General features: G+C 58.2%; 58 protein-coding genes and 4 tRNA genes (1 of these 62 cut by a window edge). 31 read left to right on the forward strand and 31 right to left on the reverse strand.

The window, feature by feature from the left end:
* From pgsA to ACTJJ6_RS01840, 4 genes are all read left to right on the forward strand, one after another.
* Window positions 1–307: the 3' portion of a CDP-diacylglycerol--glycerol-3-phosphate 3-phosphatidyltransferase gene (gene pgsA, locus ACTJJ6_RS01825; RefSeq protein ID WP_004927937.1), read on the forward strand. It extends 242 nt beyond the left edge of the window; the window shows 307 of its 549 coding nt (coding positions 243–549); its start codon lies beyond the left edge, outside the window; the stop codon is at window positions 305–307.
* 144 nt (window positions 308–451) lie between these two features.
* A tRNA-Gly gene (locus tag ACTJJ6_RS01830) sits at window positions 452–527 on the forward strand.
* A gap of 713 nt (window positions 528–1,240) precedes the next feature.
* Window positions 1,241–1,314: transfer RNA gene (locus ACTJJ6_RS01835), tRNA-Cys, on the forward strand.
* Between the two features lie 10 nt (window positions 1,315–1,324).
* Window positions 1,325–1,410: transfer RNA gene (locus ACTJJ6_RS01840), tRNA-Leu, on the forward strand.
* A 178-nt stretch (window positions 1,411–1,588) separates the two neighbouring features.
* On the opposite strand, the gene ACTJJ6_RS01845 is transcribed toward ACTJJ6_RS01840, so the two are convergent.
* Entirely contained in the window at window positions 1,589–2,929 is a 1,341-nt protein-coding gene (locus ACTJJ6_RS01845; RefSeq protein ID WP_440801849.1) for an anaerobic C4-dicarboxylate transporter, read from the reverse strand.
* A 237-nt stretch (window positions 2,930–3,166) separates the two neighbouring features.
* Between ACTJJ6_RS01845 and ACTJJ6_RS01850 the strand changes: the two genes are divergently transcribed.
* The 3 genes from ACTJJ6_RS01850 to ACTJJ6_RS01860 all read left to right on the forward strand — a co-directional run bounded on the left by ACTJJ6_RS01850 (window position 3,167) and on the right by ACTJJ6_RS01860 (window position 4,559).
* Window positions 3,167–3,619 carry a PaaI family thioesterase gene (locus tag ACTJJ6_RS01850; protein WP_016928240.1) on the forward strand — a complete coding sequence of 151 codons (453 nt, stop codon included), beginning with the start codon at window positions 3,167–3,169 and terminating at the stop codon, window positions 3,617–3,619.
* 141 nt (window positions 3,620–3,760) lie between these two features.
* On the forward strand, window positions 3,761–4,042 hold the full coding sequence (locus ACTJJ6_RS01855) for a hypothetical protein (RefSeq protein WP_440801851.1): 282 nt from the start codon (window positions 3,761–3,763) through the stop codon (window positions 4,040–4,042).
* Window positions 4,008–4,559: a hypothetical protein gene (locus ACTJJ6_RS01860; RefSeq protein WP_004927924.1), complete on the forward strand. Its 552-nt coding sequence runs from the start codon at window positions 4,008–4,010 to the stop codon at window positions 4,557–4,559. Before ACTJJ6_RS01855 ends, ACTJJ6_RS01860 begins: the two co-directional genes overlap by 35 nt.
* Before the next feature lie 56 nt (window positions 4,560–4,615).
* On the opposite strand, the gene ACTJJ6_RS01865 is transcribed toward ACTJJ6_RS01860, so the two are convergent.
* From ACTJJ6_RS01865 to ACTJJ6_RS01890, 6 genes are all read right to left on the reverse strand, one after another.
* Window positions 4,616–4,885 (reverse strand): hypothetical protein, encoded by a 270-nt coding sequence (locus ACTJJ6_RS01865; protein ID WP_016928237.1) that lies wholly within the window; start codon window positions 4,883–4,885, stop codon window positions 4,616–4,618.
* Between the two features lie 96 nt (window positions 4,886–4,981).
* Window positions 4,982–5,119, reverse strand: a complete 138-nt coding sequence (locus ACTJJ6_RS01870; protein ID WP_162531381.1) for a hypothetical protein — start codon at window positions 5,117–5,119, stop codon at window positions 4,982–4,984.
* A gap of 142 nt (window positions 5,120–5,261) precedes the next feature.
* Window positions 5,262–6,764, reverse strand: coding sequence for a glycine betaine/L-proline transporter ProP (proP, locus tag ACTJJ6_RS01875; RefSeq protein ID WP_004927916.1), 1,503 nt, complete (start codon window positions 6,762–6,764; stop codon window positions 5,262–5,264).
* A gap of 415 nt (window positions 6,765–7,179) precedes the next feature.
* Window positions 7,180–8,547, reverse strand: a complete 1,368-nt coding sequence (locus ACTJJ6_RS01880) for a TolC family protein (RefSeq protein ID WP_143778867.1) — start codon at window positions 8,545–8,547, stop codon at window positions 7,180–7,182.
* Between the two features lie 3 nt (window positions 8,548–8,550).
* Window positions 8,551–10,488 carry a MacB family efflux pump subunit gene (locus ACTJJ6_RS01885; RefSeq protein WP_016928233.1) on the reverse strand — a complete coding sequence of 646 codons (1,938 nt, stop codon included), beginning with the start codon at window positions 10,486–10,488 and terminating at the stop codon, window positions 8,551–8,553.
* Window positions 10,485–11,690: an efflux RND transporter periplasmic adaptor subunit gene (locus ACTJJ6_RS01890; RefSeq protein ID WP_143778868.1), complete on the reverse strand. Its 1,206-nt coding sequence runs from the start codon at window positions 11,688–11,690 to the stop codon at window positions 10,485–10,487. Before ACTJJ6_RS01890 ends, ACTJJ6_RS01885 begins: the two co-directional genes overlap by 4 nt.
* Before the next feature lie 216 nt (window positions 11,691–11,906).
* Between ACTJJ6_RS01890 and cho the strand changes: the two genes are divergently transcribed.
* The 5 genes from cho (at window position 11,907) to ACTJJ6_RS01915 (ending at window position 14,277) form a co-directional block, all read left to right on the forward strand.
* Window positions 11,907–12,755, forward strand: coding sequence for an excinuclease Cho (gene cho / locus ACTJJ6_RS01895; RefSeq protein ID WP_079449677.1), 849 nt, complete (start codon window positions 11,907–11,909; stop codon window positions 12,753–12,755).
* Window positions 12,756–12,867: 112 nt separating this feature from the next.
* Window positions 12,868–12,964 (forward strand) — tRNA-OTHER (locus ACTJJ6_RS01900).
* 185 nt (window positions 12,965–13,149) lie between these two features.
* The gene (locus ACTJJ6_RS01905) at window positions 13,150–13,449 is read left to right on the forward strand and encodes a sigma-S stabilization anti-adapter protein IraP (RefSeq protein WP_016928230.1); all 300 of its coding nucleotides are present in this window, start codon (window positions 13,150–13,152) and stop codon (window positions 13,447–13,449) included.
* 123 nt (window positions 13,450–13,572) lie between these two features.
* The gene (locus ACTJJ6_RS01910) at window positions 13,573–14,076 is read left to right on the forward strand and encodes a YlaC family protein (RefSeq protein ID WP_016928229.1); all 504 of its coding nucleotides are present in this window, start codon (window positions 13,573–13,575) and stop codon (window positions 14,074–14,076) included.
* A gap of 69 nt (window positions 14,077–14,145) precedes the next feature.
* Complete coding sequence (locus ACTJJ6_RS01915; RefSeq protein ID WP_015377413.1) at window positions 14,146–14,277, forward strand: hypothetical protein; 132 nt, start codon at window positions 14,146–14,148, stop codon at window positions 14,275–14,277.
* A 65-nt stretch (window positions 14,278–14,342) separates the two neighbouring features.
* Here the strand turns inward: ACTJJ6_RS01915 and ACTJJ6_RS01920 are convergent, their stop codons facing one another.
* From ACTJJ6_RS01920 to mdoC, 5 genes are all read right to left on the reverse strand, one after another.
* Window positions 14,343–14,471 carry a hypothetical protein gene (locus tag ACTJJ6_RS01920; protein WP_016928228.1) on the reverse strand — a complete coding sequence of 43 codons (129 nt, stop codon included), beginning with the start codon at window positions 14,469–14,471 and terminating at the stop codon, window positions 14,343–14,345.
* Window positions 14,472–14,717: 246 nt separating this feature from the next.
* Window positions 14,718–16,439, reverse strand: a complete 1,722-nt coding sequence (locus tag ACTJJ6_RS01925) for a potassium/proton antiporter (RefSeq protein ID WP_015377414.1) — start codon at window positions 16,437–16,439, stop codon at window positions 14,718–14,720.
* A 280-nt stretch (window positions 16,440–16,719) separates the two neighbouring features.
* Window positions 16,720–16,944, reverse strand: a complete 225-nt coding sequence (locus ACTJJ6_RS01930) for a hypothetical protein (RefSeq protein WP_016928227.1) — start codon at window positions 16,942–16,944, stop codon at window positions 16,720–16,722.
* A gap of 304 nt (window positions 16,945–17,248) precedes the next feature.
* Complete coding sequence (locus ACTJJ6_RS01935) at window positions 17,249–18,265, reverse strand: acyltransferase family protein (RefSeq protein ID WP_440801858.1); 1,017 nt, start codon at window positions 18,263–18,265, stop codon at window positions 17,249–17,251.
* A gap of 216 nt (window positions 18,266–18,481) precedes the next feature.
* A complete protein-coding gene (gene mdoC / locus ACTJJ6_RS01940) occupies window positions 18,482–19,612 on the reverse strand; it encodes a glucans biosynthesis protein MdoC (RefSeq protein WP_016928225.1) in 1,131 nt (376 codons plus the stop codon).
* Window positions 19,613–19,871: 259 nt separating this feature from the next.
* Between mdoC and mdoG the strand changes: the two genes are divergently transcribed.
* From mdoG to ACTJJ6_RS01955, 3 genes are all read left to right on the forward strand, one after another.
* On the forward strand, window positions 19,872–21,440 hold the full coding sequence (gene mdoG, locus ACTJJ6_RS01945; protein WP_025302384.1) for a glucans biosynthesis protein MdoG: 1,569 nt from the start codon (window positions 19,872–19,874) through the stop codon (window positions 21,438–21,440).
* Window positions 21,433–23,991 carry a glucans biosynthesis glucosyltransferase MdoH gene (mdoH, locus tag ACTJJ6_RS01950; protein WP_016928223.1) on the forward strand — a complete coding sequence of 853 codons (2,559 nt, stop codon included), beginning with the start codon at window positions 21,433–21,435 and terminating at the stop codon, window positions 23,989–23,991. The genes mdoG and mdoH overlap by 8 nt, the downstream gene beginning before the upstream one ends.
* Window positions 23,992–24,156: 165 nt before the next feature.
* Window positions 24,157–24,402, forward strand: a complete 246-nt coding sequence (locus ACTJJ6_RS01955; RefSeq protein WP_015377417.1) for a YceK/YidQ family lipoprotein — start codon at window positions 24,157–24,159, stop codon at window positions 24,400–24,402.
* A gap of 6 nt (window positions 24,403–24,408) precedes the next feature.
* On the opposite strand, the gene ACTJJ6_RS01960 is transcribed toward ACTJJ6_RS01955, so the two are convergent.
* Both ACTJJ6_RS01960 and ACTJJ6_RS01965 read right to left on the reverse strand, forming a co-directional pair.
* On the reverse strand, window positions 24,409–24,954 hold the full coding sequence (locus ACTJJ6_RS01960; RefSeq protein WP_079451372.1) for a GNAT family N-acetyltransferase: 546 nt from the start codon (window positions 24,952–24,954) through the stop codon (window positions 24,409–24,411).
* Window positions 24,955–24,987: 33 nt separating this feature from the next.
* A complete protein-coding gene (locus ACTJJ6_RS01965) occupies window positions 24,988–25,365 on the reverse strand; it encodes a MysB family protein (RefSeq protein ID WP_004927872.1) in 378 nt (125 codons plus the stop codon).
* A gap of 208 nt (window positions 25,366–25,573) precedes the next feature.
* On the opposite strand from ACTJJ6_RS01965, the gene leuA reads away from it, so the two are divergent.
* Window positions 25,574–27,262 carry a 2-isopropylmalate synthase gene (leuA, locus tag ACTJJ6_RS01970; RefSeq protein ID WP_151254387.1) on the forward strand — a complete coding sequence of 563 codons (1,689 nt, stop codon included), beginning with the start codon at window positions 25,574–25,576 and terminating at the stop codon, window positions 27,260–27,262.
* Here the strand turns inward: leuA and ACTJJ6_RS01975 are convergent.
* Complete coding sequence (locus tag ACTJJ6_RS01975; protein WP_440801863.1) at window positions 27,213–28,013, reverse strand: AraC family transcriptional regulator; 801 nt, start codon at window positions 28,011–28,013, stop codon at window positions 27,213–27,215. The genes leuA and ACTJJ6_RS01975 overlap by 50 nt on opposite strands.
* A gap of 135 nt (window positions 28,014–28,148) precedes the next feature.
* Between ACTJJ6_RS01975 and ACTJJ6_RS01980 the strand changes: the two genes are divergently transcribed.
* Genes ACTJJ6_RS01980 through ACTJJ6_RS01995 form a run of 4 tightly spaced genes read left to right on the forward strand, consistent with a single transcriptional unit; the run spans window position 28,149 to window position 29,710 of the window.
* Complete coding sequence (locus tag ACTJJ6_RS01980) at window positions 28,149–28,466, forward strand: ArsR/SmtB family transcription factor (protein ID WP_440801866.1); 318 nt, start codon at window positions 28,149–28,151, stop codon at window positions 28,464–28,466.
* Complete coding sequence (locus ACTJJ6_RS01985) at window positions 28,456–28,890, forward strand: YeeE/YedE family protein (protein ID WP_049300563.1); 435 nt, start codon at window positions 28,456–28,458, stop codon at window positions 28,888–28,890. The genes ACTJJ6_RS01980 and ACTJJ6_RS01985 overlap by 11 nt, the downstream gene beginning before the upstream one ends.
* Before the next feature lie 2 nt (window positions 28,891–28,892).
* Window positions 28,893–29,321 carry a DUF6691 family protein gene (locus ACTJJ6_RS01990; RefSeq protein ID WP_440801868.1) on the forward strand — a complete coding sequence of 143 codons (429 nt, stop codon included), beginning with the start codon at window positions 28,893–28,895 and terminating at the stop codon, window positions 29,319–29,321.
* Window positions 29,312–29,710, forward strand: a complete 399-nt coding sequence (locus ACTJJ6_RS01995) for a VOC family protein (RefSeq protein ID WP_016928215.1) — start codon at window positions 29,312–29,314, stop codon at window positions 29,708–29,710. Before ACTJJ6_RS01990 ends, ACTJJ6_RS01995 begins: the two co-directional genes overlap by 10 nt.
* 50 nt (window positions 29,711–29,760) lie before the next feature.
* Here the strand turns inward: ACTJJ6_RS01995 and ACTJJ6_RS02000 are convergent, their stop codons facing one another.
* The 4 genes from ACTJJ6_RS02000 to ACTJJ6_RS02015 form a co-directional block, all read right to left on the reverse strand.
* On the reverse strand, window positions 29,761–31,314 hold the full coding sequence (locus ACTJJ6_RS02000) for a peptide MFS transporter (protein WP_097102367.1): 1,554 nt from the start codon (window positions 31,312–31,314) through the stop codon (window positions 29,761–29,763).
* 475 nt (window positions 31,315–31,789) lie between these two features.
* Complete coding sequence (mdtG, locus tag ACTJJ6_RS02005; protein WP_049300566.1) at window positions 31,790–33,028, reverse strand: multidrug efflux MFS transporter MdtG; 1,239 nt, start codon at window positions 33,026–33,028, stop codon at window positions 31,790–31,792.
* A 201-nt stretch (window positions 33,029–33,229) separates the two neighbouring features.
* Entirely contained in the window at window positions 33,230–33,514 is a 285-nt protein-coding gene (locus ACTJJ6_RS02010; RefSeq protein WP_016928212.1) for a YciI family protein, read from the reverse strand.
* Window positions 33,515–33,616: 102 nt separating this feature from the next.
* Window positions 33,617–34,537 (reverse strand): Kdo(2)-lipid IV(A) acyltransferase, encoded by a 921-nt coding sequence (locus ACTJJ6_RS02015; protein ID WP_015377426.1) that lies wholly within the window; start codon window positions 34,535–34,537, stop codon window positions 33,617–33,619.
* A gap of 261 nt (window positions 34,538–34,798) precedes the next feature.
* On the opposite strand from ACTJJ6_RS02015, the gene ACTJJ6_RS02020 reads away from it, so the two are divergent.
* Both ACTJJ6_RS02020 and trhO read left to right on the forward strand, forming a co-directional pair.
* Complete coding sequence (locus ACTJJ6_RS02020) at window positions 34,799–34,957, forward strand: hypothetical protein (protein WP_016928210.1); 159 nt, start codon at window positions 34,799–34,801, stop codon at window positions 34,955–34,957.
* Between the two features lie 119 nt (window positions 34,958–35,076).
* Window positions 35,077–36,144: an oxygen-dependent tRNA uridine(34) hydroxylase TrhO gene (gene trhO / locus ACTJJ6_RS02025; RefSeq protein WP_016928209.1), complete on the forward strand. Its 1,068-nt coding sequence runs from the start codon at window positions 35,077–35,079 to the stop codon at window positions 36,142–36,144.
* Between the two features lie 43 nt (window positions 36,145–36,187).
* Here the strand turns inward: trhO and ACTJJ6_RS02030 are convergent, their stop codons facing one another.
* Window positions 36,188–36,766, reverse strand: coding sequence for a YceI family protein (locus ACTJJ6_RS02030; protein ID WP_016928208.1), 579 nt, complete (start codon window positions 36,764–36,766; stop codon window positions 36,188–36,190).
* A gap of 23 nt (window positions 36,767–36,789) precedes the next feature.
* A complete protein-coding gene (locus ACTJJ6_RS02035) occupies window positions 36,790–37,344 on the reverse strand; it encodes a cytochrome b (RefSeq protein WP_016928207.1) in 555 nt (184 codons plus the stop codon).
* A gap of 441 nt (window positions 37,345–37,785) precedes the next feature.
* Between ACTJJ6_RS02035 and ACTJJ6_RS02040 the strand changes: the two genes are divergently transcribed.
* The gene (locus ACTJJ6_RS02040; RefSeq protein WP_089191506.1) at window positions 37,786–38,844 is read left to right on the forward strand and encodes an AI-2E family transporter; all 1,059 of its coding nucleotides are present in this window, start codon (window positions 37,786–37,788) and stop codon (window positions 38,842–38,844) included.
* Here the strand turns inward: ACTJJ6_RS02040 and ACTJJ6_RS02045 are convergent.
* From ACTJJ6_RS02045 to pyrC, 8 genes are all read right to left on the reverse strand, one after another.
* On the reverse strand, window positions 38,792–39,796 hold the full coding sequence (locus tag ACTJJ6_RS02045; RefSeq protein WP_143778873.1) for a zinc-dependent alcohol dehydrogenase family protein: 1,005 nt from the start codon (window positions 39,794–39,796) through the stop codon (window positions 38,792–38,794). The genes ACTJJ6_RS02040 and ACTJJ6_RS02045 overlap by 53 nt on opposite strands.
* A 3-nt stretch (window positions 39,797–39,799) precedes the next feature.
* On the reverse strand, window positions 39,800–39,916 hold the full coding sequence (locus tag ACTJJ6_RS02050; RefSeq protein ID WP_004927822.1) for a DUF2770 family protein: 117 nt from the start codon (window positions 39,914–39,916) through the stop codon (window positions 39,800–39,802).
* 122 nt (window positions 39,917–40,038) lie between these two features.
* Window positions 40,039–40,665 (reverse strand): LuxR C-terminal-related transcriptional regulator, encoded by a 627-nt coding sequence (locus tag ACTJJ6_RS02055; protein ID WP_240429827.1) that lies wholly within the window; start codon window positions 40,663–40,665, stop codon window positions 40,039–40,041.
* 216 nt (window positions 40,666–40,881) lie between these two features.
* The gene (gene solA, locus ACTJJ6_RS02060; protein ID WP_028128020.1) at window positions 40,882–41,997 is read right to left on the reverse strand and encodes an N-methyl-L-tryptophan oxidase; all 1,116 of its coding nucleotides are present in this window, start codon (window positions 41,995–41,997) and stop codon (window positions 40,882–40,884) included.
* A gap of 139 nt (window positions 41,998–42,136) precedes the next feature.
* Window positions 42,137–42,391 (reverse strand): biofilm formation regulator BssS, encoded by a 255-nt coding sequence (gene bssS / locus ACTJJ6_RS02065; RefSeq protein ID WP_004927812.1) that lies wholly within the window; start codon window positions 42,389–42,391, stop codon window positions 42,137–42,139.
* Between the two features lie 201 nt (window positions 42,392–42,592).
* A complete protein-coding gene (locus tag ACTJJ6_RS02070; RefSeq protein WP_004927809.1) occupies window positions 42,593–42,871 on the reverse strand; it encodes a hypothetical protein in 279 nt (92 codons plus the stop codon).
* 130 nt (window positions 42,872–43,001) lie between these two features.
* Window positions 43,002–43,241: a DNA damage-inducible protein I gene (dinI, locus tag ACTJJ6_RS02075; RefSeq protein ID WP_015377444.1), complete on the reverse strand. Its 240-nt coding sequence runs from the start codon at window positions 43,239–43,241 to the stop codon at window positions 43,002–43,004.
* A gap of 75 nt (window positions 43,242–43,316) precedes the next feature.
* On the reverse strand, window positions 43,317–44,363 hold the full coding sequence (gene pyrC / locus ACTJJ6_RS02080) for a dihydroorotase (RefSeq protein WP_049300571.1): 1,047 nt from the start codon (window positions 44,361–44,363) through the stop codon (window positions 43,317–43,319).
* A gap of 213 nt (window positions 44,364–44,576) precedes the next feature.
* Between pyrC and ACTJJ6_RS02085 the strand changes: the two genes are divergently transcribed.
* Entirely contained in the window at window positions 44,577–44,864 is a 288-nt protein-coding gene (locus tag ACTJJ6_RS02085) for a putative quinol monooxygenase (RefSeq protein ID WP_015377446.1), read from the forward strand.
* A gap of 60 nt (window positions 44,865–44,924) precedes the next feature.
* Here the strand turns inward: ACTJJ6_RS02085 and rne are convergent, their stop codons facing one another.
* Window positions 44,925–48,296, reverse strand: coding sequence for a ribonuclease E (gene rne / locus ACTJJ6_RS02090; protein ID WP_079451365.1), 3,372 nt, complete (start codon window positions 48,294–48,296; stop codon window positions 44,925–44,927).
* 552 nt (window positions 48,297–48,848) lie between these two features.
* Between rne and rluC the strand changes: the two genes are divergently transcribed.
* Entirely contained in the window at window positions 48,849–49,808 is a 960-nt protein-coding gene (gene rluC / locus ACTJJ6_RS02095) for a 23S rRNA pseudouridine(955/2504/2580) synthase RluC (RefSeq protein WP_015377448.1), read from the forward strand.
* A 6-nt stretch (window positions 49,809–49,814) separates the two neighbouring features.
* Here rluC and ACTJJ6_RS02100 read toward each other — a convergent pair whose 3' ends face one another.
* Window positions 49,815–50,396: a Maf family protein gene (locus ACTJJ6_RS02100; RefSeq protein WP_065426414.1), complete on the reverse strand. Its 582-nt coding sequence runs from the start codon at window positions 50,394–50,396 to the stop codon at window positions 49,815–49,817.
* 141 nt (window positions 50,397–50,537) lie between these two features.
* Between ACTJJ6_RS02100 and yceD the strand changes: the two genes are divergently transcribed.
* The 6 genes from yceD to fabG are packed head-to-tail and all read left to right on the forward strand — an operon-like array spanning window position 50,538 to window position 54,943.
* A complete protein-coding gene (gene yceD / locus ACTJJ6_RS02105; RefSeq protein WP_004927780.1) occupies window positions 50,538–51,059 on the forward strand; it encodes a 23S rRNA accumulation protein YceD in 522 nt (173 codons plus the stop codon).
* A 16-nt stretch (window positions 51,060–51,075) separates the two neighbouring features.
* Window positions 51,076–51,243 (forward strand): 50S ribosomal protein L32, encoded by a 168-nt coding sequence (rpmF, locus tag ACTJJ6_RS02110; protein WP_004927778.1) that lies wholly within the window; start codon window positions 51,076–51,078, stop codon window positions 51,241–51,243.
* An 11-nt stretch (window positions 51,244–51,254) separates the two neighbouring features.
* On the forward strand, window positions 51,255–52,289 hold the full coding sequence (plsX, locus tag ACTJJ6_RS02115; RefSeq protein ID WP_004928717.1) for a phosphate acyltransferase PlsX: 1,035 nt from the start codon (window positions 51,255–51,257) through the stop codon (window positions 52,287–52,289).
* 6 nt (window positions 52,290–52,295) lie between these two features.
* A complete protein-coding gene (locus ACTJJ6_RS02120; protein ID WP_028128023.1) occupies window positions 52,296–53,249 on the forward strand; it encodes a beta-ketoacyl-ACP synthase III in 954 nt (317 codons plus the stop codon).
* An 18-nt stretch (window positions 53,250–53,267) separates the two neighbouring features.
* Window positions 53,268–54,197, forward strand: a complete 930-nt coding sequence (gene fabD / locus ACTJJ6_RS02125; protein ID WP_049300574.1) for an ACP S-malonyltransferase — start codon at window positions 53,268–53,270, stop codon at window positions 54,195–54,197.
* 11 nt (window positions 54,198–54,208) lie between these two features.
* The gene (gene fabG / locus ACTJJ6_RS02130; protein ID WP_016928193.1) at window positions 54,209–54,943 is read left to right on the forward strand and encodes a 3-oxoacyl-ACP reductase FabG; all 735 of its coding nucleotides are present in this window, start codon (window positions 54,209–54,211) and stop codon (window positions 54,941–54,943) included.
* The last annotated feature ends 42 nt before the right edge of the window (window positions 54,944–54,985 follow it).

Genomic DNA, 54,985 nt, shown 5'->3' on the forward strand with positions numbered 1-54,985 from the left:
GGTGGCGGAACATTACCACAGCTGGTGGATCACGCTGCCGGCGGCCACCATGATCGCCCGTGAAATCATCATTTCGTCGCTGCGCGAGTGGATGGCAGAAATTGGCAAACGCAGCAGCGTGGCGGTGTCCTGGATAGGCAAAGTGAAAACCATGGCGCAGATGATGTCACTGGTGGGCTTGCTGTGGCGGCCGGATCGCTCCGTAGAGTATGTGGCGATTGGCTTATTGTATATCGCAGCGGTGCTGACTTTCTGGTCGATGTTCCAATATTTGAACGCGGCACGCAACGATCTGCTGGAACCGTGATCGATACGCTGCAAAAATCGGCAAACGATCGTGGTGAGCCAACAATTTTATTGACTCATCACGTCAGGTAAGTAGAATGCATCGCATCAGACGACAACGATGAATTGCCGAAAGATGGCAAAGAAATCAGTCAGTTCTGGTAACGCGGGAATAGCTCAGTTGGTAGAGCGCAACCTTGCCAAGGTTGAGGTCGCGAGTTCGAGCCTCGTTTCCCGCTCCAAATATTGGCCTGTTGAATCTTCGTGATTCGGCAGGTAAGAAAAAGGGGCTTCGGCCCCTTTTTCGTTTTCTATTCCTTTGCCGTCCGGCGAAACCTTTCTTCATCTTCCTGCATCGACTATTGTCCCTATATCTCCTGCCATTTTCATACCGCAGGATGCCTCCTGAAAACAGGCACATTTGATTGGACATCGTGTCGATGCTCTGTGGGGTATTGATGCCGATCCATCGTGCGGCGTACAACCCGATGTGAGTCTCCAGCTCTGCAGTTGCGTTGACCGTTCAGGGCGGTGGCACCGAAGATTGCGCGATCTCCCCATGATGATGCTTTGCCCGGTACCCCATGATCATAAGCAAATGAAAAGCCGGGGAGGGCACGGGCAAGCGATTCCTGTCGAGAAAAAAGATCCGATTTGCCCGTGAATCCCTGAGCCGATGCATATAAAATCAACATTTCGCTTGCCTTTCCGTTGGCATTGTGAACAGTGCGCCCACAAAATAAGCAGTTGAAAGCGTTAGAGAACTTTTTGCTATTTCGGGGGGTTGCCAAGGTGGGGGGTTTAGTCCATAATGCAGTCCATCGATTCGGCGGTAACGAAATAAATTACTTAAGAATCAGATGATTAAGATAAGCGATTTCAACATCGCGATTGAAAAGAACAAAACGAAGTGGGTGAATCACCGGCTTTGGCCTGAAAAGGCAAACAGAATAAAGGCGCGTTAACAAAGCGGTTATGTAGCGGATTGCAAATCCGTCCAGTCCGGTTCGACTCCGGAACGCGCCTCCAACTTTCCCGAGCCCGGGTGGTGAAATCGGTAGACACAAGGGATTTAAAATCCCTCGGCTTATGGCTGTGCGGGTTCAAGTCCCGCCCCGGGTACCAGGGAACGAAAATACCGAATAATCAAAGCAATAAGTAGTAATGTCGTAGACCGCCGAGAGGCGGTTTTTTTGTTTCTGTAATTTGCATTATCCCCGCATTCCTTCCTGTCTTGTCATGCCTTATACCCATGGATTGTCATCCAGCTTGCAGGGAGCCCCGCAGGGCTCCGAAGTACAATTCATAAGAAACCGAACGCCGCAGCGAGGATCCAGCCGAAGACGCAGGAGACGCTGACGCCGATCAGGCCGGGCAGAATAAAGCTGTGGTTGATCACGAAGCGGCCAATGCGGGTGGTGCCGGAGCGATCGAACTGGATTGCCGCCAGATCGCTGGGGTAGGTTGGCAGAATGTAATAACCGTAACAGGCCGGCGCCGAAGCGACGATATAGGCAGGGTTAACCCCGATCGCCAGCGCCACCGGCACCAGCGCCGCCAGTGCGGCGGCCTGCGAGTTGACGAATTTCGACACCAGCAGCAGGATCAGCGCATAGGCCCAAGGGTACTCTTCCACCAACACACCCAGTGTGGCCTCGATCTGCGCCAGGTGCGCGCCGAACATGGTTTCCGCCATCCAGGCAACACCATACACCGCCACGATGGCGATCATGCCGGAACGGAATACCTCGTTTTTAGAGATAGACGCCGGGTTGGTGCGGGTGATGATAACGATCAACGCCCCGGCCATCAGCATGCACATCTGGATCACCAGAACCATGGAAAGTGGCTTGCCGCCGAAGCTGGGCCGCAGGCCGGAAAAGGCTCCCAGCACCGCCACCAGGGCGATGGTGGCGAGGAAAATCCACATGGCGATCCAGTTGCTGCGCGGCAATACCCGGTCCAGCAGGGTAGCGGCGTCGCCGTAGACGTAGCGATGGTTTTCCGGCACCGAGATGAACTTCTGGAACTCCGGGTTTTTGTCCAAGTCTTTGCCGCGGAACCAGCTGAAGATGCCGATCGCCAGAATGCCGCACAGCGTCGAAGGGATGGTGATAGACAGCAGATCGAGGAATTCCAGATGGCGGCCATTGAAGGTGTAGCTGCTGAGCATCGCCACCAGTGACACCACCGCCACCGACACCGGGCTGGCGATAATGCCCATCTGCGCGCCGATCGAACTGGCCGCCATCGGCCGTTCCGGGCGGATATTGTTTTTGATCGCCACGTCATAGATGATCGGCAAGATGGTGTACACCACATGGCCGGTGCCGCACAGGATAGTGAGAATGCAGGTGACGAAGGGGGCGATGATCGAGACATAACGCGGGTTGCGCCGCAGCATCCGCTCGGCGATCTGCAGCATGACGTCCAACCCGCCTGAAGCCTGCAGGGTGGCGGAGGCCGCCACCACCGCGATGATCACCAGCATCACGTCTACCGGCGGTTTGCCGGGCTGCAGGTGAAAGCCAAACACCAGGATCATCAAACCGATGCCGCCCAGTAACCCCAGCGCAATGCCGCCCTTACGCGCCCCATACAGCAGGCATGCCAATATAACCGCTAATTGCAGAAAGAAATCCATGATAGATACGCCTTAATAATGTTGAACTTAACTGCGTTCAGTTTCCGGCGGTGTTTACAGTAGAAAGTTGTTTTAAATCTAAAGGCGCTAAAAAATTGTGGTTATTAGCTCTAAAGAGTGATGACGGTCACGTTCAGAGGATCTGAAGAGCAGGCGGCTGACGACATCAGCACGAAAAAGCAAGTTAAGAGGTCAGACCTCTCCTATATAACCGGTTTGCCACCAGAGGAGAGAGCAATGGATCCGACAAAAATGACCGGGCTGGCGTTATTACAGGCTGCGATGGCTGGCAAGATCCCACCGGCCTCGATCGCTGAAACCGTGCCCATGAAACCGGTCGCGGTGGAAGAGGGGTATATCCGCATCGCGGCGCGGGCCGACGGGCGCCATCTGAATCCACTGGGGGGCGTACATGGCGGTTTCGCCGCCACGGTTTTGGACTCGGTGACCGGTTGCGCGGTGCACAGTACGCTGGGCGCGGGGATTGGCTATGGCACCGTCGATCTGCAGGTTAAAATGTTGCGCCCTGTGCCTAAGGAAACTGATCTGATCGCCGAGGGGCGTCTGGTCTATGCGGCGAAGAACGTCGCTTTCGCTGAAGGCACGCTCAAAACGGCGGAAGGGAAGCTGCTGGCTTCAGCAACCGCCACTTGTTTTATTATTCGCCCCGCCGAACAAGCACCGCAATAACCTGCTCTTTATCGGGCTTCGGGCTATCAACCCGGAGCCGGATGCATTTATCTTCGGCTGCATACCTTGCTGCGCTACGATGGCAGGCGCGATACGCCATTGTGGTCTAGTATTCTTGGGTGAAAATTTATCGGGGTGATTATGCAGCCGTATAAAGAGGTTGAGTTTGATCATGAGCTTTGTCTGGCGATCGGCAAAGCCGTATTAGACGTGGTGGCGCAGGGGGAAGAAACCAGCGCTCCGGCGGTGATGAACGCGATTGAGCGGTCGGTGGAGCAGGGGCTGGATGATGACCAAACCGCCATCGCCGACGACGCCCTGGATTTGATGGCTCGTCTCATCCACGGCTTCAGATTCATTAATCTCGCGGGTGAAGAGGATACTTCCCATGCATTGGTTGAATTTCAAGCGCTACAAGAGTGACGTTGCCAAACAGGCTGTGCCGCCGCATTTGAATGCGGCTGAGTTTGCGCGGCATTACGCTGACAAGCCGCAAGCCGATACGGAAGAGTACCTTTCGTTGAGCGGGGAGATGTGCTGGGATGCGGTGGTGCTTTGCGCTCATCGTTCAGGCGCGCTCAGCAAGGCGAAATACAAGCAGCTGTGGCTGACGGTGTTCGATAAGCAATACAAACATTTCGTCAGCCCTGATGATACCGAGATACGCACCATGGCGGATATGCTGCGCGCGCCGCAGGGATGTTTTATCGGTATATTTTCCATGCGCGACGCGGCGGCGCCCCGTTTGCTGCATGCCATGATCGGCACCGGCGCGGGATTTGCCGCGGGCAATAAAAATCTTTGCATCGGCGTGGGGGGCGCGGTCGGTTGGGAAAATCTCAATCTGGCGCGCGATCTGCGCTGGCAGCCGGAAGGCGGTTTTTTACGCCAAGGCGACAACGAAGTGCTGCGCATTTTTTATCGGCCTTTCCCCGCCTGAACCACCGGTCCGCAGGCTTTTTAGGATAAAAAACCGCCGTCCGGCGGTTTTTTTGCTTACTTAAACCCGCCGTTGCGCATGAACTCAAGACCGGCGGTGGTGATCCGCGTTTGATGCGGATCGATATCATAGTTGTTCTCGTCGATGTCGCTCATCACGTAGGCTTGTATCAGCCCCTTGGTTTTGAGATAGGCGAAGGGATCGGCGAAGGCGTGCGGGCTGGTGGCGTCCTGCTTCCACAGTTCGTAGGTTTTTTCATCCAGCGTGCCGGGGTGATTGGCGGCCAGCCGGGTCAGGATCTGATTGTAGAACTCATAGTCGGTCATGATGCAGTCCTCTTTATCGCGAGCGACAGTCTCGGAAAATAGCGTAACGTCTATCAATCATAGCCGAAGTTTTCCACCGCCTGCGGCGGCGTCGGGTTAGCCGCGTTGGCTTTCAATCCAGTGAAACAGACGTGAAATGCTGCAGGTGATATCGCCAATGTTGAAGAGCGCGCCGAGCCACAGGGTCAGCATCACCAGGATGCCGATGATGATGGGAAGGTCCATTTTGCTCATGATTATGTTCTTCATCAATAAAGAGTGTGCGGCAAAGCGTACCACCAATCCTGATTGTCATAAAAATGCGCTGCGCATTATTTCTTTTGAAATCAAAGTAAAAAAGCCACCCAAACGGGTGGCTTTTGTCTTTCAGCGGCGATCAGTCCAGCTTGGGGTGCTGGTCTATCAGGATCTGCTTTTTCTTTTCCAGCTCGGCGATCTGCGCGTTGATGTCCTCGACTTTCTGTTCGATATTGTCGTAGGTCTCCTGCAGCAGTTCTTTCGCTTCGGTACGGTCAGAAGCGGCCGGCGTCGCGCCGCGCAGCGGCTTGTTGGCGGTCTCTTTCATGTACAGACCGGTGATAAGACCGATCACCGCCACAACCATCAGGTAGTAGGCCGGCATGTACAGGTTGCCGGTCGCTTCGACCAGCCAGGCAGCGGCGGTCGGTGTCGCACCGGCGATCAGTACCGAAATGTTGAACGAAATCGCCAGCGCGCTGTAGCGAATGTGCGTCGGGAACATTGCCGGCAGAATCGAGGCCATCACCCCGGTGAAGGAGTTGAGCAGCACCGCCAGCACCAGCAGACCGACGAAGATCAGGCCGATGACGTTGCTGTTGATCAAAATGAAGCACGGGATCGCCAGCGCCAACAGGCCGATGCTGCCGCCGATGATGAACGGCTTACGGCCGATACGGTCGCTGGTCAGGCCGATCACCGGCTGCACGAACAGCATGCCGATCATGATGGCGATGATGATCAGAACGCCGTGATCCTCCGAGTAGTGCAGGTTATGCGACAGGTAACTCGGCATGTAGGTCAACAGCATGTAATAGGTCACGTTGGTGGAAATCACGATACCGACGCACACCAGCAAACTTTTCCAGTGTTTGGCCGCGATCTCTTTGAACGAGGTTTTCGGCGGATTTTCGATGGCGTTGCGATCCTCTTTCTCCATCTTATCCACGTGCTGCTGGAACGCCGGGGTTTCTTCCAGCGCATGGCGCAAATAGAGACCGATCAGGCCCAGCGGCGCGGCGATGAAGAACGGAATGCGCCAGCCCCAGTCGAGGAAGTTAGCTTCGCCGACGATGCTGGAGATCAGCACCACAACGCCTGCACCCATCACAAAGCCGGCAATGGAGCCGAAATCCAGCCAGCTCCCCATAAAGCCGCGTTTGCGATCCGGCGAGTATTCGGCGACGAAGATCGCCGCGCCGGAATATTCACCGCCGACGGAGAAGCCCTGCGCCAGTTTGGCCAGCAGCAGCAGGATCGGGGCCCAGATGCCGATCGACGCATAGGACGGGATCAGGCCGATACAGAAGGTGCTGACCGCCATGATGATAATGGTGACCGAGAGGACTTTTTGCCGGCCGAACTTGTCGCCCATGGCGCCGAAGAACAGGCCGCCGAGCGGACGCACCAGGAAGGGCACGGAGAAGGTCGCCAGCGCGGCGATCATTTGTACGCCGGGCGAAGCGCCGGGGAAGAAGACCTGGCCAAGTGCGTAGGCGACAAAGCCGTATACGCCGAAGTCGAACCACTCCATCGCATTGCCCAGGGCCGCTGCGGTGATCGCCTTCTTGAGTTTGCTGTCATCGATGATGGTGATGTCGTTAATGTGCATCGGTTTATGTCGTTTTTTTCTTAACTTCATATAATCATCCCTTAATGAATTATTCGTTGTTCGTGAAAGCGTAATCTCCGTTCACTGTTGTTTTCGAGTTATCAAATAGGCTAATCGAATCGCGGTTCAAGACGATTCATTATCCACATTTAAGTTGGGATGTGGATCACAAAATATCGTCGTTTATACCAAGGTTATGTCATTTAGGTGACTAATTATTTTGCATCTATAGCTTAACGTTATATCTTGCGGCGATCAAATCCAGCAGTTTAACTTAAGTATTTGCACCGATTTGGTGCGAGAATGGTCTAATAAATGTGCGATTTGACGATTTTTCGTCTAATTGGTGATGTTTCAAGTATAGAGAGTGCGGGAGATAAAACCGGAAAAATTGATGTGTTCGCCGCTAAAAAAAACGCCTGACCCACTGGCCAGGCAGTTTGGATTAGGGCGCCGACGAACCGCCGAACTCCAGATAGATTTTCGCCAGATTCTGGTACTGCGCGAAGCGGTTTTCGTCCACCGCCAGTTCCGCCTGACGGCGTTGCTCCTGCGCGTTTAACCAGTCGGTTATGGTGACGGCGCCCTGCCGGTAACGCACTTCGTTCAGCCGTTCCGATTTGCGCGCCAGCGCCAGCGAGGCCTGCAGCTGTGTCTCTTGCGCCAGCAGTTGCGCGCGCAGCGACAGGGCGTTGTTCACATCGCCCATCGCCTTGTACAGCGCCTGCCTGAACTCCAGCACCAGCTGTTCATAGTCGTTGCGGGCGATCTTGATCTCCACGCCCATTTGTCGCCATTGCAGGAAAGGCATCGTCAGGCCGGCGCCGAGGCTGCCCGTCGGGTTGCGCAGGAATTCCAGCAGCGCGCTGCTGCTGGCGCCCAGCGAGCCAGTCAGGCTGAACGCGGGATAGTATTGCAGACGTTTCTCGTCGACGTTGGCCAGGGCGGCGCGCAACCGCAGTTCTTTAGCGTTGAGATCCGGACGACGGCTCAAGACGCTGGCGGGAATGCCGGTGTTGATCTGCGGCATCGCCGTCTTCGGCAGACGCGCGGGCGCGATAGTGGCCTGGCCTGATGGCGCGCCCCGCAGCACCGCCTGTTCATTCAGCGCCTGTTGACGATCGTGTTGCAGCGTCAACAGCCGGCTTTCCTGCGTCAATAGGTTTTGTTCCGCGTTCACTACGTCCAGCGCTGAGATGCTGCCGGCCTGATAACGGGCGTTGGCCAGCCGCAGCGTCGTTTTGGCATACGCGATGCTCGCCTGGCTGACGCCGATCTGCTGATTGAGAAAACCGATGCGCCAGTAGTTGGTGGCGGCGTCGGCCAGCAGCGTCAGCCGAGCCGTTCGCAGATCCTGCTCGGAAGCCTGGCTGGCCCACTCGGCGGCGTCGCGCTGGCGCGCCAGTTTGCCCCACAGATCGACTTCATAGCTCGTAGAGAGAGTCGCGCCGCTGGTTTTATTCCAGGCGGAGGACTCGGACAACGGGCGATTGATGCCGCTGCTTAACGAGGCGCTGACGTCAGGCGCGGTGCTGATGCCGACGCGTTCCGCCTCGAGCCGCGCGCGGTAGACGCGCAGCACGGCGACGGCCAGATCGTTGTTGCTCGCCATCACCTGTTGCAGCCAGCGATCGAGCTCAGGATCGTGGAAATCACGCCAGTCGAACGGCGTCGGCGCGGCGTTTTCGGCGGCGTATTGCCACCCCGCAGGATAGTTGACCTGCGGCGCCCGGTAGTCGCTTTTCAGGGCGTTGCCGCAGCCGGCGGTGAGCAGAGCGGCGAGGCTTAACGCCAGAGGAGAGAGGATTTTCATGGGTTACTCGCTGGCCAATGAAACGACCGGATCCATCCTTGCCGCTTTACGGGCGGGGAGATAACCGAAGATCATGCCGATTAAGGTTGAACAGAAAAACGCCGTCGCGGCGGCTTGCCAGGAATAGATGGCGGTGAACATGCCGCCCGCCAGCGAGGTGAATAGCGAACCGGCGGCGAACGACAGCGCAATGCCCAAAATGCCGCCGATCAGACAGACCAGCACCGCCTCGATCATGAACTGTTGCATGATATCGCCGCGCCGCGCGCCGACCGCCATGCGCACGCCGATCTCGTGGGTGCGCTCGGTTACCGAGACCAGCATGATGTTCATCACGCCCAGGCTGCCGATCACCAGCGAGATCGAGGCCACCATCAGGATCAGCAGGCTGAGCGTCATCGAGGTGCGTTCGATCGATTTACGGAACTGATCGCGGTTGAACGTCATGAAATCCTTGACGCCATGGCGTTGGGTCAGCAACTGCGTGATGGCGCTGACGGCGGCTTCGCTGGCGACGTCGTCTTTCAGGCGCACGGTGATGCCGCTGAGCGTGGTCTTGCCGACCATACGGTACATCACCGTGCTGTAGGGCATCCAGACGCTGATGCGGTTAGGCGCATAGTTGCGTTCGCTTTTGGCGACGCCGACTACCCGCGCCGGCACCGAGCCGAGAAATACGATCTGGCCGAGCGGCTCGACGCCAAAATCGCCGAACAGCGCCTGGCGCGCGTTATCGTCGATGATCACTTCCTGCAGCGCGTTGCGATCGTCGCGGAAGGTGGCGCCTTGCACCAGCGTGATGCCGTTGACGCGGAAATAGTCGCGCCCGACGCCGGTGATCGAGGCGGTGGCGGATTTGCTGCGAAAACGGATGCTGTCGGACGCGCTGACCTCCGGGCTGACGCTGTCGACGAAGCTTTGCTGCGCCAGCGCGTCGGCGTCGGCCGGCACCAGGGTGCGGATGCTGTCGATGGCGTCGTCGAAGAAGTCGCGCCCCGGATAGATGCTCACCACGTTGGTGCCGAGCCCCTTGATATTCTCCAGCGTGCGCTGCTTGGCGCCTTCGCCCAGCGCCACCACCGTCACCACGGCGGCGATGCCGAAGATAATGCCGGTCATGGTCAGCGCGGTGCGCAGGCGATGGGCGTTCATTGCTTTCAGCGCCATATGTAGCGATTCGCGGGTGCGGTCAATCAGGCTTTGCCAGCCGCTTTGCCGACTGCGGTTCGGCGGCGGCAGCGATGGGCCGGACGCCGACTTGCGGCCGCTGTCAGCGATGATCTCGCCGTCTCGCAGCTCGATGACGCGGTGCGCATGCTGCGCCACGTTCATATCGTGGGTCACGATCACCACGGTGTGGCCGCGCTGATTCAATTCGCTCAGGATCGCCAGCACTTCCTGGCCGGATTGGGTGTCCAGTGCGCCGGTCGGTTCGTCCGCCAGGATAATTTCGCCGCCGTTGATCAGCGAGCGGGCGATGCTGACGCGCTGCTGCTGGCCGCCGGAAAGCTGGCCGGGCTTGTGGTCTTCGCGTCCCTCAAGGCCCAACCGCGCCAGCAGTTGCGCCGCTCGCCGCCGCCGCTGATCGCGCCGGGCGTTGGCGTAGATAGCCGGAATTTCGACGTTGCCCAGCGCGCTGAGATCGGGCATCAGGTGGTAACGCTGGAAGATAAAGCCGATATGCTCGCGGCGCAGGCGGGCCAGTTCGTCCGGCGACAGGTGGGCGGCGTTCTGGCCGCTGATGTAGTAGTCGCCGCGATCCGGCACGTCGAGGCAGCCCATGATGTTCATCAGCGTCGATTTGCCGGAACCGGAGGCGCCGATGATCGCCACCAGCTCGCCGGCGGCGATGGTCAAATCGATGTCTTTCAACACCGTCAGCGTCTGACCGCCGTTGGTGTAGGTTCGACTGATGCCTTTTAGCTCGATGATAGCGTTCACAGGAAAATGCCATCCTCAGCCGACTTGGCGGCGGGCTGCGACAGCACCACGGTTTCACCGGCTTTCAGGCCGCTGAGGATCTGAATATCGACGTTGTTGGTGATGCCTGTGGTCACTTCGCGCGTTTCCAGCCGCTGATCCTGAGTCAGCACCTGCACCTGCTGCACTTTTCCTTCGGTTTTATGCACCGCCTGGATCGGCACCAGCAGGGTGTTCTTCGCGTCGCCGAGCAGTAAGGAAACCTGCGCGGTCATGGCGATGCGCAGGCGGTTCTCCGGGTTGGGCACGTCCAGCAGCGCGTTGTAATAGACCGAGGCGTTCGAGGTGCCGGAACCGGACGCGGAGCTGGTGCCGGCGAGCGAGTCGTCTTTCATCACCGATTCCGGCGCCAGCTCGATGGTGCGCAGCGTGGCGTCGTACCGTTTATCCGGATCGGAAAAAATAGTGAAGTACGCCTTTTGCCCCGGTGAAATGCGGGTGATGTCGGCTTCGGAGATCTGCGCCTTGATGGTCATCATATCCAACCGCGCCAGCTTGACGATGGTCGGCGCGCTTTGGCTGGAGTTGACCGTTTGCCCCTGCTGCGTCACCACGGCGATGACGATGCCGTCCATCGGCGCGACCACGCGGGTATAGCCCAGATCGATTTTTTTCTTGTCGACTTCAATCTGCGCCTGCACCAGGCGCGCATTGAGCGAAAGCTGTTCGGCGCGGGTGGTGGCCAGCGTGGCCTCGGCGGTCTCGAAGTCTTCACGCGAGCTGGCTTCGTCGCTCAGCATGCGGCGCTGGCGTTTGAAACGCGATTCCGCCTGCTTCAACTGCGCCTGTTTGGCCTGCAATTCGGCCTTGATGACGTTCAGCGCCGCCTCGGCGTTGCGCAGATCGTTGCGCTGTTGCAGATCGTCGATGTCGGCGATCGGCTGCCCTTTGGTGACGCGATCGCCCAGCTTGACCTTCAGCGATTTGACTTCGCCGGAGACGCGGGCGCCGACGTTGACGCGTTCGACGGCATCCAGCCGCCCGGTGGCCAGCACGGCGTTTTCGATATTGCCCAGGCGGGCCGGCGCGGTAACGTAATCCTGCTGCGGCGGGCGTTGCCAAAAGATGGCCAGCGCGACGGCGACGGCGATGAAAACGATGGCGGCGAGCAACGCCAGACGGCGGGAGGGGAGTTTCAGTGATGACATACCCAGGTTTTCCATAACGATAAAAGCGGCGGTTCCAGTCTGCCATCATGGCAGCGCCAGCTTGAACTGGCGCTAAACGTGAGGCGCTTTCCCGCTGGAAAGGGGATGGTAAAGGCTTTCCCGCTAAAGATCACGGCGAGTTATTATCTTTCGGGTGTGCAACCGGCTGCAGGGCGCGTTATACTGGCTAAAAAACCAGTATTCATTCATCAGCAGGACAACTCCGCCGCCATGATGCCAAACCGCCTCGAGCCGGAACTCGACATTTATCAATACCCGGAGCACCTGCGCGCCTGCCTGGCGCCGTTGCCCAAAGGGCCGGGTGTGTATATGTTTCACGGTCAAAGCGAGAGCCTGCCGCTTTACATCGGTAAAAGCGTCAATATACGCAGCCGGGTGATGGCGCATTTCCGCGCGCAGGACGAGGCTAAAATGCTGCGGCAAACCCGACGCATCAGCTTTATCGAGACCGCCGGCGAGTTGGGGGCACTGCTGCTGGAGGCGCAATTGATCAAACAACAACAGCCGCTGTTCAACAAGCGCCTGCGGCGCTCGAAGCAGCTGTGCGCGCTGCGCGTGCAGGCCGACACGGTGACGATTGCTCACGCCAAAGAGATCGATTTCGCCGTTACGCCCCATCTCTACGGGCTGTTCGCCAATCGCCACGCCGCGCTGGAAAAGCTGCGCGCCATCGCCGACGAGCATCGTTTATGTTACGGCAAGCTGGGGATCGACAAGCTGCCGGCGGGGCGAGCCTGTTTCCGCTACAGCCTGCGCAAGTGCGCGGGCGCCTGCTGTGGCGTGGAGTCGGCGCAGGAGCATGCGCTGCGGCTCGGCGCGGCGCTTGAACAGCTGAGCATCGCCTGTTGGCCGTTCGCCGGGCGAGTGGCGTTGGAAGAACAGGGCGAGACGCTGCGTCAGTACCATGTGATTCACAATTGGTTTTATCTGGGGTCGGTCAACAGCCTGGCGCAGGCGCAGCGGCTCCAGAGTGCGGCCAGCCATTTTGATAGCGATGGCTACAAGATTTTGTGCAAGCCACTCATGGCCGGCGATTATCGGATTATTGAGCTGCCGTAATGCCATAACGCTATCGATAACCTAAGACTTATCCGTAAAGTCAGGGCATTATGCTAAAAAAGCTTGAGTCCATAATGTTGTTATGGATAATGGCGCCCCGAAGCGAAGGAATGCGCTATTAACTCAGTTGGCAGAGTGATTGGTTTTATAATGGCTTGTTTTGGCTTGAAAATTGATAGACGCGGGTTCGAGTCCTGCATAGCGCGCCAGCTTTCTTTCCTTCATCTCACCGCGCTTATCGTAAAGCGCACCCGGGTTGATTTGCACTATCGGCTCCTCGTTGGGATTTTCGGGTGTGCTTTACCGTAACCGCTGGCTTTCCTTCCTCTTTCTCTTTCGATCCTTTGCTAAACTGTAATCAGGCAGGCTTGCTGCCCGGCAACAGGAGGTCGATATGTCTCACTCCGAGCAACTGCAGGAACTCTTGCAACGCGTCGCCGCCCTCGAGGCGAGAGAGAAAGCGCTGAGCGCCGCGTCCAACGCTTATCAGGCGATTATCACCACCATGTTGGGCAATATGGAGAAGACTGAACGTGACCGGATCATCGCGATGATCGATCAGGCTCATGAAATCGCTTACGCCCGCGCCATTCAACGCAGCAACGAACCGCAAAAGCAGAAGATCAAACAGGCCGACGATGTGGCCCAGCGTATGTTCATGTTTGCACAGGGCAAGGCCGCCCAGCCGCGCTGAAGCCGAACTATAACAGTTGCCGCCATTAAGTTGGCTAACTGATCTACCTGGCGAAACTGTACTTGTGTTACTTTTAGCGGTGAGATTTGATGGCAATGCTGTTTCCAGCATAAGGTTGTAACGATGGACGCGATTAAAAGCATCTTGGTTAAAGAGATTGAACAGATCAATCGGCGTGAAGGGCGGGACGGCAAGCCGCGCTTCAACAGCGAATTCGCCCGCACTCACCGCTATCTGTGCCTTGCCATGTTCGCCGGTTATTTCGCGGTGATCGCCGTGATGTATCAGGTGCCGTACATGGGGATATATGCCTTCCTGGGCTTCACCGCTTTCGTGCTGTTCATGTTCGCCATGCTGCTGATCGAGATCCGGCCGGTGTACCGCTTCGAGGACATCGGGGTGCTGGATCTGCGAGTTTGCTACAACGGCGAGTGGTACTTCACCCGCGCGCTGTCGCCTTATGCGGTGCAGCAGCTGCTGGATGAGCCATCTATCGGCGCCGCGCTGAAACAGAAGATGCGCGTGATCATCGGCAACAAAGGCGAAATCGACTTCTACGACGTGTACGACATGGCCTACGGAAAAAAGCCGCAGGATGAGACACCTCAGTTGGCGGCGGCAAACTGAAAGGTTTCCGGCCGGCGGCTTGTCGATTATACTCAGCGTTTGAACGCGAAGCAGAATGAGGACCAAGCGATGAGTGATGATATTTTCGATTTTGATATCGATGCCGAACTGGCGAAAGCCGAAGAAAAAGCGGCGCAGAAGGTAAAAGAGGTCCCCGAGTTCCTCGAAGACGAAGCGGACTGCGAAGGTTGCAAGATCTGATCGCCTGCCCCATAAAAAAAACCGCCGCGGCGGTTTTTTTTATGTCTGAGCGTCGCTGGGTATTATCAATCCAGCACGAATCCCCAGATCAGGAACGCCGCCACCAGAATCAGGCAAAGCGCGGACACCGTCACCAGTATTTTCCCCAGAATGTCTTTTTCTTGTTCCTGCTGCGTCACGTTGAAATTATCCAATTAAAAGTCTATGGACCAAACCGGCGATGCTGAGATCGGCTGCCGCTACGCCCAGCGCCATGAGCATCATCACCGAAAGAAATCGAGTCTTGCCGTTCACATCCTTAATCCCTGTGGACGCCGCTGTTAGTTTTTATATCAAAGGGATATCATTCAGCGACGCTCTATTTCATGCATCATGATAGTGATTAAGAACGTTCTTAAGGCCAGAAGTTCCCTCATCGGGTAACGCCGCCCGCGGTAGCGTCAGTCGGTTACGATTCGGACGCCTATCTTACTAACTTGATTGCCGTCCATTTCGGCTATGGTCCAGGTCAGGCCGTCCCATTCCACCTGGTCGCCGATCACCGGTTCACCGCCGATCAGCTGAATGACGAACTGCCCCAGCGTCTGCTGCTCGTCGACGTCGTCTTGCAGATTGAGGCCATAAACCTGCGAGATGTCGCTTAAACGGGCGTCGGATTGCAGGATAAAGTCGCCGAAGAAGCGTTCGTCGAGCGTCACGGCCGGCGCCTGGCTGAACAGCTTGCCGAGGATCGGCAGATCGTGCTCATGGCCGATGACGCACAGAATATCGTTCTCCCGCAGCCGGGTACTGCCGCTAGGATGCAGCAGCTCTTTGCCGCGGAACAGGGCGGCGATGCGGGTATTGGGCGGCATTTTCAGCTCACGCAGCGCCGCGCCGACGCACCAGTTTTCCGCCGAAAGCTGATACACGAACTGTTCCCACTGGTTTTCCGGGTGTACATCCAGCCCAACGCGGGAGATCGGCGTCAGCGCCGGCGGCACGATCACCTTGGCTTTTTTAGCGGCGAACGACAGTGTGGTGCCCTGCAGCAGCAGGGAGACCAGCACCACGAAGAACGCCACGTTGAAGAACAGCTGGGCGTTGGGCAGCCCGGCCATCATCGGGAACACCGCCAGAATCACCGGCACCGCGCCGCGCAGGCCGACCCAGGAAATAAAGCCGCGCTCGCGCAGGGTAAAACTGCGGAACGGCAGCAGGCCGATAAACACCGACAGCGGGCGGGCGAACAGGATCATCCACAGCGACAGCAGCAGAGCAGGGATGGCGATCGGCAGCAGCTCGTGCGGGTTGAGCAGCAGCCCGAGCACCAGGAACATGCCGATCTGGCTGAGCCAGGCCAGGCCATCGAAGGTTTGTACGATGCCGTGACGGTTGCGGATCGGCCGGTTGCCCAGCAGCAGGCCGCACAAATACACCGCCAGAATGCCGCTGCCGTCCAGCGCGGTGGTCAGTGCGAAAATAAGAATACCGCCGCTTACCGCCAGCAGCGGATAGAGGCCGTCCGCCAGTTTGATGTGGTTGATCAGCGTCAGCAGCAGCCAGCCGCCGCCCAGACCGAAGACGATGCCCATGCCGAACTGCTGCATCAGATGCAGCGGGAAGGTCCAGCTCAGTGCGGTTTCCCCGGCGGCGATCATCGCAATCAGCGTGATGGTGAGAAACACCGCCATCGGATCGTTGCTGCCGGATTCGATCTCCAGCGTGGCGCTGACGCGTTCGTTCAAACCTTTGCCCCCCAAAAGGGAGAAGACCGCGGCGGCGTCGGTGGAACCGATGATGGCGCCGATCAGCAGCCCCTGCAGCAGATCGAGATTGAACAGCCAGGCGGCGGCCATGCCGGTCAGACCGGCGGTGATCACTACACCGACGGTGGCGAGAGAGAGTGCCGGCCACAGGGCGACGCGGAAAGAGCTGACCCGGGTACGCATGCCGCCGTCTAGCAGGATCACTGCCAACGCGAGGTTGCTGACCAGATAAGCGACCGGGTAATTGCTGAAGACGATGCCGCCGGGGCCATCGACGCCGGCCAGCATGCCGATCGCCAGGAAGATCACCAGGATCGGAATGCCGAGCCGGGAAGAAAATGAGCTGAGCAGAATGCTTGCCCCCACCAGCACGGCACCGATGACGAACAAACTGTTAATGGTGCTGGCATCCAAAATATTGCTCTCCTGAGGCTGGGAATGGGGGGCACTGCGCGTGTGCCGATGATAACGTGTTTAGTGGGTAAAACGCCAAGGCTGATTGTGAAAACAACCGATCAATTATTGCCTGTTGGCACGTTTGAACTACGAAAGTGAGGAGAAGAGGGGAAATTCTGCCTTTTATCTAACATTATCAGGCTGCTGTGTTTCTGTTTCGGCAATAATGTCCCATTCGGCGGAGGAAAAACCATTAAGCCCGCGCAGGCAGGCTTAATGGTTTGCAGGCGCGGTAGGATTAATGATCGAGCGATTCCAGCGCCCGTTTGATCAGTTCGGTGGCCAGCTTGCTTTCCGCCTCAGAAATACCGTCGAGATTGAAGTTGGAAAGCTCAGCGACCAAAACGCTGCGTTCTTTGCCGCTGATCGAAGCGTCCAGCGCGGACAGCAACCTGCCGAGGATCTTCAGCAGGGTGGCGTTTTCCGCTATGGCTTCTTGAGCCGGGGGGGTCTTATCGGTCATTCAAAATCCTCTCTGTCGTGACGGAAGGGAGATGCAGCTAACGCCATCGAATAAATTAAACGATCGCGCAGCCCTTCGGGGGTGTTGAGCCCAATCACTACCGTAAGGCAGGGATCCGGATTTCTACTTATGCATTGCAGTTATAACGGCTAGGTTATCTATGCAGCCGTATCACTTTGCCCTAACGGGCGACGCCAGGCTGAGCAATGTGTGCTCTGCATGGCAAGAGAGAGATGACGCAACCGATAGGTTGCGCCATCAAGTATAGCGACGGGGAGAAAACGTGAAGGCGGTTGAACCACCTTCAGGAGATTTTTTCTTTTCGCAGACGGCTATTGAAACGAGGACGCTCCAACAGAAAAGTAAGATGCAGGCGTTGTATCAGCGCATAGGCGATAACAGGGGCGATTAGCCCGAACAGCGTGCCGGCGATCGCTTGTGTTGGCCAATGGCTGATATGCATAAACTTGGTCAGTACGATGCGTAAGCCGCTGGCCGCGAGGATATGCATCAAATAGATGACCATGCTCAATTCGCCGAGTCGGCGCAGCCAGGAAAGATTTGTTTTGGCCAACAGAACCGACAGGTTGACGATCAAGAAGATGGCTTCAATCGCCAGTAACAGGGAGAAACTTCCGGTATCGGTATACAGCAAGCCTGAATAGCCGTGGAATCCCCACTGCAACGCGATAAACGCGATCAGGGAGGCCAGCAGCGAACCGAAACCCAGATGGGCGATGAGCGAAGCGTAGCGAATGGCAAAAACGCCCAGCAGGAAGAAGATCAAGAATCGGGTAATGTAATCAAAATGGAAGGCTTTGGTGAGGCTGTCTTGGTAGACATACAGCCCCGCGCTGATAACGATCAATACCGGCAGGAGATAGCGGTATGTTTCTTTTCTATACAGCAAGGTGGCCAAAATAAAGACCATGAACAAGGCATACAGGAACCAAAACTGCGCGCGCGGATGCGTAAACAGCGACAGGATATCGCCCAGGTTGGCAGGGTTATTGGTATAGCGCGACAACAGCACTTCCACCATGCCTTGCAGCAGCGACCAGATGACATAGGGATAAACGATGGTGTCTATCTTGCTGATCACAAAGCGTGTTTTTCCCTTTTTATCCAAGGACTGCGTAAAAAACAGGCCGGAAAGGAAGAAAAACAGTGGCATATGAAAACTGTAGAGGATGCTGTCTGTCAGTAGATAGAATGAACCGGAAAGCTGAATGCCCGCGCTGTATAGACCCCGATTGACGTGGCCAAAAACCACGAGAATGATGCCGATTCCCTTGGCATAATCGACCCATGCTTCTCTCATATGTGTACCTAGCCCAGAAAGTAACGCAACTGATTTATAAGTATGAATAATGAGCGTAACAGGCAGTTGCCGTTTTGCAATGTATCCCGGGGATTAGGATTAATATTAGGAAAATGCTCAGGGCAGCTATCGCTGCGCCGAGGTAGTGAGGCGCTTTATCATTGGTGAGGTTAATTTCTGGATGATAAATCATCACCCAGAAATGGGGTGGGAAGCCTATTGCGGCTTGCCGGAGAACAGGAAGCGCAGCACCGGAATGCGCTTGTGCAGTTCATATAGCGCGAAGGCCAGAGAGAACACAAACAGCAGGCCCAGCAAGAATCCCAACAGGTTGTTGCCGATATACGGCGTCACGAAAGCGCCATATATCAGGGTCAACGGATGGTGCACCAGATATATAAACAGCGAGGCGTTGACCAGATAGGTGATGCGCGGCGAGTGATAATTCAGCAGGTTATGCCCGAAAGAGAACACTACGTTGGTCATCAGGATCCCCATTAGGGTTTTGATCACCACTTCCAGCTCGAACATATAGCTGCTGTGCGCCAACATCTTTTGGTTCAGCATATATGCGATAAACAGCAGCAGCGAACCGAGCAGCGCCAGCGGCGAGCGGCGCAGAAAAATCTCCTTAAGCCACACGTACTTAAACGCATAGGCGCCGAGGAGGAAGAACGGCAGGTAGAACATCGTCTCCATCACCACGAAATTGAACAGGCCGTTGGATAATAGCTGCGGGGCGAAAATTAAAATAATACGGTGCGCGGCCGAATAGCATACCGCATAAATAAAGAAATACAGTGAGATGTTTCCTAATCCGCGCATTCTGTTTATTAACGTTGGAATATGTTCACGGGGTTGACGCTTGATTTTACGGAACAGATAAAAACAGGCGCAGGTTAACAATGACAGCGTCAATAAGAACCACAGATGAGAAACCAATTCCCAAACTGTTACATTTATTTTCTGATAGAGAGAAAACTCATCCCAGCCGTTTAATTTATCGGTGAAATATTTCAGCATGAAAAACTGCGGCACCGTGATCAGCGGGATGGAGCTCAACAGCGGGATCGCCACCCGCTCCAGCCTGACCTTCAGCCACTGGTGGCGCTCGTAGCGCTCGTAAAGCATGTAGGAGAAGTAGCCGGATATCACGAAGAACACCTGCATGCGGAAGGCGTGGATAAAGTCGTTCAGCACCGTGAGCGAGAAGGAGGGCGACGCGCTGTTCACCGCCCAGGCGTGGCTGGAATAAATCAGGGAGAGGTGAAACGGAATGCCGAGCAACATCAAATAGGCTCTGATGGAGTCGAGGAAAAACTCGCGCTGTTTGCTGCCTTTAGTCATAGATTACCGCTGGTGATTTAATCGAGAGTTCATTAACACGCTTAATAAGTCGTCAAACGTTAAATTGTTATCCGGAACCCTACTATAGCCCCCCGCATTTTTCCATAGCGTCTTGTTGCGCGGCTTGCTACGCTGGTGTTCCATCAGCTGCTTAAACAATGAGCCGTAAACATGAACCATCCATTTATCATGTTGTCGGAAAGCTGAGTAATCCATTAATATGGATTTAAATGATTTGAGCACACGAATAGGGGGGGATGTGCTAGTTAATATATTATCCGGACAACCACGCGCCGCGAGCGTTCGTTGGTTAGGTGCGACCGTATTGTTCACGCTGTTCAGTTCGCCGGCTTGGGCCTTTTCTATTGATGATGTCGCCAAGCAGGCGCAGGATCTGGCGGCGAAAGGTTTCGAAGCCCCGAAGAGCAACCTTCCTTCTCAGTTCCGCGAGATGAAGTTCGCAGACTATCAGCAGATTCAGTTCAATCACGATAAAGCCTATTGGAGCAAGCTGAAAACCCCTTTCAAGCTTGAGTTTTATCATCAGGGGATGTACTTCGACACGCCGGTGAAAATCAACGAAGTCACCTCCACCAGCGTAAAACAGATCAAGTACAGCCCGGATTACTTCAACTTCGGTTCGGTCAAACACGACCCTGAATCGGTGAAAAATCTCGGTTTTGCCGGCTTCAAGGTGCTCTACCCGATCAACAGCGCCGACAAAAACGATGAGATCATGAGCCTGCTGGGCGCGAGCTATTTCCGCGTGGTGGGTAAAGGGCAGGTTTACGGGCTTTCCGCTCGCGGCCTGGCTATCGATACCGCTTTGCCGTCCGGCGAAGAGTTCCCGCGTTTCCGCGAATTCTGGGTTGAGCGTCCGAAGCAGGGCGACAAGCACCTGGTGATCTATGCGCTGCTGGATTCCCCGCGCGCCACCGGCGCTTACCGTTTTACGGTGATCCCGGGCCGCGACACCACCGTGGACGTCGAGTCCAAAGTGTTCCTGCGCGACAAGGTGGGCAAACTGGGCCTGGCGCCGTTGACCAGCATGTACCTGTTCGGGCCGAACCAGCCGTCGCCGACGCTGAACTACCGCCCGGCTTTGCACGATTCCAACGGTCTGTCTATCCATGCCGGCAACGGCGAGTGGATCTGGCGTCCGCTGAACAATCCTAAACACCTGTCCGTCAGCACCTATACCGTCGAGAATCCGAAAGGCTTCGGTCTGCTGCAGCGCGGCCGCAACTTCAAAGAATATGAAGATCTGGACGATCGTTACGATCTGCGTCCGAGCGCCTGGATCGAACCGAAGGGCGACTGGGGCAAAGGCAAGGTCGAGCTGGTGGAGATCCCGACGGCGGATGAAACCAACGACAACATCGTCGCGTTCTGGACGCCGGATACCTTGCCGGAGGCCAAAAAGCCGCTGACGCTGAGCTACCGTTTGAACTTCACCCGCGATGAAGACAAACTGCATTCGCAAGATATCGCCTATGTGGCTCGTACCATGCGCTCGACCGGCGACGTGAAGCAGTCCAACCTGATTCGCGAGCCAGACGGCAGCGTGGCCTTCCTGGTCGACTTCGTTGGCCCGGTGCTGAAAGGGCTGGATGCCAATACTCCGGTCGCCTCTCAGATCAGCATCGGCGACAACGGTGAGATGGTAGAAAACAACGTCCGCTATAACCCAGTGACCAAAGGCTGGCGCCTGACGGTGCGTCTGAAAGTGAAAGACGACAAGAAGCCGGTAGAAATGCGTGCGGCACTGGTCAATGGCGATAAGACTCTGTCGGAAACCTGGAGCTATCAGCTACCTGCCAATGAATAAGCCTACTCAACCCGCCCAGGATTATCTTGCGGCGCTGCCTCTGACCGCCGAGCGGTCGGAGGCGCTCAACCCTCAAACGGCGGATGACGCTCAGGCACTGGAGGCGCTCCATCGGCAGATGGGCGCCGCTGACGCCAACGTCAATAGCCTGTCGGCGGATGACGTGGCGCTGGCCTCGGTCAAACCGCGTATCGAAAACGCCTGGCCGGATGCGGTCAGCGATGACGACTTCGACACCGACGCCGAAGGGCGCGCCATTCTGAAGGCGACGCCGCCGATCAAACGGACCACCATGTTCCCGGAAGCCTGGCGCACCAACCCGGTGGCGCGCTTCTGGGATTCTCTGCTGGGGCGTTCGCCGCACAATCGGCACGCCACCAAAGAGGAGGCCGAGGCTGAAAACCGCTGGCGTACCGTCGGCTCCATGCGCCGCTATGTGCTGCTGGTGCTGATGCTGGTGCAAACCGGCATCGCTACCTGGTATATGAAAACCATCTTGCCTTATCAGGGCTGGGCGCTGATCGATCCTATCGCCATGCTGGATCAGGATCTGATGCAGTCGGTGCTGCAGCTGCTGCCGTATGTGCTGCAAACCGGCATTCTGATCCTGTTCGCCGTGCTGTTCTGCTGGGTCTCGGCCGGTTTTTGGACCGCGCTGATGGGCTTCCTGCAGCTGCTGATCGGCAAGGACAAATACAGCATTTCCTCCACCATCAAGGGCGATGAGCCGATCAACCCGGCGCACCGCACTGCGCTGATCATGCCGATCTGTAACGAAGACGTCGAACGCGTGTTCGCCGGCCTGCGTGCGACCTATGAGTCCGTCGCCGCGACCGGTCAGCTGGAACACTTCGATATCTACGTGCTGAGCGACAGCTACGATCCGGACATCTGCGTGGCCGAGCAAAAGGCGTGGATGGAGCTGTGCCGCGATGTCGATGGCCACGGCCGCATTTTCTATCGCCGCCGCCGTCGCCGCGTAAAACGCAAGAGCGGCAACATCGACGACTTCTGCCGTCGCTGGGGCGGTGAGTACAGCTACATGGTGATCCTGGATGCCGACAGCGTGATGAGCGGCGAATGCCTCACCGGGCTGGTGCGTCTGATGGAAGCCAACCCGAACGCCGGCATCATCCAGTCGGCGCCGAAGGCGTCCGGTATGGATACCCTGTATGCGCGCGTGCAGCAGTTCGCCACCCGCGTTTACGGGCCGTTGTTCACCGCCGGCCTGCATTTCTGGCAGCTGGGCGAGTCGCACTACTGGGGGCACAACGCTATCATCCGCGTGAAGCCGTTTATCGAGCACTGTGCGCTGGCGCCGCTGCCGGGCGAGGGCTCTTTCGCCGGGTCTATCCTGTCGCACGACTTCGTTGAAGCGGCGCTGATGCGCCGCGCCGGCTGGGGCGTGTGGATCGCTTACGATCTGCCGGGCAGTTATGAAGAGCTGCCGCCAAACCTGCTGGACGAGCTGAAGCGCGACCGTCGCTGGTGTCACGGCAACCTGATGAACTTCCGCCTGTTCCTGGTGAAAGGCATGCACCCGGTGCACCGCGCGGTGTTCCTGACCGGTGTCATGTCCTACCTGTCGGCGCCGCTGTGGTTTATGTTCCTGGCGCTCTCCACCGCATTGCAGGTGGTGCATACGCTGATGGAGCCGCAATACTTCCTGCAGCCACGGCAGCTGTTCCCGGTCTGGCCGCAGTGGCGGCCCGAACTGGCGATAGCGCTGTTCTCCACCACGCTGGTGCTGCTGTTCCTGCCGAAGTTGCTCAGTATTGTGCTGATCTGGGCCAAGGGCGCGAAAGAGTACGGCGGGGCGTTCCGTCTGTTCATTTCGATGCTGATGGAAATGCTGTTCTCGGTGCTGCTGGCGCCGGTGCGCATGCTGTTCCATACCGTATTCGTGGTGAGCGCCTTCCTCGGTTGGGAAGTGGTGTGGAATTCGCCGCAGCGTGACGATGACGATACGCCGTGGGGCGAAGCGTTCCGCCGCCATGGCTCGCAGATGTTGCTGGGCCTGGTGTGGGCCGGCGGCATGGCGTGGCTGGATCTGCGCTTCCTGTGGTGGTTGGCGCCGATCGTGTTTTCGCTGATCCTGTCGCCGTTCGTGTCGGTGCTGTCGAGCCGCGCAACGCTGGGCATGAAAAGCAAACGCGCCAAGCTGTTCCTGATCCCGGAAGAGTACAATCCGCCGCGTGAGCTGTTGGCGACGGAAGAATATCTGCATCTCAATCGTAACCGCGCGTTGACCAACGGCTTTATGCATGCGGTGGTCAACCCATCCTTCAACGCGCTGGCGACGGCGTTGGCGACGGCGCGTCACCATCTGCGCGCGACGCTCGATCGCAACCGTGAGGAGCGGGTGAACGAAGCGCTGCAGTTGGGACCTGAGAAGCTGGTGAAGGGCAAACGTCTGGAGCTGCTGAGCGATCCGGTCACGCTGGCTCGTTTGCATCAGCGCGTCTGGCTGTTGCCGGAAGGCGCCGCCTGGCGTGAGCACTATCAGCAGTTGCCGCACAACCCGCTGGCGCACCCTACGGGCCGGCGTTAATCGCTTAACGGCAACGCTCAGACGGGGAATGCGCATGGCGCATTCCCCGTTTTTTTTTTACCGTTTGCTTACGTGCGCCGACGCCGGTGGAGAACGGGAACTGTGATAGACTGCGGCCGATGCGTTGTTCACTCGCGAAACAACCCCTTGCTCAGAGTCAATGTCGTGAAGCTCTCTTCCTACCTTCGGCTGGCCTGCGTGGCGGCCGGTGTGATGGCACTCACCGGCTGCGGCAGCATTATCAGCCGTACCGTGCCCGGCGCCGGGCATGGTCACCAGTATTATCCCGGCGTGCAGTGGGATCTGCGCGATACGCCCTGGCGCTATGTCACGGTGATAGACGTGCCGCTGTCGATGGTGGTGGACACCTTTATGCTGCCGTTTGATGCGCAGCATGGCCCCTACGAGTAATTTCGTTCAGCGGGTGGCGAACACCACCAGCTGATAGCCTTTCTGCCCGCAATGGAAAGGCGCCAGCGCCGTCATCCCCAGCCCTTGCACGTGAGCGGCCAACGAATGCGGATTGTCGTCGTCGATAAACAACGCGCCCACGTCGTAATCATCGCGGGTGTGCGCTTTGACCGCGGCGTAGAGGCGCTTCAGCACGCCTTTGCCGCGCCAGGCGGCGGCGAGGCAAACGGGGCCGTAGAGAAACACCCGCTGCTCACTCAGCGGCCGTCCGGCGAAGGATTGCGTGGCGAGCGTCGCCAGCATCGCATCCACCACCGGCGGCCGCGGTTGCGCGTCGGCGGGCATCAGGCAAACAAACCCCGCCAGTTGGTTCTCCTGTTCGGCCACCCATATGCCGATGCCGCGGTTGATCGTCGCCAGCTGCGCCTCATTCATGCGCGATACGATAAATCCCTGCCGTTTTTGGCTCTCGTCGAGCGCTTCCGGCACGTTTTCCCCCTGTAGCTGCAAAATGGCGGGGTAGTCGGTAGGGCGGGCCCGGCGAATAATCATGCGGCCTCCTTGGCGATGAAAGCGCGGCGCGGGTTAACGTTCATCCCACTCATCGGCTGCGGCCTGGCCTTCTTCGGTATCCAGCGGCGGTTCGAGCTGAAAGTCGCCTTCTTCCCATTCGTACAGGGTGTTTTCATCTATCCACTCGGCGGTAATTTCCACCTCGTCGTAGTCACCGTCGAAGATCGCCTGTGCCGCCGCACCGCTGCGCAGCGTCAGGCATTCCACCGCCTCTCCTTCTTCTTCGAAGAACTCCGCCTGCCACATCGTGTCCCCATCCTGCATCACGTACTTTTGCAGATTGAACTGCTGGGGCACCGGCGGCTCGTCACCGCTGCCGCCTTCGGCGGTGTCGATAAACTCTTCGCGTGCGGCCTCGATGGCTTCTTCCAGGGTTGCATACAGGCTCATGTTCGCCTCCGTTGACAATGAGAGTAAAGCGTCCGGCGCACTGCCGGTGCGGTGGGGGAAACGTCAAAACTAATTGTTGTCTCACTGGCGCAGGATGCAAATTTTTTTGTTGTCCGCTTTGCGACGATGGTTGTCCGCAAAACGGGAGAAGAGGAGGCGATGGCGGGAAATAATGACGCATCGTTCACTCTGGCGTCAGGAGAAGCCCATGTTAATCGACCCTTCAAGCAAATACCGACCGTTCCCGCCGGTGGCGTTGCCGGACCGCCAATGGCCTGCGCGTACGCTGAGGCAGGCGCCGCGCTGGTGCTCCAGCGATCTGCGCGACGGCAACCAGGCGCTGGCGGAGCCGATGGATAACGCGCGCAAGCGCGAATTCTATCAATTGTTGTTGCAGTGCGGTTTCAAGGAGATCGAGGTGGCTTTCCCTTCGGCGTCGCAAACGGATTTCGACTTTGTACGCGCGCTGATCGACGAGCGGCTGATCCCGGACGACGTCACGATCCAGGTGCTGACGCAGTCGCGCGACGATCTGATCGATCGCACCTTCGAGGCGCTGCAGGGGGCGCCGCGGGCTATCGTGCATCTGTATAACGCCACGGCGCCGATGTTTCGCGATATCGTGTTCCGCCAGGATAAGGCCGCCACCGTGGCGCTGGCGGTGAACGGCGCGCGGCGCATCCGCCGGCAGTGCGAGGCACAGCCCGATACCGCCTGGTGCTTCGAGTATTCGCCGGAAACCTTCTGTTTTACTGAGTTAGAGTTCGCGCTGGAGATCTGCGAAGCGGTGGCGGAGGTTTGGCAGCCGGGGCCGCAGTGGCCGATGATCATCAACCTGCCGGCGACGGTGGAAGTGAGCACGCCCAACGTGTATGCCGATCAGATCGAATGGTTTTGCCGGCACTTCAGCCGTCGCGCCGATGTGGCGATCAGCGTGCATCCGCATAACGATCGCGGCACCGGCGTGGCCTGTGCGGAGCTGGCCTTGCTGGCCGGCGCCGATCGGGTCGAAGGCTGCCTGTTCGGCAACGGAGAGCGCACCGGCAACGTCGATCTGGTCACGCTGGCGTTGAATCTCTATACCCAGGGCGTGGCGCCGGGTCTGGACTTCAGCCGTCTGAAGCAGGTGGTGGAGGTGGTGGAGCAGTGCAATCAGCTGCCGGTGCATCCTCGCCATCCTTATGCCGGCGAGTTGGTGTTTACCGCCTTTTCCGGTTCGCATCAGGATGCGATCAAGAAAGGTTTCGCCGCGCAACGGCAGCGGCAAGATGGCCGCTGGCAGGTGCCATACCTGCCGCTCGATCCCGCCGATGTCGGTTGCAGCTATGAAGCGGTGATCCGGGTCAACAGCCAGTCCGGCAAAAGCGGCGCCGCCTGGTTGTTGGAACAGAATCATGGGTTGGCGTTGCCGCGCGGTTTGCAGATTGATTTCAGCCAAGTGGTGCAGCGCGCGACCGACGGCAGCGGCAAAGAAATGAGCGGCGCGCAGCTGTGGCGTTTATTCCGCGATACTTACGGGCTGGTGGAGCAGCCGCGTTTGCAGCTGTTAAGCTACCAAACGGAAAGCCATGGGGTAGAGGCCTACAGCTTCAACGCGCGAGTTGCCTGCGAGGGAGAGCCACTGCGCCTGCAGGGGGCCGGCAACGGTCTGCTTTCCAGCGCGGTGGATGCGCTGCGTCAGCGCTTCGGCTTGTCGCTGGCGATCGAGGATTATCACGAGCATACGTTGGGACATCAGAGCGATAGCCGAGCGGTGGCCTATATTCGCTGTACGCTGCCGCAAGGTGAGGCGACTTACGGCGTTGGCATCGACGCCGACTCCGCCAGCGCCTCGCTGCAGGCGCTGTTCAACGTCGCCGGGCGCTATCTGGCGCCAACGTCGGTGCAGTCCGGCTGAAATAGTCGCTGGGCGCTACTCCCAGCAGCCGGCGGAACATGGCGCTGAACGCGCTGGGGCTGTCATAGCCGAGATCCAGCGCCACTTCCAACACCGAGCGGCCGGTCGCCAGCGCGTTTAATGCCGCCAGCAAACGGGCGCGTCGCACCCAATCGCTAAAATGCAGCCCGGTTTCTCGCTGGAAGCGCCGCGACAGAGTGCGTCCGCTGACGCTGAGATGAGCGGCAGCCTGTTCCAGCGTCCAAGGTTGCGCCAGCGTGGCCTGGATATGGCGGCACAGGGCGAGCAGCGAGGCTTCGCGGGGTTCCGGCAGGTGCAGCGGCAGAATCGGCAGCATTCGCAACTCATCCAGAATCAGTTCCATCACGCGCTCATCGCGCCCGCCGCTTGGATAGCCGGGCGCAATTTCCATCGCACAGATAATCAACTCGCGCAGCAGCGGGGGAACCTGCACTACCTGGCATTGGGCCGGCAGATCGGCGCGCGCCAACGGATCGACGAACAACGTCCTGGCGGCCACCTGGCCGGTGATACGCAGGCTGTGCACCACTTTCGCCGGCACCCAGACGCCGCGGCCGGGCGGCACCACCCAACTGCCGAGCCGGGTCGTGACCTGCACCACGCCGCTCAGGCTGTGAATCAGCTGCGCGCAGTTATGGTAGTGGTCCGGCTCGCTGTCGCCGTGGCGATAATCTCTGGCTAATGGCCGTACAGGCCGATCGGGCGGCAGAACGTCGTGAAACAACAGCATCGTAAGCAGGCTCCGCGCGGCAAAAGGGGGAAGACAGCATGCCATGCGGCGTTGTTTCACACCAGTCTGTGGCGCGGCACGGCAAAATGGTTTATAAAATTATATTATATAATTTTATAAACTGATGGAGGGACAATGGATATTGATGCGATGCGCAAGGCGGCGGCGCAGGCCGGTGCGATGCTGCGTACCATGGGCAACGAAGATCGGCTGCTGTTACTGTGCAGGCTCAGTCAGGGCGAGATGGCGGTGAGCGAGCTGGCGCAGGCGCTGGATATCCGCCAGCCGACGCTGTCCCAACAGCTTGGCGTGCTGCGCGAGGAGGGGTTGGTCTCCACCCGGCGAGCCGGCAAGCAGATTTACTATGCGGTGGCCGATGCCAAAGCGCTGGCGCTGCTCACGACCCTGTATCAACTGTATTGCCCACAGCCGGAGAACCGCGATGACCATTGACTGGCAGCACTTCACGCCGTATTCCGCGTTGGCGGGCGGGGCCATTATCGGCGGCGCGGTAGCGCTGCTGCTGCTGTTCAATGGCCGGATCGCCGGTATCAGCGGCATTACCGGCGGTTTATTGAGCGTGGGCGGCCGGGAGGGGGGCTGGCGCGCCGCATTTATTGGCGGGTTGCTGCTCTCTCCCTGGCTGTATGCTGCCGCTGCGGCGTTGCCGCCCGGTGAGATCTCGGTTGGCAACGGCTGGCTGGCGGCCGCAGGGCTGTTGGTGGGCTTGGGTACTCGATTGGGCAGCGGTTGCACCAGCGGGCACGGCGTGTGCGGCGTCGCGCGGTTGGCGCCGCGTTCACTGGCCGCCACGGCGTTGTTTATGCTGCTGGGCTTTATGACCGTGTGGCTGATGCGCCACACGTTGGGGGGGTGAAAATGCTTAAAACGCTGTTGGCGCTGCTGAGTGGCGTCATTTTCGGTCTGGGGTTAATTATTGCCGGCATGGCCAATCCGGCCAAGGTGTTGGCGTTTCTCGACGTTACCGGCCAGTGGGATCCCTCGTTGGCGCTGGTGATGGCTGGGGCGATCGCGGTGGCGGCGCCGGCCTTCCTGTGGGCGCGGCGACGCGAACGGAGCCTGTTGGGGGAAACGTTGCAGATCCCGGCCGCCGGGCGTGTGGATCGCCGTTTACTGGCGGGCAGCGCGCTGTTCGGCATCGGCTGGGGCATCGTGGGGATTTGCCCTGGCCCCGCCTGGGTGTTGGCCGGGGCGGAGATAAGCCGGGTATGGCCGTTCCTGCTGGCGATGCTGGCGGGCATGGCGCTGTATGACATTATCATGAGGCGGAGGCGTACATGTCGATAGCCAAAGCGGTGTTGCGCATCGGGCGCCCCACCGATCGGTTGCAGGAAATTGCCGCGTTGTATTGCCGCGGGCTGGGTTTCGAAAAACTGGGCGAGTTTGTCGATCATCAGGGGTTCGATGGCATGATGATTGGGCATCCGCAGCATGCCTACCATCTGGAGTTCACGCAGCACCGCGGGGTGCGGGTCGGGCAGGCGCCGACGCAGGATCATCTGCTGGTATTTTATCTGCCGGATGAGAACGAATGGCGGGCCGCGTGTGAGCGGATGCGGGCGGCGGGGTTCTTGGCGGTCGCCGCCTATAATCCCTATTGGGATCGCGCGGGGCAAACCTTTGAAGATCCTGACGGCTACCGGGTGGTCTTGCAACATCAGGCCTGGCAAGCATAAAAAAACCGGCGCATCGAGCGCCGGTTTGCGAGAGAAAAATGGGTTATCCGTCAGACGTTGGTCGCCGGTTTTTGCGCGCTCTTGGACTGGGTATTTTCCAGCATGCGGCGAATCGGCACGATCAGCACGATAAGCACGGCGGCGCAGATCAGCAACGCGACTGAACAGCGAGCGAACAGATTCGGCAGCATATCCAGTTGGTCGGCCTTGACGTGGCCGCCGATCAGACCGGCCGCCAGGTTGCCCAACGCGCTGGCGCAGAACCACAGTCCCATCATCTGACCGCGCATTCTCTCCGGCGCCAGCAGCGTCATGGTGGCCAGCCCGATCGGGCTCAGGCACAGCTCACCCAGCGTCAGCATCAGGATACTGCCCACCAGCCACATCGGCGATACGCCGGCGCCGCCGTTGCTCAGCACATTCTGCGCGGCCAACATCATCAGGCCGAAACCGCCGGCGGCGCACAGGATACCGATCACGAACTTGGTGATGCTGCTCGGACGCACGTTATTGCGTGCCAGCGCAGGCCAGGCCCAGCTGAACACTGGCGCCAGCAGGATGATGAACAGGGCGTTGATCGACTGGAACCACACCGCCGGGATCTCGAAGTCGCCGATCATGCGATTGGTGTAATCGTTGGCGAACAGGTTGAACGAGGTCGGTTTCTGTTCAAACGCCGACCAGAAGAACGCAGCGGAGATCAGCAGGATGAAGCACACCAGCAGGCGCGCACGCTCTTTGCGGCTCAGGCCGGCAAAGGCGAACAGATAGATGAAGTACAGGGTGACCGACGCGGCGATGACGTATACCAGCACGCTGGCCACCTCGACCGGATTGATGACGATGGTGCCCTGAGCGATCAGCACGATGACCGCCACCAGGATGGCCGCCAGCGCCAGCAACCAGACGCCGACGCCTTCTTTCTTCGCGACCGGGCTGTTCCAGGTGGAGTCCAGGCCCACTTCGTGGTCATAACGTTTCATCGCCGGTACGGCGAATACCCGGAAGATCACCAGCGCCACCAGCATCCCGATACCGCCGATGCCGAAGCCCCAGTGCCAGCCGTGTGACTTGATCAACCAGCCGGAGATCAGCGGGGCAATGAACGAGCCGATGTTGATGCCCATGTAGAACAGCGAGAAACCGCCGTCACGACGCGCATCGCCTTTTTTGTACAGCGTACCGACCATCACCGAGATACAGGTTTTGAACAGGCCGGAACCGAGCACGATGAACATCAGGCCGATGAAGAACAGATTGGTGCCCATCACCGCGGACAGGGCGATCGACAGGTGGCCGAGCGCGATCAGGATCGAACCGTACCAGACGGCCTTGCGTTGGCCGAGCCAGTTGTCCGCCAGCCAGCCGCCCGGCAGTGCCGCCAGGTACATGCTGCCGGCGAAGATGCCGACGATCGCCGACGCGTTCTCGCGCGCGAGACCCAGACCGCCATCGTACACGGTGGCGGCCATAAACAGGATCAGCAGCGGACGGATGCCGTAGAACGAGAAACGCTCCCACATTTCGGTGAAGAACAGAGAACCCAGCGGATAGGGATGGCCGAAGAAGGTCCGGCTTTCTGACTTATTGACAGAGGATTGCATAACGATTTCCCAATAAAAGGCGCTGCAAGGCTGCAGCCCGTACTGTGGTATGTATGTGTATTTAATGAAGGCGATCCGCCCAATGCGGATTACCCGACAAACACCGCGGCTGCAACGCTGATAAACCGTGGAAAGCGTGCTGACCTTTTCTTCACTTGGCCGATGTTTCACATCTGGCGTGATATTATTTAACCATTTGATAACTGGTCGTTGGTTTTGTCTAGTACCTGTATCCCATTTTTTAGACGAAAAGTCGACAAGCATCTCCTTTTCTGGTTTTTCTGTTGGTTATGACAGGAATATGATTGACAGCGGGTTTTATGCGCTGAAAGTTAATTAATTGTTGATAAACAAAGCGTTGGAATAAGAATGTTCTGGATGGGGCGAAAATACGCCAGCCCGAAGGAGGCATTATTAAAAGTGGGGGAAATGCGCCATTGATCTGGCCAACGGAGGCAACTGGCGATAAATGCAGCTATTGCTCTTCCTGCAGCGTGTCTTCCCGCAAATAGCCCGGCCGCCGCCGCAGACACCACCAGGAATAACCGGCGTTGAACAGCACCACTAAAGCGGTGACGGCGAAGACCGCGCGAAAACCGTAGCCGGCGGAGACTGCGGCGCCGAGCAGCGGACCGCTGACGTTGCCGACGTCGCGGAACGATTGGTTGTAGCTGAAGATTCGGCCGGCTACCTGATTGGTGCAGTTGTAAATCAACAGCGTCTGTACCGCCGGCAGTAGTGCGCCGTCGGCCGCCCCCAGCAGAAAACGCAGCACCCCGAGCTGCCACGGCGTTTGCACGAACGCCATCGGGATCAGCAGCAGCACCGAGACGATCAGCATAAACACCAGAATGCGCTCCGGGCCGATGCGATCGCCCAGCTTGCCCAACCGTGGGGCGCTCATCAACGCCGCGACGCCGGGCACCGAGGCAATCAGCCCGCTGATAAACGCCAGGTTATGGGTGGCGCCGGCCAGATCGCGCACATACAGCGTCAGGATCGGCGCGATCGAGCCGGTGGCGATCTGAATGATCATGGTGGTGACGAACAGGCTGAGCACCAGCTTCGGGTTTTTCAGCGAAGCGAACACCTGTTTTGCATGCAACATGTCGCGCTTTTGCACCGGGGTGAATTGTTCTTTGACATACAGCAACGTCAGCACGAAGCAGACGAACAGCACCGCGGCGGTGATATAAAACACCGGGCGCAGGCCGTATAAATCGGCCAGCAGCCCCCCGATCAGCGGGCCGACCAGCGCGCCGCCGACGCCGCCGGTAGACAGGGTGCCGAGCGCCCAGCCGCTGCGGTTGCGCGGCACCTGGGTGGCGATCAGCGCGTTGGCGTTGGGAATGAACCCGCCGAGCAGCCCCAGCACCGCACGCAGCGCGAGAAACTGCCAGACCGTTTGCGCCATGCCCATCAGCGCCATGACGATCGCCATACCGAGCGCCGAACGCAGCAGCATCAGTTTGCGGCCGCGTCGGTCGGCCAGGGCGCCCCAGAACGGCGCGGCGATAGCGGAAAACAGGAAGGTGATGCTGAACAGCAGACCGGACCACATGTTGAGCGCCTGATGGCCGGTTACGCCCAGCGTCTCTACGTACAGCGGCAGAAACGGCATCACCAGGCTGAAGGCGGCGCCGGTGAGAAAGCATCCCAGCCAGGCGACGAAAAGGTTGCGTTTCCAGTTAACGGGTTCTGCTGCCGAAGCCATAAATGTCCATTGCCGAAAGGTGACGCGTTTTGCCGGTGGCAAAGATGAAGGGGCAAAACGTGAAAAGTTAGCCTGGTAAGTATGCGCCGCAAGCGCGGCGACGGCAAATGAGGGGACAAAGATTGGGCGAAAAATGAAATAAAGTTTTAAAAATGACGTTTAAACCTTATTCCGCGCTTGGCGCGCGGAATTTACAGCGTTTTATAAGCCGGCCAGCGCCTCGAAACCGGCAGCGGTGGTGGTGGCGCTAAAGTCGGTGACCTCGTAGTGGGCCACGGCGTTGAACGGATCTTCGGCCAGGATGGCGTCCAGTTGCGCACGCTCAATGCCTTTGGCCAGGATCACGCCGCCGGTGCGGGGATTCTTGCGGCCGGAAGCGACGAAGGTGCCGTCCTGAAAATATTTCTTAAGCCAGGCGATGTGCCCGTCAAGGTGGCTGTCGACGTCGGCGATCGGGCGATGGTAGGTCAGGCTGACAATGTACATAGCGGCTCCAGGGGGTGGCGGCAAAGGCATTACCATCCCACCCTCGCCGGCGATTCTCAAGAGGCACGCAATAAAAAACCCGCCGGCGGCGGGTTGGTTTTATCAGTAAAGCGAAGGCTCGCCTTCCGGGCGGGTCTTGAAGCGGCGATGCAGCCACATGTATTGATCCGGCGCCATCAGGATCTCTTTTTCCACCACTTTGTTCATGAAGGCGGCGGCGTCGAGTTCATTATCCAGCGGGAAGTTTTCCACCGCCGGCTGCATGATCAGCTCATACCCTTTGCCGTCCGGCAGGCGGCGCGGGGTGAACGGAATGATCGCCGGTTTACCCATTCGCACCAGCACATAGCTGCCGGTGGTGGTGGCGGCTTTGTCCACTGCGAACAGCGGCACGAAAACGCTGCTGCGCGGGCCGTAGTCGTGATCCGGCGCATACCAGATGATATCGCCCTGTTTCAGGGCGCGGATCATGCCTTTGACGTCCTTGCGATCCAGCATCGACTTGTTGGAACGCATGCGCCCCCAGGTTTGCAGCCAGTCCATCAGCTTGTTGTCGTGCGGGCGGTAAACGCCGATGCCCGGGTTGTGAATGCCGAAGATGCGCGCGCCCAGCTCCAGCGTCAAAAAGTGCAGGCCAATCAGCAGCACGCCCTGCTGGTTGTCGCGCGCTTTTTGGATATGCTCCAGGCCGCTGACCTTGAACCAGCGCTCGATGCGCCAGTTGGGCCAGAACCACGCCATGCCGGTTTCAAACAGCCCCATGCCGACCGATTCGAAATTCTTTACCACCAGCGCATCGCGTTCGGCCTGCGGCATGTCGGGAAAACAGAGCTCGAGGTTGCGCTGGGCGATAGCGACGCGCCGCTTGAGAAAGCGCATGGAAAATCGCCCAATCGAGGTGCCGAGCCAGTAGATGACGGGGTAAGGCAGCAACACCAGCAGATACAGCAAGCCGATGCCGACCCAGGTCAGCCAGTAGCGCGGGTGCAATAAGGAGCGATTGAAAGTAGGAACTTGAGTCATGGGTTCTCTGTTTGAATACGGTTGTTTAAGTGTAATGACAGCGTCATCGCACGGTCTGGCAGCCGGGTGAACTCGGCGGCAAGGTTCGTTTCTGCCGTTTGTTTGCGACTATTGTGGCATTTTTCTGGCGATCCGGGAAAACACAACGCATTAAAATCCCTTTTTGAGCGTTAAATATGCATCGAATGCCGAATTTTTCCACAATCTTTCCTGCCAAAGATAATGGCGATATTATTGTCGGTAATTATTCAGAGGGTAAATATGTTGGCACCATGGATCAGTGCGGGGCTGCTGGTGTTGGGCGCGGCGGTCGGCAGCGTCGGCGCACATTTGCAGATGAACGCGATATTGGCGCTTGCCGGCGTGATGATGGCGCTCGGTATGGTGGCTTCCGCGTTTACCGAAGGCGGCGGACGCTGAACGGGGCGCTTGCGCCAGGGCTGCGCGGCGGCGGTTTTTCGGGTATGATGTGCGCCGCGCGCGGGCCTGCTGGCTGCGCGCGGTAATCAGTCACCTCCCGAAAGACAGGAAAGTACACCATGCCAGTGTTACATAACCGAATTTCTAATGAGGAACTGAAGGCGCGCATGCTGGCGGAAACCGAGCCGCGCACCACAGTTTCTTTTTACAAATACTTCTCCATCGACGATCCCAAGGCGTTTCGCGACAGCCTGTACATTCAGTTCGAAAAACTGAAGGTGTTCGGCCGCATCTACGTGGCGAAAGAGGGCATCAACGCGCAGATCAGCGTGCCGCAGCATCACTTCGACGCGTTCAAAGCCGCGCTGTTCGCCTCGCACCCGGCGTTGGATCAGGTCCGCCTGAATATCGCGCTGGAAGACGACGGCAAATCCTTCTGGGTGCTGCGCCTCAAGGTGCGTGAGCGCATCGTGGCCGACGGCATCGATGACGAGAGCTTCGATCCGAGCAACGTCGGCGAGTATCTGCAGGCCGAGCGCGTCAATCAGATGATCGACGATCCGAATACGGTATTTGTCGATATGCGCAACCACTATGAGTACGAAGTCGGCCACTTCGAAAATGCCATCGAGGTGCCGTCGGATACCTTCCGCGATCAGCTGCCGATGGCGGTGGAGATGCTGCAGGATAGCAAAGACAAGAATATCGTCATGTACTGCACCGGCGGCATTCGCTGTGAAAAAGCCAGCGCCTATATGCTGCACAACGGCTTTAAAAACATCTACCACGTGGAAGGCGGGATTATCGAGTACACCCGCAAAGCGAAAGAACAGGGGTTGCCGCTGAAGTTTATCGGCAAAAACTTCGTGTTCGATGAGCGCATGGGCGAGCGCATCTCTGACGATGTGATCGCCAACTGCCACCAGTGCGGCGCGCCGTGCGATACCCATACCAACTGCAAGAACGACGGCTGCCATCTGCTGTTCATTCAGTGCCCGAGCTGCGCCGCCAAGTTTGAAGGATGCTGTAGCGAGATTTGCCGCGAAGAGCTGAAGCTGCCGCGCGAAGAGCAGCGCGCGCGCCGTGCAGGCCGCGAAAATGGCGTCAAGATCTTCAATAAGTCGAAAGGCTTGCTGCAGACCACGATGCACATTCCGGCACCGGAAGAAGAAGGCCCGGCCCGCTGAGCCTGAGGAAATGAGAAGCCCGGCCGCCAAGCCGGGCTTTTTTTTATTTCTCGCGCACGCCTTCTACGGAGATGATCAGCTCAACGTCTTGCGACGCCGGGCCCAGGTCGGTGGTAATGCCGAAATCTTTCAGCTTGATCTTGCCGTTGGCTTCAAAGCCGGCGCGGTAGCCGCCCCACGGATCGTTGCCCTGGCCAATCAGTTTGGCGTCCAGCGTGACGGGCTTGGTCACGCCGTTCAGCGTCAGGTTGCCGACCACCGCATAACCGTCGCCGCTTTTCTTCACTTCGGTGGATTCAAACTTGGCCTGTTTGTTCTTCTCCACGTTGAGGAACTCGGCGCTGCGCAGGTGCTTGTCGCGCTCGGCGTGGTTGGTGTCGACGCTGGCGGTATTGATGGTCACGTTAACCTTGTCCTTGGACGGATCTTTCTCGTCGAAGGTGAAGCCGCCGTCGAAGTCTTTAAAGCTGCCGTACAGCCAGCTGTAGCCCAGGTGCTGGATGCGGAACTCGATAAAGGCGTGCTGGCCCTGTTTGTCGATCTTGTAGTCCGCCGCCAGTGCGGAACCGGCGCTCAGCAGCAGGGCGCCTGCGGTCAGGCCCAATACGGTCTTTTTCAACATAGCAATCTCCATAAATCCAAAGGTTAATCGGCGCTGCTACCCAGCATCCGTTTCAAAGTGACATCACGATCGATAAAGTGATGTTTAAGCGCGGCCAGCCCGTGCAGTACCGAAAGCACTACCACGGCCCAGGCCAGGTAAAGGTGTATGGCGCCGGCGGTGTCGGCCTGTTCCGCCATGCCGGTGACGGTGGCGGGCACGTCGAACCAGCCGAATACGCTGATCGGTTGGCCGTCGGCGGTGGAGATCAGATAGCCGCTGATCAGAATGCCGAACAGCACGGCGTACAGCGCCAGATGCGCGAGAATAGCGCTGACGCGAGTGAGGCGGCCATAGCTGGCCAGAGGTTTGGGCGGCGGCGAGACAAAGCGCCAGACCACGCGGATCACCATCACGATGAACAGCAGCGTGCCGATGCTTTTGTGGATCTCCGGCGCCTGATGGTACCAGACGTCGTAATAGCCCAGCGTGACCATCCACAGGCCAAGTGCGAACATGCCGTACACCGTCAGCGCCACCAGCCAGTGGATCAACACTGACACATGGCCGAAACGATCGGCGGTATTTTTCCAGAGCATCCTGTTTCCTTCGATTACCGATTGGCTGGTTGCAATAATTAAACTTTAGGAAACATAAAATCAATAATAAATTTAACTATGTTACTTCTTAGAAATATTAGTCAGTGAATTTGTTTGAGATGTTCGGGCTTCATCAGATAAATCGTTGAAGATGATATTATTTCCCTCACGGAGCGGTTGTGCTAGTTGTTGAAAATTAGGCTTATTATTTATTAATGTCAGCTTTTGTCATTTTACGTAAATCGTCCATGAGTTGCTCGGTGGAATTATTTGTTGGCAAACGTTATGCCTATTTCTTGCGGCAAAGAGCAGGGCGGAAAGATTAATTTTTTCGAACGGTTAGGCGAAATCCTCTGCGGCGTGACGGTGGATTTTGCTACCATTAGCGCCAAGAGTCGGCGCCTGCCGCCGGTTAACCCAGTGAAATAACAAGGAAACGTCATGGGCCGAACCCGCGTGACCGACAGCAGCCTGCGTCTGGCCGTCCTGCTGGCGATGTTGGTGATCATTTTGGCCGGGGTGAAAGCCGCCGCTGACATCGTGGTGCCGTTTTTGCTGGCGGTATTTCTCGCCATGGTGTTGAACCCGCTGGTGGCGATGCTGGAACGCAAGCGGGTGCCGCGTATCGTCGGGGTGACGCTGCTGGTGACGGCGGTGATCGTGGTCGTGATGCTGTTTATCGGCATGTTGGGCGCTTCGCTCAATGAGTTCGCCCGCTCGCTGCCGCAGTACCGCGGCATGATGATCGAGAAGTTGCGCGAGCTGCAGCATTACGCCGATCGCTTCAATATCAGCCTCTCCAGCGAAGCGATGCTGCAGTATGTCGATCCGAGCGCGGCGATGAATTTGGTCACCCGCATGCTGGGGCACCTTTCTGGCGCCATGACCAACGTCTTCCTGCTGCTGATGACCGTGGTGTTTATGCTGTTTGAAGTGCAGCTGCTGCCGTATAAGCTGCAGCAGGCGCTGGATAAGCCGAACGAGGGGCTCGCCGCGATGCGGCGGGCGTTGGACGGCGTGACGCGCTATCTGGTGATTAAAACCATCATCAGCCTGGCCACCGGGGTGATCGTCTGGATCTTCCTGGCGGCGGTCGGCGTGCGCTTCGCTTTTATCTGGGGGCTGCTGGCGTTTCTGCTCAACTACATTCCCAACATTGGCTCGGTATTGGCCGCCATTCCGCCGCTGATTCAGGCGCTGTTGTTCAACGGGCTAGGCGATGCGCTGGTGGTGGCGGGCGGCTTTATCGCTGTCAACATGGTGATCGGTAATATCCTCGAACCACGGGTGATGGGGCGCGGGCTGGGGCTGTCGACGCTGGTGGTGTTCCTGTCGCTGATCTTTTGGGGCTGGCTGCTCGGCCCGGTGGGCATGTTGCTGTCGGTGCCGCTGACGATCGTGGCGCGCATCGCGCTGGAGACTACCGAGGGCGGCTATCGGCTGGCGGTTATCCTGGGGGACGGCCGCCCGCCGCGTCAGCCTCCGGCGGCGCCGGAGTGAGGAAGATCTTGCCGTTCACACCGGGCTGCGTGGCGTGCTGCAGCGCCGCTGCGTACTGATGCAAAGGATAAATCGCGGCGGGTGGGCGCAAAGCCAGCTGGCCGCGCCGCAGCAGCTGGAATAGCTGATAAAACGCCATCTGCCACTGCGCCGGCGCCGCCTGTGCGTTCCATTTGCGCAGGTGGAACAGCGAAGCGCGCAGCTTTAACTCGTCCACCACGCGCCGCCAGTCTACCTGGCGGCCGCTCAGCAGGCCCAGCGCCACAAAATCGCCGCCGGTGCGGACCGCCTGCGCCAGCTGCAATCCGTCTTCTCCACCGATGCAGTCGATGGCCGCACGGGCGCCAAAATTCGTCATTTCCACCAGCTGAGGTGCTTCGATAACGCGCCAGGCGCCGGCGGCCAGTAACGCCTGGCGATGAGCGGCGTTGCGCACCACGACCGCCAGACGAATGCCGCGCAGCGCCGTCAGCTGCGCCAGCAGCAGGCTGACAGCGGAGCCGCCGCCGTTGATCAGCAGTACGTCGCCGGCGTTGAGCGGCAGCCATTGCGTCAACAGCACCCAGCAGGTGAGCGGGTTGATATAGATTTGCGCTGCGCAGGCGTCGTCAATGTCATCCGGCACCCAGACCACCCGAGCCTCAGGCAGCGTGACGAAGGTTTGCCAACTGCCGTCACCCGCTACCGCCAGCGCGCGTCGGTCCGTTGAATGCCCATTCTGCGGATTGACGATGACGCCCACGCCTTCATATCCCGGCACCTGCGGCAGGGCGATGCGGTGCGCGTATTGGCCGTGGATCGGGATCAGATCGGAAGGGTTGATCGGGGCATAGCGCATCTGCAATAACTGCTGTCCGGGGCGCAGCAGCGGTCTGCTCATCTGCTGCAATTCCAGCACCTGGGCGGGATCGCCGAAGCGGCTGAAGCTCAATCGGGGAAATAACGGCGGCATGGATTACATGACGAAGAAGAAATAGACATCCAACGCCAGCAGCACCAGCCACAGGCAAAGGTAAAGCACCAGGTGCTCACGCACATTGTTGACGATAGCCGCCAGTATTCGGTTTAACATTTCAGCCGCCTGAAGAGAAGGATCCTTGATTATAGTCCTTTTCTCGACGTCTTTTACAGCGCGCCGCGCCTGTGCGCTGGAAGAGCGGCGATAAAAAAGCCTGCGTTATCGCAGGCTTGATGTTATACCGCCAGCAGCGCCAGCGGCGTCGAATTTGTTGGCGTGCTCGGCGGGTAGAAATAGCGCAGCACGTTATACAGCGAGTAGAACTCCAGCCGGTTGCGCGCGTTGATCTTCTCCGTGATGTGACGCTTGTGCACGTACACCGTATGCGAGCTGATCTGCAGCTTTTTCGCGATGCGGTAGTTGGGCATCTCCGCCATCCAATATTTCATTACCGTCAGTTCCTGCGGGCTGAACAGGGAACGCTCTTCGCCGTCATCGGCCAGCGCCAGCGGATTTTCGCGCAGCGTGCGTAAGGTGATCGGCAGAATGCTTTTATTGAACAGAAAGGCATTATCGGCGATGCGCATTGGCGCTTCGCTGTAAGGGTAAGGCGTATCGAGATAGATAAACAGCAAGGCAGACTGGCTGGCTTCCATAAATGCCAGCAGCTGTGCGTCCGCTTCGTTATAGCGGCATTGGTTGCTGAGGTTCACCAGAATGTGGCTCGGCTGAAAGCTGGACAACAGTGGCGTAGCGTACTCAATGCTGTGGCAGCACTTGATCGTCGTAATCCCACTATCAGCAAAGTAGCTGGCTATACCGACCCGGGTGAAGCAGCATTCGTCCACGACAAGTAGTTTCATGGTGACGTCCTTGTTGAAAGCCGATGGAGCATATCTTCTGTAAAATAGGACTTACACTGCAAGTGTTCAATTCGGAAATTCAAATGCTGAATGCAAGAAATTTCCGTTATCAGAATTTTTACTTGGTATTTAAAAGAGTTAGCAGGTTAATAAATTGTAACCGCCAGATTTCGCTGTCCAGGGCTCGACGGGAACGTGGACAGCGAAATCCTCCGCTCAGCTAAATCGCTTCAGACCAAAGCTGGAGAGGTCAACCGGCGGCGCTTTGTCCTGCGCGAACAGCGCGGCGATCTCGCCCAGAGCGCTGGCGAACTTGAAGCCGTGGCCGCTCAATCCGCTGATGACCATCAGGCGATCGCAATCCGGCAGCGTATCGATAATAAAGTCTTCGTCAGGGCTCATATCATAACTGCAGGCTTCGCCGTGTAAACATACGCCTACACCCGGCAAAAATTGCCGCAGGAAGGAGAAAACTTCCGTGCCGTCGCTGGCGTAGCTGCCGAAGGGCTTGCGCTGCTCGGGGGCATCCATCGGCTGGCCGCCGTCGTGTTTGCCCACTTTCAGGCCATCGTTATCCGCCGGGAAACCGTAATAGTGCGTGCCGTCCTGCGCTTCGACGGTAAAGGCCGGGAAGCGATTGTTCACGCTGTAGCGGCCGTCCGCCTGATGCCAGGAGAATACCTTGCGCAATGGCGCGATCGGCAGCTGCGGCAACAGCGCCTTCACCCAGGTGCCTGCGGTGACCACCGCTTTTCGCGCCGTGAAACGCCCTTCGTCGGTGACGACCTCAACGCCGCCATCAATGGGGTTCACCGCGCTGACCGGGCAGTTGAACAGCTGGCTGCAGCCGGCCTCTTTCGCCAGTTTGATCAGGCTGGCAACCGCCAGTTCGGATCGCAGGAAGCCGGCGTCCGGCTCGAATACGCCGACGTAACCTTCCGGCGCGCGGAATTCCGGCCAGCGTTGAGCGATCTGTTCGGCGCTAAGGGTTTGCGCATTAAGGCGAAACTTTTGCGCGCTCTGCTGAGCATTGCGAATGAATTCGGAGTGCTGCGGCCCCAGGTTGAGCACGCCGCACGACTGGAACAGTTCTTCACCGGATTGTTGAATCAGCGCATTCCACAGCGCCTGTGCGCGCAGCACCAGCGGCACGTACTTTTCACCTTCGCCGTAAGCGTGACGAATGATGCGTGTATCGCCGTGATGGCTGCCGTTGCGGTGTGGAGGAATGGCGCTGTCGATCATCAGCGCTTTCAAGCCGGCCCGGGTAGCGTAATACCCTGCCGCCGCGCCGACTGAACCGCTGCCCACCACAATCAAATCATATTCCACGTGCCCACCCTCTCTGATAGCGATTTCTTATCGCCCCATGATAAAAGGTTGGCGAGCGCAATGCACTGATTGAACGGCGAAAGGCGAAGAAAAGGCGCCGGGATCGATCACGGCGCCTTAGGGGTTAGGGGACGATGTATCAATGTTTTCTGCGATCAAGATCCTGGTAATCCGTAGCTTCAATCTTGGCGATGCCGGCCTCTAAGATATTGATTAATTGACGGGCGACATCTGTAGTGAGCCAAAGCGTTCGGTCTACTTGGGCTTCTTCGGGCGTTTGGTCTAGTGAAGACAGGTAATGAAGGCGTATCATCATGGCGTCGTAAACGTCGACAGTACTGATATCCCAACCGACAAGCGGGTGCGTCTGAATTACTTCATCATTTCTGTCCATAAAGACCCCTTATTGAGTAGTAACTACCGTGAGTGACTAACGAGGATCAATGCGGCTCATCATCATGAGAGCAATTACAGTATACGCATCCGCTTTCATCGGTGGAGGGGGTTGTCACCGAAATTTGCAAAATAAATATTTATTTGAACAATTATTCTACAAATTTGTATGTGCAGCAGTGGATGAGTCAAGCGCAGCGCGTTATTCCGCGTCGGCAGGTGGCGATGCGCCGTGCAGACATTTTTCCAGCTCTTCGGCCAAATGGGCGAAATGCTTTTGCGTTTCGGCATCACGATTCTGGCTGTGCGATTCCAGCTTCAGGCTGTGGATCAGCCGTTGGTTGGCTTTGTCATCCAGGCTGAAGGCCAGATAAGAGAAAGCCACTTCCAGTACGTTCAAGCGCCTTTTCTGATCGGCAATCAGCGCCAGCAGTTCGCCAAACGTCATTGCGTCTTCGGATTTCACCTTGTCCGGGGCCATGCTTACTCCTTTGCGTTAAATACAGCGCTGAGGCAGATTTTGTTTCAGAGTAAGGGTAAGCGATGAATGGGCAGGGCGCCAGAAACAAAAAAGCCGGAGAGCGACCCCCGGCAAAAACAGCATTGCAGTGTTATTCTGCGCTAAACCATTCGTCTGCGCTTTCCCAGGTTTCCTGAAGGATTTCCTCGATCAGATCCCGGTCGGTTTTGGCGCCCCCCAGCACGGAGAGCCCGTTGGCGCCGGCATAACGTACGTGCACGACGGCGTCTGGAAACTGGCGGTTGACCCGCTTGCCCAGTTCACCGGTCAGCGCCTCAATGGCGCCCGCCGGCAGCGGCCGGGTTTTATCTATAGTGACTTCAACACGCATAATTGCCCCCGAAGCGATTTACTGTTTATTTATACAGTTAACCGAGTGCGGGGGCAAGAGGGCGACGCAAAAATATCAGTCTTTCAGCGACCAGTTCAGGGTTTCACCCGCCAGGAAGGGGATCACGGATTCATTGCCGAGGGTAATCTCTTCCGGCTGGGTGGTTGGCACGCGCTGCAGTTCGATGAAGTCTTCGTTGAGCGGCAGGCCATAGAAGCGCGGGCCGTTGAGCGAGCAGAAGGCTTCGAAGTGCTCCAGTGCGCCTAGCTGTTCGAAGACCGCTGCGTAAGCCGGGATGGCATTCGGCGCGTTGAAACAGCCGGCGCAACCGCAGCTGGACTCTTTGCGATGCTTGAGGTGCGGCGCGGAATCGGTGCCAAGGAAGAAGCGCTCCGAGCCGCTGGCGACCGCCTGACGCAGCGCTTCCTGGTGGACATTGCGCTTGAGGATCGGCAGGCAGAACAGGTGCGGGCGAATGCCGCCGACCAGCATGTGGTTGCGATTGAACATCAGGTGCTGTGGCGTGATGGTGGCGCCGAGGAAACGATTGCCTGCCTGCACGTATTGCGCCGCTTCTTTGGTGGTGATGTGCTCGAAGACGATCTTCAGCTCAGGGAACTGTTGGCGAATCGGTTCCATCACCTGCTCGATAAAGCGCGCCTCGCGGTCGAAGATATCAACGGAAGGATCGGTCACTTCGCCGTGGATCAGCAATGGCATGCCGATTTTTTGCATCTGCTCGAACAGCGGGTAAATACCGGTCACGTCGCTGACGCCGTGGCTGGAGTTGGTGGTGGCGTTGGCCGGATACAGCTTGGCGGCAGTAAACACCCCTTGTTCGAAGCCGTTGACCAGTTCACTGGCCGCCAGGGAGTTGGTCAGGTAGCAGGTCATCAGCGGAGTGAAATTGTGACCCTGCGGAACCGCCGCCAGAATGCGATCGCGGTAGGCGCGCGCGGCGGCCACGGTCGTTACGGGCGGAACCAGGTTCGGCATCACGATCGCCCGGCCAAATACCTGGCTGGTATAGGGCACCACCGTTTTCAGCATTTCATCGTCACGCAGGTGGATATGCCAGTCGTCTGGGCGGCGGATTTTCAGAACTTGAGGTTGTGCGGTCATCTAGCTAGGCTCCGGCGGTCAAATACGTCTAATGAAAAGCGAATAATGGGTTTATTCACGCCGGGGTGTAAGGATAAGCGGAAAGTGCCGCAGATGCATCTGTTTGTTGGCGACAAGTTGAAATCAATAGCGCGGCGGGCGCATAGTAACCGGGATTTCAACGATGCCGACGCCAATACCGTCGACCTTCATCAAGTGGAAAGGGAGAAAGCAATGGAAGTACGCGTTATCGCCACCCTGCAAGCGAAAGCGGGATTTGAAGCCGCCGTCAGCGAAGCGGTGCACGACATTATCGAGCCGAGCCGCCAGGAGTTGGGCAACCTGCAATATGACTTGCATCGCGATCTGGAAAAACCGGGCGTTTTCGTGTTCTTTGAGCGTTGGGCCAGCAGCGAAGCGCTGGATAAGCATAATGAGACGGCGCATTTTCAGCAGTTCGTCAGCCGGCTTGACGGCAAGTTGGATGTTCTGGACATCAAAAAACTGAAGAAGATCGCCTGAGGACGTTACAGGCAAGAAAAAACCCGCCGATGGCGGGTTTTTTTAGGGTTGCAGATTAACTTATTCGTTAACCGGCTGCGGTTTGGTGGCCGGCGCGGTCGCCTGGCTCACCGCCGAATGGCCGCCTGCGGAGCCTTTGCCTTCAAAGTTGAAGGAAGGGCGCTGCCAGTCGCTGTGCTTGCGTTCTTCCGGCACATAGGCCGGCGCAGGCGCTTTGGTCATCGGCGCAGTGGCGATGTGTTTGTACAGCGCGTCCTGCACGGCTTTCACCGGCGCCGGCTGCTGAGCAACCACTGGCGCAGGGGCTTTTTCCACCGGAGCGGCTTCCACGGCTGCCGCCGCAGGTGCGGCTTCTACTTCTACCATTGGCGTTTCTTCCGCTGGCGTGGCTTCCACCACCGGTGCAGTTTCGACCACAGGCTCGTCTTCCGCTAGCGCAGGTTCAACCACTGGCTCTACAGCTACGGTTTCAGCTACCGGCTCGGCTTCCACTGCAGGGGCAGTCTCTTCCGCTTTCGGCTGTTCAACTGCAACAGTTGCCGGGGCGGTTTCCACCGGCGCCGGGATTTCCTCGGCCGGGATAGCCACGACAGGCGCTACGGCTGCAGCTTCTTCCGTTACGGTAACGGCAGCAGTTTCAACGGCGGCTTCTGGCGCAGGCGGGTTGATGCTGGCCGCCACCTGGGTTTCTTCCACGGCAACGTTGTGCTGTTCAACCGCGGCAGCGACAACCGGTGCCGCAGCCTGTTCTACGGCTTCGGTCTGCACTTCGGCTTCTTCAACCTGAGCGACCGGGTAGCTTACCCAGACTTTGCCCGATGCCATTTCCGGCGAAGCGAACGCGCCCGCCAGCGGCATTGGAGATTGCAGCGGGTAACGTTCATCGCGGTAACGACGGCGGCGCTGGCCACTGACGCGCAGGTGGCGCGGTGAACGGCGGGAACGGCGCGGCATGCCTTCGCCGTTGCCGCGGCTTTCGCCCTGGGCATCGTCTTCCGGCTGTGCGGCAACGGTTTCCGGCAGCAGCTTGACGCTGTCGTCGGCGGTCGGCTGCGCGTCTTCGGCTTTCGCTACCGGCGCTTTCGGCGCCAACAGCTCTTCCGCTGCGCGCTGCAGCTCTTCTTCGGCAGACAGGATACGCACTTTCTGCGTCAGCGTGCGGCGCTGACGGCGCTGCATGTTCTGCTGCTGGCGTTCTTCCTGTTCTTCGTCGGTGCTCTCGACCGCTTCAACGCTTTCCAGCGCTTTCACTTCCTGCTGAGCCTGACGTTTCTCTTCCTGACGGCGACGCTGGCGTTCAGCGCGCTGCTCACGGCGTTGCTGCTGATCTTCGCGCGGCGCTTTAGCGCCTTCTTCTGAAGCGGTTTCCTCCGCTACCGGCGCGTTCTGCTGCTGGTTGCGGCGGTTACGGCGCTGCTCATCGCGGGACTCACGCGATTCACGGCCTTCACGGTTCTCACGCGGTTCACGGTTGTCGCGCTCGCGATTGTCACGGCCTTCACCGCGCTCTTTACGCTCGCCGCGTTCCGGACGATCGCCACGGTCGCTACGCTCACCGCGCTCTTTACGGCCGGTGCCTTGACGGCGCTGACCGCGACGATCCTGACGACGGTTTTCACCGTTGCTTTCCGCCTTCGGCGCTTCGGCTGGTTTGGCTTCTTCGACGGCAGGTTGCTCTTCACCGGCGAACAAGTTCTTCAGACCACCGAACAGGCGACCCAGGAAGCCCGGCTTGGCGGCGGCCGGCGCTGCGGCTTTTGCCTTGGCGGCTGCAGCGGCAGGCTTGGCCACGGCGACGGGTTCTTCAGCCGGCGGCGGCGCATCGGCGGACAGCGAGAAGGAGGCCAGGGCCGGTTGCTCCGGACGCTTGCGCTCCATCGGCGCGTCTTCCAGCGGGCGCTCCATGTCTTCTTCGTGCAGCTTCGGCAGCAGGTAGCTGAGGGTAGAGGTTTCCTCGCCCTTGCGCACGCGCAGCACCGAGTAGTGCGGGGTTTGCATTTCATCGTTCGGCACGATGACGGCTTTCACGCCACCCTGACGTTTTTCGATCGCGCTGACGGATTCGCGCTTTTCGTTCAACAGGTACGAAGCGACCTGAACCGGCACGATAGCGTGAACTTCTTTGGTGTTTTCCTTCAGCGCTTCTTCTTCGATCAGGCGCAGAATGGACAGCGCCAGCGATTCGTTGTCGCGAATGGTGCCGGTGCCGTTACAGCGTGGGCACACGTGATGGCTGGACTCGCCCAGCGACGGGCTGAGGCGCTGACGCGACATTTCCAGCAGGCCGAAGCGGGAGATGCGGCCGATTTGGATGCGCGCGCGGTCTTGGCGCACGGCGTCACGCAGGCGGTTTTCCACTTCGCGCTGGTGGCGAACCGGCGTCATGTCGATGAAGTCGATGACGATCAGGCCGCCGAGGTCGCGCAGGCGCAGCTGGCGAGCGATCTCGTCCGCCGCTTCCAGGTTGGTGTTGAACGCCGTCTCTTCGATGTCGCCGCCGCGGGTTGCACGCGCGGAGTTGATGTCGATGGCGGTCAGCGCTTCGGTGCTGTCGATGACGATCGAGCCGCCGGACGGCAGGCGCACTTCGCGCTGGAAGGCGGATTCGATCTGCGATTCGATCTGATAGTGGCTGAACAGAGGAATTTCACCGCTGTACAGTTTGATTTTGCTGCTGAAATCCGGGCGGCCCAGCGCAGCGATGTGCTCTTTGGCCAGATCGAGAATTTTCGGGTTGTCGATCAGGATTTCGCCGATGTCCGGGCGCAGGTAATCGCGGAAGGCGCGCACGATAACGTTGCTTTCCTGGTGGATCAGGAACGGCGCAGAGCGGCCTTCGGCGGCTTTTTTAATCGCTTCCCAGTGCTTCAGGCGGAAGGAGAGATCCCACTGCAGCGCGTCGGCGGATTTGCCTACGCCCGCGGTGCGAACGATCAGGCCCATGCCGTCCGGCAGTTGCAGCGAAGAGAGCGCTTCTTTCAGCTCTGTGCGATCGTCGCCCTCGATGCGGCGAGAAATACCGCCGGCGCGCGGGTTGTTCGGCATCAGCACCAGATAACTGCCCGCCAGACTGATGAAGGTGGTCAAGGCGGCGCCTTTGTTGCCACGTTCTTCTTTGTCTACCTGAACGATGACTTCCTGGCCTTCGCGCAGCACATCTTTGATGTTCGGGCGACCATGGGAAGAGTAATTGCTAGGGAAGTATTCGCGGGCGATTTCTTTAAGGGGGAGGAAACCATGTCGTTCTGCGCCGTAGTCCACGAACGCTGCTTCAAGACTTGGTTCAATGCGGGTGATTTTGCCTTTGTAAATATTCGCTTTTTTCTGCTCATGACCCGGACTTTCAATATCCAAATCATACAGCCGCTGTCCATCTACGAGGGCAACACGCAACTCTTCCTGCTGAGTTGCGTTAATCAACATTCTTTTCATCTTAACTTACTCGTTATTTTTACATTATCGACAAAGCTGCGGGCAAAATAACCTCATGGCCGGAGTTAAACCGAAAGCCCCGTGTCTTCTCGCAAAGTCGTCAACCTCACGGTTGTCGCCTGCATAGGGGCGCATTATCTCGGTAAGCCTGCTTTTCTTTGTGAAAGACAGCACTTTTACTAGGGGAATAGCCTCTGATTTACGTCGACAGATCTGATTCCATTTGCCGGCCAAGCTGCAACCCGCAGCCCGCTAATTGTTTGATTTCGCATTACGTCTTACGCCATTGCTGCGTTTTTGCGCGATCAGACAAATTTTATAATTCCACCGTTTTCCCTGTTTAACGAGAATCAACGCGGAAAGTGACTGCATTATTCCACTGCTGATGCCGTTATAGCAAGGTGACTTTTCCTTAACTGCGGAAGAAATCGCAAACGTTCAAATCGGCTTGCTGCCTTATTGTCCGCTGGGGTTTCGCCCGCCGTCAGAGAGACAGTTAAGCACAGAAAAAGATGTGGCGCTATTCACGCGCTCTATTTAGAATCCCGCACCATGAAAACGAACAATCCAGCAGTACAATTCATCACGATTTCCGACGACGAAGCCGGTCAGAGAATCGACAACTTTCTGCTCGCTCGCCTGAAAGGCGTGCCGAAGAGCATGATTTATCGCATCGTGCGTAAAGGCGAGGTGCGGGTCAATAAAGGGCGCATCAAGGTTGAATACAAATTGGCGGCTGGCGACGTGGTGCGCGTGCCGCCGGTGCGGGTGGCCGAGCGCGAAGAGACGCCGGTGTCGGCCAAGCTGGATAAGGTGGCCGCGCTGGCCGACTGTATTTTGTATGAAGACGACCACCTGCTGATCCTCAACAAGCCTTCCGGCACCGCAGTGCACGGCGGCAGCGGCCTGAGCTTCGGCGTGATCGAAGGGCTGCGCGCGCTGCGCCCGGAGGCTCGTTTCCTTGAACTGGTGCACCGGCTCGATCGCGATACCTCCGGCGTGCTGTTGGTGGCCAAGAAGCGTTCCGCGCTGCGTTCGCTGCATGAGCAACTGCGGCTGAAAGGCATGCAGAAAGATTATCTGGCGCTGGTGCGCGGCCAATGGCAATCGCACTGCAAGGCCGTACAGGCGCCGCTGCTGAAAAATATTTTGCAAAGCGGTGAACGCATCGTGCGCGTCAACAGCGAAGGCAAGCCTTCGGAAACCCGCTTCAAGGTGGAAGAGCGTTACGAATTCGCCACCCTGGTGAAGGCTAGCCCAATCACCGGGCGTACCCACCAGATCCGCGTGCACACTCTGCATGCCGGGCACCCGATCGCCTTTGACGACCGCTATGGCGACCGCGAGTTCGATCGCCAACTGGCGGGTACCGGCCTGAAGCGGCTATTCCTGCACGCCGCTGCGCTGCGCTTCGAGCATCCGGCCACCGGCGAAACGATGCGCATCGAAGCGCCGATGGACGAAGAACTGCGCCACTGTCTGCAGGTGCTGCGCCGGCAGGCGGCCAAGTAATCTGCGTCACCCCAGCGGGTTGATGCCTTCAGCCCGCAACATCTCCAACAGCGCGATCAACGGCAGGCCGATCAGGGCGTTCGGATCCCGGCCTTCCAGCCTGTCGAACAGCGCGATCCCCAATCCCTCGCTCTTGAAACTGCCTGCGCAGTTCAGCGGTTGCTCCAGACGTACATAGGCGGCTATCTCCGCTTCGCTCAGCGCGCGAAAATGCACGTGAAACGGCTCGCACAAAGCTTGCAGCTGCTTGCTGCGGCCGTTGTACAGCGCCAGGCCGGTATAGAAAGTCACGGCTTGGCCACTGGCCTGCCGCAGCTGCGCCCGGGCGTTTTCCTCGGTATGGGGCTTGCCGGTGATGTTGCCATCGATCACGCAGACCTGATCTGAGCCGATGATCAGATGCTCGGGATAGGCGAGGGCCAACGCCTGAGCCTTCGCCGCCGCCAGGCGCAGCACCAGCGCTTCCGCGCTTTCGCCGGGCAAGGGGGTTTCATCCACTTCCGGCGCGGCGCAGTCGAACGGCAGCTGCAGCTTCTCCAGCAGCATTTTTCGATAGGGGGAGGTGGAGGCTAAAAGCAATCTCTGCATAATTTTTTTCGCAAACCGTAGCGTAAATGGGTACGGCATTTTAAACTGTCGGCCGCTGTGGAAGCGAATATTGGTGAAAGGAGCCGTTTTACGGCCTTTTTCTTTGACTCTATGTCGTTACAAAGTTAATATGCGCGCCCTATGCAAAAGGTAAAATTACCCTTGACCATTGATGCGGTACGTACCGCTCAGAAACGCCTGGACTATGCTGGTGTCTATGCGCCTGAGCAGGTTACTCGTGTTGCCGACTCCGTGGTCAGTGTGGACAGTGATGTCGAGGTGTCGTTGTCGTTTAATATCGACAATCAACGCCTCGCGGTGATAACAGGGCATGCGGACGTCACGGTAACGTTGATGTGCCAACGCTGTGGAGTCCCGTTCGAACATCAGGTTCACACAACATATTGTTTTAGCCCGGTCGTCAATGATGAGCAGGCTGAGGCATTACCGGAAGCGTACGAACCGATCGAAGTTGACGAGTTTGGCGAAGTCGATCTGTTGGCAATGATTGAAGACGAAATTATTCTTTCACTGCCTGTCGTTCCGGTACATGAATCTGAACACTGTGAAGTGTCCGAAGCGGACATGGTATTTGGCCAACTGCCTCCTGAGGCGGAGAAACCGAATCCGTTTGCCGTATTAGCCAGTTTAAAGCGTAAGTAATTGAGGAGTAAGGTCCATGGCCGTACAACAGAATAAACCAACCCGTTCCAAGCGTGGCATGCGTCGTTCTCACGATGCTCTGACCACGACTACTCTGTCTGTAGACAAAGTATCCGGTGAAACTCACCGTCGTCACCACATCACTGCCGACGGTTTCTACCGCGGTCGCAAGGTTATCGGCTAAGTAGCGATACCTTGACTCGTCTAACCCTGGCGTTAGATGCAATGGGCGGGGACTTCGGTCCCTGCGTCACAGTGCCTGCTTCGTTGCAGGCACTGGCCTCTAATTTACAGCTTCATCTCCTGCTGGTCGGCAATCCCGACGTCATCTCTCCCTTGCTTGCCCACGCCGATCCGGTTCTTCTGGAGCGTCTGCAAGTCGTGCCCGCCGAGTCCGTGATCGCCGGCGACGCCAAACCTTCACAAGCGATACGCGCCAGCCGCGGCACGTCGATGCGCATTGCGCTCGAGCAGCTCAGCAGCGGAAACGCGCAGGGGTGCGTCAGCGCCGGCAATACCGGTGCGCTGATGGGATTGGCGAAGCTGTTGGTCAAGCCGCTGGAAGGCATCGAGCGCCCGGCGCTGATGACGGCGATCCCGAATCAGCAACGCAGCAAAACCGTGGTGCTGGATCTCGGCGCCAACGTCGAGTGCGACAGCACCATGCTGGTGCAGTTTGCCGTGATGGGGGCGGTGATGGCGGAAGAGGTGATCGGCATTGCGCAACCGCGGGTGGCGCTGCTGAATATTGGCGAAGAAGAGACCAAAGGCCTGGATAATATCCGCGAAGCGGCCGCTGTGCTAAAAAATACTCCGGCAATCAACTATATTGGTTACCTGGAAGGAAACGAACTGCTCACCGGCAAGACCGACGTGTTGGTTTGCGATGGCTTCGTGGGCAACGTCACCCTGAAAACCATGGAAGGGGTGGTCAGGGTGTTCTTATCGCTGTTGAAATCGTCCGGCGACGGAAACAAGCGAGCGTGGTGGTTGAAATTGTTGGGCCGTTGGTTGCAAAAACGGGTGGTTAAGCGGTTCGGCCACCTGAACCCCGACCAGTATAATGGCGCATGTCTGTTAGGATTGCGCAGCACCGTAGTCAAGAGCCACGGCGCTGCGAACCCTCACGCGTTTGCAGTCGCAATCGAACAGGCTGTGCAGGCGGTGCAGCGGCAAGTCCCGGAAAGGATTGCTGCGCGCCTTGAGGCTGTATTACCTAAGAGTGACTGATCGTACATGTATACAAAGATTCTCGGTACGGGGAGTTATTTGCCCGTACAAGTGCGCACCAATGCTGATTTGGAAAAAATGGTGGATACCTCTGACGAATGGATCGTCACGCGTACCGGTATCCGCGAACGTCGCATCGCCGCTGCGGATGAAACCGTTGCGACGATGAGCTTCCAGGCCGCTGAGAACGCGCTGGAAATGGCAGGTGTGGCTAAAGAAGACATTGGGCTTATCATCGTGGCGACCACCACGACCACTCACGCGTTCCCGAGCGCGGCGTGCCTGGTGCAGCAAATGCTGGGCATCAAAGACTGCGCGGCGTTCGATCTGGCTGCGGCCTGCGCCGGCTTTACTTATGCGCTCAGCGTGGCCGATCAGTACGTGAAAAACGGCGCGGTCAAACATGCGCTGGTTATCGGCGCGGACGTCTTGTCGCGCACGCTCGATCCTGAAGATCGCGGCACCATCATCCTGTTTGGCGATGGCGCGGGTGCGGTGGTGCTTGGGGCGTCTGAAGAGCCGGGCATTCTGTCTACCCATCTGCATGCCGACGGCAGCTACGGCAACCTGCTGACGCTGCCGTACAAGGATCGCCAGAATCAAGACAAGCCGGCCTATGTCACCATGGCGGGCAACGAAGTCTTCAAGGTTGCGGTCACCGAACTGGCGCGCATCGTCGACGAGACGTTGCAGGCCAACAACATGGACCGCAGCGAGCTGGATTGGCTGGTGCCGCACCAGGCCAACCTGCGCATCATCAGCGCAACGGCGAAAAAACTGGGCATGGGGATGGACAAAGTGGTGGTGACGCTCGATCGTCACGGCAACACCTCTGCCGCCTCGGTGCCTTCCGCACTGGACGAAGCCGTGCGCGACGGGCGAATTCAGCGTGGTCAACTGGTGCTGTTGGAAGCCTTCGGCGGCGGCTTTACCTGGGGCTCGGCGCTGGTTCGTTTCTGATTTGGACAGGAAGAAAAAATGACGCAATTTGCTTTTGTTTTCCCGGGCCAGGGGTCGCAGACCGTTGGCATGCTGGCCGAGTTGGCCGCACAGTTCCCGATCGTCGAAGAAACCTTCGGCGAGGCTTCTTCCGCCCTGGGTTACGACCTGTGGCTGCTGGTGCAGCAAGGTCCGGCGGAAGAACTGAACAAAACCTGGCAGACCCAACCGGCTCTGCTGGCCGCTTCGGTGGCGATTTTCCGCGTGTGGCAGCAGCAGGGCGGTAAAGCGCCTGCGCTGATGGCTGGCCACAGCCTGGGCGAGTACTCGGCGCTGGTCTGCGCCGGCGTGCTGGACTTCAAGGCGGCGATCCGTCTGGTCGAACTGCGCGGCAAGCTGATGCAGGAAGCGGTGCCGGAAGGCACCGGCGCGATGTACGCCATCATCGGTCTGGACAACGACGCGATCGCCAAGGCGTGCGAAGAGTCCGCTCAGGGGCAGGTGGTTTCTCCGGTCAACTTCAACTCGCCGGGCCAGGTGGTCATCGCCGGCAACAAAGACGCGGTTGAACGTGCGGGCGCCGCCTGCAAAGCCGCCGGCGCCAAACGTGCGCTGCCGCTGCCGGTGAGCGTGCCTTCGCACTGCGCGCTGATGAAGCCGGCCGCCGACAAGCTGGCCGTAGCGCTGCAGGACATCACTTTCAACGCGCCGCAGGTGCCGGTGGTGAATAACGTCGACGTGCGCATCGAAAACGATCCTGAAGCGATCCGCAGCGCGCTGGTGCGTCAGCTGTACAGCCCGGTGCGTTGGACCGAGAGCGTAGAATTTATCGCAGCACAGGGAGTGACGTCGCTGCTGGAAGTGGGGCCGGGCAAAGTGCTGACCGGTCTGACTAAACGTATTGTTGACACCCTGACGGCTGCGGCGGTGAACGACACCGCCAGCCTGTCGGCGGCGCTTGAACAATAAAGAGGAAAATGATGAGCTTCGAAGGTAAAATCGTTCTGGTCACCGGCGCGAGCCGCGGTATTGGCCGAGCCATTGCAGAAACGTTTGTAGCACGCGGCGCCAAAGTGATCGGCACCGCAACCAGCGAGAGCGGCGCTGAAGCGATCAGCAGCTACCTGGGCGCAAACGGCAAAGGGTTTATGTTGAACGTTGTTGATGCGCAATCTATCGACAGCGTGCTGGCATCGATTCGCGCCGAATTTGGCGAAATCGACATTTTAGTGAATAATGCCGGCATCACGCGTGATAACCTGCTGATGCGTATGAAGGATGATGAGTGGGAGGATATCCTCGACACTAACCTGACTTCCGTATTCCGCCTGTCAAAAGCGGTAATGCGCGCTATGATGAAAAAGCGGTTTGGCCGTATCATCACCATCGGTTCCGTTGTCGGCACCATGGGGAACGCAGGGCAGGCGAACTACGCGGCGGCTAAAGCCGGTCTGATTGGTTTTAGCAAATCTTTGGCACGTGAAGTTGCTTCGCGTGGCATTACGGTCAACGTCGTGGCACCTGGCTTTATTGAGACGGACATGACACGGGCGTTGACAGATGATCAACGCGCAGGCATTTTGTCATCAGTTCCAGCCAACCGGCTGGGCGATGCTAAAGAAATCGCCAGCGCTGTTGCATTTTTGGCCTCTGATGAGGCCGGCTATATCACCGGTGAAACGTTACATGTCAATGGCGGCATGTACATGATTTAAAAAATGTGAAAACCATTTGCGTTATTTGAGGCAAAAACCGCA

The sequence above is a fragment of the Serratia sp. 22278 genome (assembly GCF_052045405.1).
GTDB lineage: Bacteria > Pseudomonadota > Gammaproteobacteria > Enterobacterales > Enterobacteriaceae > Serratia > Serratia marcescens.

Coding starts and splice junctions, on each gene's coding strand:
- ACTJJ6_RS01845 (WP_440801849.1), bottom strand. CDS start 2,929: ATGGATTTCTTTCTGCAATTAGCGGTTATATTGGCATGCCTGCTGTAT.
- ACTJJ6_RS01850 (WP_016928240.1), top strand. CDS start 3,167: ATGGATCCGACAAAAATGACCGGGCTGGCGTTATTACAGGCTGCGATG.
- ACTJJ6_RS01855 (WP_440801851.1), top strand. CDS start 3,761: ATGCAGCCGTATAAAGAGGTTGAGTTTGATCATGAGCTTTGTCTGGCG.
- ACTJJ6_RS01860 (WP_004927924.1), top strand. CDS start 4,008: ATGCATTGGTTGAATTTCAAGCGCTACAAGAGTGACGTTGCCAAACAG.
- ACTJJ6_RS01865 (WP_016928237.1), bottom strand. CDS start 4,885: ATGACCGACTATGAGTTCTACAATCAGATCCTGACCCGGCTGGCCGCC.
- ACTJJ6_RS01870 (WP_162531381.1), bottom strand. CDS start 5,119: ATGAGCAAAATGGACCTTCCCATCATCATCGGCATCCTGGTGATGCTG.
- proP (WP_004927916.1), bottom strand. CDS start 6,764: ATGAAGTTAAGAAAAAAACGACATAAACCGATGCACATTAACGACATC.
- ACTJJ6_RS01880 (WP_143778867.1), bottom strand. CDS start 8,547: ATGAAAATCCTCTCTCCTCTGGCGTTAAGCCTCGCCGCTCTGCTCACC.
- ACTJJ6_RS01890 (WP_143778868.1), bottom strand. CDS start 11,690: ATGGAAAACCTGGGTATGTCATCACTGAAACTCCCCTCCCGCCGTCTG.
- cho (WP_079449677.1), top strand. CDS start 11,907: ATGATGCCAAACCGCCTCGAGCCGGAACTCGACATTTATCAATACCCG.
- ACTJJ6_RS01905 (WP_016928230.1), top strand. CDS start 13,150: ATGTCTCACTCCGAGCAACTGCAGGAACTCTTGCAACGCGTCGCCGCC.
- ACTJJ6_RS01910 (WP_016928229.1), top strand. CDS start 13,573: ATGGACGCGATTAAAAGCATCTTGGTTAAAGAGATTGAACAGATCAAT.
- ACTJJ6_RS01915 (WP_015377413.1), top strand. CDS start 14,146: ATGAGTGATGATATTTTCGATTTTGATATCGATGCCGAACTGGCGAAA.
- ACTJJ6_RS01930 (WP_016928227.1), bottom strand. CDS start 16,944: ATGACCGATAAGACCCCCCCGGCTCAAGAAGCCATAGCGGAAAACGCC.
- ACTJJ6_RS01935 (WP_440801858.1), bottom strand. CDS start 18,265: ATGAGAGAAGCATGGGTCGATTATGCCAAGGGAATCGGCATCATTCTC.
- mdoC (WP_016928225.1), bottom strand. CDS start 19,612: ATGACTAAAGGCAGCAAACAGCGCGAGTTTTTCCTCGACTCCATCAGA.
- mdoH (WP_016928223.1), top strand. CDS start 21,433: ATGAATAAGCCTACTCAACCCGCCCAGGATTATCTTGCGGCGCTGCCT.
- ACTJJ6_RS01960 (WP_079451372.1), bottom strand. CDS start 24,954: ATGATTATTCGCCGGGCCCGCCCTACCGACTACCCCGCCATTTTGCAG.
- ACTJJ6_RS01965 (WP_004927872.1), bottom strand. CDS start 25,365: ATGAGCCTGTATGCAACCCTGGAAGAAGCCATCGAGGCCGCACGCGAA.
- leuA (WP_151254387.1), top strand. CDS start 25,574: ATGTTAATCGACCCTTCAAGCAAATACCGACCGTTCCCGCCGGTGGCG.
- ACTJJ6_RS01975 (WP_440801863.1), bottom strand. CDS start 28,013: ATGCTGTTGTTTCACGACGTTCTGCCGCCCGATCGGCCTGTACGGCCA.
- ACTJJ6_RS01980 (WP_440801866.1), top strand. CDS start 28,149: ATGGATATTGATGCGATGCGCAAGGCGGCGGCGCAGGCCGGTGCGATG.
- ACTJJ6_RS01985 (WP_049300563.1), top strand. CDS start 28,456: ATGACCATTGACTGGCAGCACTTCACGCCGTATTCCGCGTTGGCGGGC.
- ACTJJ6_RS01990 (WP_440801868.1), top strand. CDS start 28,893: ATGCTTAAAACGCTGTTGGCGCTGCTGAGTGGCGTCATTTTCGGTCTG.
- ACTJJ6_RS01995 (WP_016928215.1), top strand. CDS start 29,312: ATGTCGATAGCCAAAGCGGTGTTGCGCATCGGGCGCCCCACCGATCGG.
- ACTJJ6_RS02000 (WP_097102367.1), bottom strand. CDS start 31,314: ATGCAATCCTCTGTCAATAAGTCAGAAAGCCGGACCTTCTTCGGCCAT.
- mdtG (WP_049300566.1), bottom strand. CDS start 33,028: ATGGCTTCGGCAGCAGAACCCGTTAACTGGAAACGCAACCTTTTCGTC.
- ACTJJ6_RS02010 (WP_016928212.1), bottom strand. CDS start 33,514: ATGTACATTGTCAGCCTGACCTACCATCGCCCGATCGCCGACGTCGAC.
- ACTJJ6_RS02015 (WP_015377426.1), bottom strand. CDS start 34,537: ATGACTCAAGTTCCTACTTTCAATCGCTCCTTATTGCACCCGCGCTAC.
- ACTJJ6_RS02020 (WP_016928210.1), top strand. CDS start 34,799: ATGTTGGCACCATGGATCAGTGCGGGGCTGCTGGTGTTGGGCGCGGCG.
- trhO (WP_016928209.1), top strand. CDS start 35,077: ATGCCAGTGTTACATAACCGAATTTCTAATGAGGAACTGAAGGCGCGC.
- ACTJJ6_RS02030 (WP_016928208.1), bottom strand. CDS start 36,766: ATGTTGAAAAAGACCGTATTGGGCCTGACCGCAGGCGCCCTGCTGCTG.
- ACTJJ6_RS02035 (WP_016928207.1), bottom strand. CDS start 37,344: ATGCTCTGGAAAAATACCGCCGATCGTTTCGGCCATGTGTCAGTGTTG.
- ACTJJ6_RS02040 (WP_089191506.1), top strand. CDS start 37,786: ATGGGCCGAACCCGCGTGACCGACAGCAGCCTGCGTCTGGCCGTCCTG.
- ACTJJ6_RS02045 (WP_143778873.1), bottom strand. CDS start 39,796: ATGCCGCCGTTATTTCCCCGATTGAGCTTCAGCCGCTTCGGCGATCCC.
- ACTJJ6_RS02050 (WP_004927822.1), bottom strand. CDS start 39,916: ATGTTAAACCGAATACTGGCGGCTATCGTCAACAATGTGCGTGAGCAC.
- ACTJJ6_RS02055 (WP_240429827.1), bottom strand. CDS start 40,665: ATGAAACTACTTGTCGTGGACGAATGCTGCTTCACCCGGGTCGGTATA.
- bssS (WP_004927812.1), bottom strand. CDS start 42,391: ATGGACAGAAATGATGAAGTAATTCAGACGCACCCGCTTGTCGGTTGG.
- ACTJJ6_RS02070 (WP_004927809.1), bottom strand. CDS start 42,871: ATGGCCCCGGACAAGGTGAAATCCGAAGACGCAATGACGTTTGGCGAA.
- dinI (WP_015377444.1), bottom strand. CDS start 43,241: ATGCGTGTTGAAGTCACTATAGATAAAACCCGGCCGCTGCCGGCGGGC.
- pyrC (WP_049300571.1), bottom strand. CDS start 44,363: ATGACCGCACAACCTCAAGTTCTGAAAATCCGCCGCCCAGACGACTGG.
- ACTJJ6_RS02085 (WP_015377446.1), top strand. CDS start 44,577: ATGGAAGTACGCGTTATCGCCACCCTGCAAGCGAAAGCGGGATTTGAA.
- rne (WP_079451365.1), bottom strand. CDS start 48,296: ATGAAAAGAATGTTGATTAACGCAACTCAGCAGGAAGAGTTGCGTGTT.
- rluC (WP_015377448.1), top strand. CDS start 48,849: ATGAAAACGAACAATCCAGCAGTACAATTCATCACGATTTCCGACGAC.
- ACTJJ6_RS02100 (WP_065426414.1), bottom strand. CDS start 50,396: ATGCAGAGATTGCTTTTAGCCTCCACCTCCCCCTATCGAAAAATGCTG.
- yceD (WP_004927780.1), top strand. CDS start 50,538: ATGCAAAAGGTAAAATTACCCTTGACCATTGATGCGGTACGTACCGCT.
- rpmF (WP_004927778.1), top strand. CDS start 51,076: ATGGCCGTACAACAGAATAAACCAACCCGTTCCAAGCGTGGCATGCGT.
- ACTJJ6_RS02120 (WP_028128023.1), top strand. CDS start 52,296: ATGTATACAAAGATTCTCGGTACGGGGAGTTATTTGCCCGTACAAGTG.
- fabD (WP_049300574.1), top strand. CDS start 53,268: ATGACGCAATTTGCTTTTGTTTTCCCGGGCCAGGGGTCGCAGACCGTT.
- fabG (WP_016928193.1), top strand. CDS start 54,209: ATGAGCTTCGAAGGTAAAATCGTTCTGGTCACCGGCGCGAGCCGCGGT.